This is a genomic window from Pigmentiphaga soli (assembly GCF_039541095.1).
Taxonomy (GTDB): Bacteria; Pseudomonadota; Gammaproteobacteria; order Burkholderiales; family Burkholderiaceae_B; genus Pigmentiphaga; species Pigmentiphaga soli.
The window spans coordinates 56516-111822 of record NZ_BAABFO010000008.1 but is presented as its reverse complement, the minus strand read 5'-3'; the positions used below and the strand labels follow the sequence as shown (position 1 = coordinate 111822).

Below are 55307 nucleotides of genomic sequence, written 5' to 3'. Positions count from 1 at the left end.
CGTCGAGCGCGAGCCCGGCCTCCCGCAGGCGCTGCAGCCGCCGGCTGCCCAGCCCGCGCACGCGGCCGGCCAGGTCGCCATAGGAGTGGAATGGGCCGCCGCGGTCGCGCTCGCCCACGATGTCGGCGGCCGTCTTGGGCCCGATGCCGCGCACGGATTCGAGTTGCGCCGCGCTGGCGGTGTTGGCGTCGACCGCGGGCGCGGCGCCGCCGGCGGCGGCCAGGCCCAGGCCGGCCACCAATGCGAGGCCGCCGGCGTAGCGCCGGGCACCGGGCCGCGGCGCGGCACGCGAGGCGATGACCGGCGCCGTACGCGAGGCGGTGCCAGGCTTCGTGCGCGAGGCGATGCGGGGCGCGGCCGGCGCGGCGACGATGGGCGTGGCGACGGTCGAAAACAGGAAAGGATTCATGGCGGACTCCGGAAAAAGGGCGAAGGTGGCGAAGCGCCGTATCGGGCGCTGTGCCACTGTGCCGCGCCCCGCCGCCGCGCGCCGCGTCCGCGCCGGGAAATGTCAGGCCGGGGTACTACGTACGTACGCGGTCCTCGCCCTCCCCCAGACTGCCCGCCATCGCTGACGCCTCGTCATCGGAGATATGCCGCGGCGGCGGGGAAACGCCCCGTAAATTGTATGTACCATTCGTACAAAACATCGGAGCCGAGGAGGAGACGCATCGATGACGCCCTGGGAAGAACTGGCTGTCGGCACCGAAACCGGCCGCATCACGCTGACGGTGACGGCCGCCGCGATCGACGAATACAACGCCGCCACCGGCGACACCCACCCCTGGTTCGCGGCCGGGGCGGCCGCCGACTCGCCCTACGGAACCCGCGTCGCGCCGCCCGACATGCTGCCCAAGCTCGCGATGGACGCCTTGTTCCAGGACTTCCTTGGCCGCGTGGTGGGCCGCAATATGCGGGCCAAGCAGGAGTTTTCCTTCCATGCCCCGCTGCCGGTGGGCAGCGTCGTCACTGCCGTCGGCCACCTGGTCGAGCGCTACGAGCGGCGCGGCAAGCGTTTCATCACGCTGGAGGGCACGTTCCGCGACCAGGACGGCCGGGTCGTGCTGGTCGACCGGCGCACCCAATACATCCCCCAACCGGCCCCCGGCCCCGCCTCCCATGACGCACGTTGACTCTCGCCCGGCGAAGGAATTCGCGCTGCTGCGCATCGGCATCACCGCCGAGCAGATGATGCGCTACTCCGGCACCGGCGGCATCCACGGCGACGACGCCGCCGCGCGGCGCGTCGGCCTGGCCGGCGCCGTCGTGCAAGGCGGCCAGCTCGCGGCTTTCCTCGGCCAGATGCTGGTCAGGACCTTCGGGCGCGGCTACCTGGAGGGAGGGCGGATCGCCCTGACCTTCGTCAAGCCGGTATCCGCCGGCGACGAGCTGAGCACCCATGGCGAAATGCTCGAACTGATCATGGAAGACGGCCGGGCGCGCCAGCACTGCAAGGTATGGCTGGAAAACCGAAACGGGGAAGTGGTCACGACCGGCACCGCCAGTGCCTGGCTCGCCTGAACCGCGAACGGAAAGCAAGGCCGGCCGAAAAAAGGAGGAGAACTCATGCACATCGTCGCAAAGCTGTCCCTGCTGTGTCCGGCGCTCGCGGCCACCGCCTGCATCGCAACGGCGCGGGCGGCCGACGCCTATCCGTCCCGGCCCCTGCGCCTGGTCGTGGGTTATGCCGCCGGCGGCGGCGCCGACACCGCGGCGCGGGTCGTGGCGCAGGCGCTCGGCAACGATCTCGGCCAGGCCGCGGTGGTGGAGAACAAGCCCGGCGGCAGCGGCGTCATCGCCGTGGGATCGGTGGCCAAGGCGCCGGCCGACGGCTACACCTTGCTCGTGATCAGCGCCGGCGAGCTCGTCCAGCCCCTGCTGCGCGACGATCTTTCCTACGACTTCCAGAAAGACCTGGTGCCGGTGGCCTTCCTCGGCATTTCGCCGTTCGTGCTGGTGGTCCATCCGGCAGTGCCGGCCAGGACGGTGGCCGAACTGGTCGCCTACGGCAAGTCGGCGCCGGGCAAGCTCAACTTCGGTTCCTCGGGCGTCGGCACCTCGCCCCATCTGGCGGGCGAGCTGTTTTCCATGATGTCGGGCACGCCCATGGCCCATATTCCGTACAAGGGCGGCGCGCAGGCGGCCAACGCCACCATGTCGGGCGAGATACAGGTCAGCTTCCCGGCCGCCACCTCGGCCCTGCCGCTGGTGCAGGCCGGCAAGGTGCGCGCGCTGGCCGTCACCACGCTGCAGCGCACCGCCTTCATGCCCGAGCTGCCGACGCTGGACGAACTGGGCCTGAAAGGCTTTCACCGTTCGAGCTGGTACGCGGTGATGGCGCCGGCGGGCACGCCGCCCGCAACCATCGCCACGCTGAACGAGGCGGTCAACCGCGTGCTCAAGGATGCCGGCGTGCGCCGCGCGCTCGAAGGCCAGGGCATCGAGCCGGGCGGCGGGTCTGCCGCGGCGCTGGGGGACATGATCCGGACCGAGATGAAGCAGAACGAGCAGATCATCGAGAAGGCCGGCCTGAAAAAGGCTTCCTAGCGCCATCCCGCGGCGCATCCGGCCAACCCTGTGCGGCCGGCTAGGCGCCCGCCCCGCTCCCCTGCCCGTGCAGTTCGCGCACGTACTCGGCCACGCCTGTCTGCACATCGCGCATCGGCGCGGCATAGCCGGCGGCGGCCAGCTGGCTGGCGTCGGCCTGGGTGAAGCTCTGGTAGCGGCCTTTCAGGTCGTCGGGAAACGGCACGTAGCGGATCAGCCCTTGCGCCACCAGCTGGTCCAGCGGCAGCGCCGCTTCGCCGCGCAACTGGCGCAGCGTGTTGACCACCGCCTGCGCCACGTCGTTGAACGGCTGGGCGCGGCCCGTGCCGCAGTTGTAGATGCCCGACGGCCCGCCCTTGTCGAGGAAGTGCAGGTTGACCGCCACGGCGTCGTGCACCGAGATGAAATCGCGCTGCTGGCCGCCGTCGGCATAGCCGTCCCAGCCGCCGAACAGGCGCACGTGGCCCTCGGCCAGGAACTGGTTCATGTTGTGGAAGGCCACCGACGCCATGCGCCCCTTGTGCTGCTCGCGCGGCCCGTACACGTTGAAGTAGCGCAGTCCCACCACCGGCGCCGTCAACGCGGCCAGCCGGCGCCGCAGCACCTGGTCGAACAGGAATTTGGAATAGCCGTACACGTTGAGCGGGCGCTCGTTGCGCGGATCCTCGGCATAGACGGGGCCGGCGCCGTACACCGCGGCCGACGACGCGTAGATGAACGGCAGGCGGCGCGCCTGCGCGTACTCGAACAGCTCCAGCGTGACGCGGTAATTGTTGTCGAGCATGAAACGGCCGTCGCGCTCGGTGGTGTCCGAGCACGCCCCCTGGTGCAGGATGGCATCGACGGCGGGCAGCGAGCCGGCCGCCACGCGGCGGCGGAAATCATCCTTGTCGAGATAGTCGGCGATCTCGCAATCGGCCAGGTTGACGAACTTGTCGCCTTGCAGCAGATCGTCCACCGCGATGATGTCGCGCTCGCCGCGGCGGTTGAGCGCCTTGACCAGATTGCTGCCGATGAAGCCGGCGGCGCCGGTGACGATGATCATGATGCGCTCCTTGCGCTATGCGGGCCGGCCCAGTCCTGGGAAGCCGCGTCGAGCTCGGCCGGCGTGACGATGGAGGTGCCCAGCTTGCCGACCACCACGCCGCCGGCCAGGTTGGCCCAGCGCATGGCGCTGTGCAGGTCGAGCCCGGCAGCGCGCATCACGGCCAGCGTGGCGATTACCGTGTCTCCTGCGCCCGACACGTCGAACACTTCGCGGGCCTGCGACCCCACGTGGTCGCGCCCCTCGGCGGTATAGAGCGTCATGCCGTGCTCGGAACGGGTGACCAGCAGGGCTTCCAGCTCCAGGGTTTCGCGCAGGCGCTGGGCGCGCGCGGCCAGGTCGTCCTCGTCGCGCCAGCGGCCCACCGCGTCGCGCATCTCGGACTGGTTGGGCGTGACCACGGTGGCGCCGCGATAGCGTGCGTAGTCGTCGCCCTTGGGATCGACCAGCGTCACGCGGCCGTGTTCGCGGGCCAGCGTCACCAGCCGTTCGACGCTGCCGAGCACGCCCTTGGCGTAGTCCGACAGCACCACCACGTCGTGCGCCGCCACCAGCCGGGCGAACGCGCGCTCGACCTCGTCCAGCACGGCGGGCGCCGGCGCCTGTTCGAAATCGACCCGCAGCAGCTGCTGCTGCCTGCCCAGCACGCGCATCTTCATCGTGGTGGGAACCGACGCATCGGCCACCAGTTCCGCGCGCACGCCGGCCTGGGCGCACAGGCGGGCGATGGTGGCCCCCGACTCGTCGTTGCCGACGATGCCGACCAGCGTGACCTGGGCGCCGAGCGCCGCGGCATTGCGGGCGACGTTGGCCGCGCCCCCAAGGCGGTCTTCGCTGCGCGACACGTGCACCACCGGCACCGGCGCCTCGGGCGATATGCGGTGGACTTCGCCGAACCAGTAGCGGTCCAGCATGACGTCGCCGACGACCAGCACGCGGGCGGCGCCGCGCTGCGCGTCGGACGGGAGGACTTGGCCGGCAACGGTCGCGGGATCAGGCATCCAATTCTTCCAGACGTTTGGGCGAGTAGGTTTCCCAGGCGTTGCAGCCGGGGCATTGCCAATGGAAGCGCCGGGCCTTGAAGCCGCAGGCGCTGCAGGCATAGCGGTCGAGCCGCTGGGTGTGCTTGTGGATCAGGCTGCGCATCAGCGTTGCGTCGTCCAGCGGCAGCCAGGCGTCGGGCTCGCCGCCGGCCACCTGCACCGGGGCGCCGTGGCTGGCGATGCGGGCTTCCAGCAGGCGGTCCAGGCCGAGCAGCGAGGGATTGCGCTGCAGGGCGGCGCGGGCGAAAGCCCACGCCTGCGGCAGGCCGCGCAGCGTGCGCTGGGCCTGGAAAATCGCGTTGAACAGGTCGAGCGACGGAAAGCGCTGGTAATGGGCTTCCAGTTGGTCGAGCGCCTGGTTCTCGGTGCCGTCGGCGCGATGATTGGCCAGCAGCTGGTCCGCCACCAGCCCGGCGTAGCTGGGGTGCGCGGCCAGGATGGATTCCAGGTGCAGGCGCTGGGCGCGCAGGTCGCCCTCGCGCAGCGCCAGGTCGGCCCGCATCATCGCGATCCGCACGTGGGGCACGGCATCGCTGCCCTGCTGCGACTGGATCGAAGCGTGGGTGGCCGCGTCGAGCGCCGCGTGGGCTGCGTCCAGGTCGGGCACCGGCGCGTTGAGCGCGGCCAGCGCCTCTTCGCAGTGGAAATGCACCGCCTGCGGCACCGGCTCGTCGATCAGTCCCTGCAAGGCCTGTACCGCCTGGATGGCGCGCGGCCAGTCGCGCTCGGTTTCATGGATGCGGATCAGCGCGCGCAGCGCGTCGGGCGCATAGCGCGTGGGCTTGAGCTGTTCGAACGCCGCCTCGGCGCGGTCCAGCATGCCGGCCCGCAGGTAGTCCTGCGCCAGCTCGTTCAGCGCATGCTCGCGCTGGGCCGACGGCAGGTCGGCACGCTGCAGCAGGTTCTGGTGCACGCGGATGGCGCGCTCGATCTCGCCGCGCCGCCGGAACAGGCTGCCGAGCGCGAAGTGCAGCTCGGTGGTTTCGGGATCGAGCTTGGCGACTTCGATGAAGGCGTCGATGGCGCGGTCATGCTGCTCGTTGAGGAGGAAATTCAGGCCGCGGAAATAGGAGTCGGGCAGGCTGCGGTTCTCCGACAGCATCTGCCGGATGTCGACGCGGGCCGCGATCCAGCCCAGGCCGAACAGGATCGGGATGGCGATCAGCCACCAGGGTTCGAAATCCACGATGGCGCGGCCTTACATCGGGGTGATGGGAACCAGCACGTCGGGCGACGGCGCGGTATCGGCCGCCTGCGCGCGGTCGGCCGCCGCGGCGCGGGCGCGCTCCAGCTCGCGCCGCAGCGTGGCCGTCTCGCGGCGCCGGCGCAGCACGCCCGGCACCGTCAGCAGCAGCCCGAATACCGTGCCGACCACGAAGCTGCCCAGCATCACCACGATCAGCGGCACTTCGCTGATGAACTGGTCGGCGAAGAAAAAAACGTTCACCTTCTCGGTGTTCTTGAGCGCGAACAGCAGGACGACGACGAACACCAGCAGCCGCAGTACCCATACGAGGTATCGCATTGGAGGTCTCCCCGGGAAATGAACGATGACGCGATTGTATGCTGGCGCGCGGCGACCGGTCCGGCCACGGGCCCGCCAGGCTTTTCAAACTTTCAGAATGGCATCGCTATAGCGAGCGACCTGGACATCGTGCGTCACCAGGCGCATCGATTCGGTCAGGGCCTGGGCGACCAGGATGCGGTCGAATGGGTCCTGGTGGTATGCGGGCAGCTCTTCGACGGCGATGGCGTGCTCGGCGCCGATGGCCAGTAAACGGTAACCCGAATCACGGAAATAACGCATCGCCTGGCGCCCTGAAACCGGCATGTCGCCCCGCCCCAGCGAGTGCTTGATGGAAATTTCCCATAGGGTCGCGGCGCTGATCCATATCGCGGCCGACGGCGCCATAATCAGGTCGCGCGCAATAGCAGGCAGCCTGGGGCTATCGGTGATGGCCCACAGGGCGATATGGGTGTCGAGCAGCAGGTTCAAGACCGCCGCCCCCCCGTAAATAGCCGCCCGACTTCGTCATTATGGGCGTCGATAGAGTCGGGCACCTCGAATTCGCCCTTGGCAATACCGAGGCGGCGCTCCACCGGCGCCGCATCGATGGGTACCAGCTTGGCGACCGGACGTCCGTTGCGGGCGATGACGATTTCCCGCTCGCGTCCCGTTTCGATGTCCTCCACAAGGCGGGAAAGCGACGACTTGGCTTGCAGCATGTTGACTGGCTGCATGGCGGACTCCTTCCTATCGAGGCGGGTATGGTCTAGTCTAGTCTGGCTAATGATGGAAATCAACGGCACGTTTGCGTGGCAGCCGCGCCGGCCCTACATCGGATCCTCCAGGTCGACGCGCAGCAATTGCGCCAGCCGCGCCACGTGCGGGGTAAGGGGCCGTTCGCGGCTCAGGCCGACGAAGACCGTGCTGGATGGAAACAAGTGCCGGACGTCGAGGGCGCGCAAGCCCTCGTCGCGCTCCGGTTCGAACGCGGAATCGGCCAGGATGGCGATGCCCAGGCCGCAGGACGCGTAGGTCTTGATGGTATCGGTGTCGCTGGTGCTGAGCGCGATGGTGGGCGTGAGCGAGGCCGCCTCGAAAATCTTCATGATCTGCGCGTAGGCCCCGTATTCGGGCCCGTAGGTGATGATCGGATAGGCGGCCAGGTCTTGCAGCGAAGGGTTCTCCTGGCCGAGCAGCGGATGGCCCGGCTTGGCCAGGACCACGCGGTGGATCTCGCCGATGGGATGGAAGGACAGTGAAGCGGGCGGCTGCGCCGGTGCCGTGGAAACGGAAAGATCGGCTTCGCCCGAGTTCAGCCAGCCCACGACCTGCGCGCCGTAGCCCTGGAGCAGGGTCAGGCTTACCCCCGGGTATTGCTGGATGAAGGCTTCGATCACCGGCGGCAGCAGGTATCGCGCATGGGTATGGGAAGTGGCGACGGTGACGCTGCCCCGCTCGCCCGCTGCAAAGCCTTCGGCCACCCGGTGCAGGCCTTCGAGCTGGTCCAGGGTGCGCTGGATCAGGGGTATCAAGGCGCGGCCGGCGGCCGTCAAACCCACGAACCGGTTGCGGCGACGCTCGAACAGTTCCACCCCGAGTTCGGCCTCGACGTTCTGCACGTGCCGGCTGATCCCGGGCTGGGAGGTATGCGCGTGTTCCGCCGCCGCCGTCACGCGGAAGCCGGCGGCGACGACGGCACGCACCGACTGTAGCTCATGAAGCTTCATTTTCATGCGGGAACTGAATCGATCCATCCGATTTTATTCTTGGACTGCATCGTAAACAAGAAATACAGTGCCAGCACGAAAACCGAATCGGAGACGCCATGGAAAAGACGCTTCAGCAATTTCTCGGGATCGCATGGCAGGAGCGCTCGGCCAAGCCTCGCGATCGCGGCCTGACGATGGTGATGGACAATGGCTGGCCCGTATCCTTCGTGGAAGGCATGCTGGACCAGTACGGCGCCTACCTCGACGTCGTCAAACTGTGGGATCCTCATCTGCGTGCCCCGGAGCGGGAAATCCGGCGCAAGATCGAGGCCTACCGTCGCCACGACGTGCGCGTCCAGCCCGGCGGCATCTTCATGGAAGTGGCCCGGCTGCAGGGCATCGAACGCGAAGTGATGCCGCGCCTGGCCGACCTGGGCTTCAACGTGATCGAGATCTCGGGCACCGCCACCGGCGCCGAGCGCGATCTGGACCAGGAAGCCGACCTGATCGGGCAGGCCCGGAAACTCGGCTTCGCGGTATTCGGCGAAGTAGGCAAGAAATTCCACGATGCTGACGCCACCCGCCGCAGCGAGGATGAAATCGATGAAGCTGCCACCATCCGCGAATTCCGCGCGCTGCTCGATGCCGGCGCCGAACGCGTGTACTGGGAAGGCCATCTTCTGCGCCGCGTCATGGGCGAAGAACCCGCGGAACTGCTGGCCAAGCGGCACCGTGGCACCGAACAGGTAATGCGGGTGGCACGGGAAATCGGACCGGAGCGCATCATGTTCGAGGTCTCGTCGCTGCGCCCCTTGCTCAATCGCCGCGTGCTGCAGTTCTGGCTGGTGACGCTGTTCGGCACCGAAGTGAACATCGGCAACGCGCGGCTCGAGGAACTCGGCTATCTGGAGGCGCTGCGCTCGGGCAGCCACCCGGTCCACGGCTTCGGCCGGGCCGGCGATTACCCGTGGATCCGGGCATACGAAGAAGGCCGCCCGGCGGACTACGCCTGGTGGGCCGAGGCACTGCAGCGCTGAACGATGAGCGGCCAGTCCGCGGCGGACGGCAGCAGGCAATAAAAGAGAGGAGACAACCATGAAGCACAAGCTGTGGATCGGCCTGCTCGCCCTCTGGGCCGGCGGCGCCCTGGCGGCGGACGCCTACCCGTCGCGGCCTCTGACCCTGATCGTGCCGTTCACGCCAGGCGGCGGCACCGACATCATGGCGCGCCTGATCGCCGAGAAGCTGACCCGCAGCCTGGGCCAGCCGGTGGCGGTCGAGAACAAGCCGGGCGCCGGCGGCACGCTCGGCACCGACATTGCGGCCCGCGCCGCGCCGGACGGCTATACGCTGATGCTCGGCTCGATCAGCACGATCAGCCTGAACCCGAGCCTGTACACCAACCTGGCGACCAATCCGCTGACCGATCTGGCGCCCGTCAGCCTGATCGGATCGACGCCGAGCATCCTGGCGGTACCGAAAACGCTGCCCGTGTCTTCCGTGCAGGAACTCATCGCGCTGGCCAAACAGAAGCCGGGCAGCGTGAACTTCGGGTCGGCCGGCGCTGGCACGTCGCACCATCTTGCCGGCGAGCTGTTCAAGATGCAGGCCAACATCCAGGCCACCCACGTGCCGTACAAGGGCTCGGCCCCCGCCTTGCTGGGGCTGACCCGCGGCGACGTGCACATCCTGATCGCCAACATCCCCTCGCTGCTGGGGGCGATCCAGGCGCAGCAGATCAAGCCGCTCGCGGTCACCAGCCTGGAACGATCGTCCCTGTTCCCCGAGTTGCCCACCGTATCGGAATCGGGCCTGCCGGGCTTCGAAGTCATCGTCTGGTACGGCGTGTTCGCGCCGCGCGGCACGCCGGAACCGATCGTCACCCGCCTCAATGCCGAAATCCGCAAGGCGATCGAAATGCCCGACGTAAAGAAGCGCCTGGCCACCGAAGGCGCCGAGCCTCTCAGCGCCAGCCCGCAGGCGTTCGCACAGCGGATAAAGAGCGACTACGAGAAGTGGAAGAAGGTCATCCAGGCCGCCGATGTGAAGCTGGAATAGCGCCCAGGTACCGCGCGCGGACAAGAAAAAACCCCGCCAGCGTTGCCACCGGCGGGGTTCACGGCATGACGGACCGGCTATGCGTCGGCCGGCCCTTCGTCCTGCATGTCGACGCGCTCGCGCAATTCCTTGCCGGCCTTGAAGTGCGGCACCCGCTTTTCGGGCACCAGCACGCGTTCGCCGGACTTGGGATTGCGGCCGATGCGCGGCGGGCGCTGCGACAGCGAGAAGCTGCCGAAGCCGCGGATCTCGATGCGATGCCCTTCGGAAAGGGACTGCGCCATCGCATCGAGGATGGTCTTGACGGCATAGTCGGCATCCTTGGCCACCAGCTGGGGATAGCGGGCGGCCAGGCGGCCGATCAGTTCGGACTTCGTCATGGATTTCATGCAATCTTCCATGGCGCTATGCGCCGCTGCCCCGCCCATCGCCACCCCACCCAGGATGCCGCGGATCCGGCTCCGCCGGTCCGCAGGCATCGCCCCCTGGGGGCGCGCGAAGCGCGTAGGGGGGTCAGTTACTTTCGCGCTGGTCCAGCTTGGCCTTGAGCAGGGCACCCAGGTTCGTGGTACCCGACGAGGCGCTGGCGTCCGACATGCGCTGGATGGCTTCGGCCGTCTCGGCGTTGTCCTTGGCCTTGATCGACAGCTGGATCGAACGCGTCTTGCGGTCGATGTTGAGGATCATGGCGTCGATGTTGTCGCCGGCCTTGATCACGGTGGAAGCGTCTTCCACGCGGCCCTGCGAGATTTCGGAAGCGCGCAGATAGCCTTCGACGTCGACCGACAGCGTGACCACGGCGCCCTTGGGCTCGACCGACTTGACGGTGCCCTGCACCACCGCGCCCTTGTCGTGCGTGGCGACGAAGTTGGTGAACGGGTCGCCTTCCAGCTGCTTGATGCCCAGCGAGATGCGTTCCTTCTCGGTGTCGATGCCGAGCACGACCGCGTCGACCTCGTCGCCCTTCTTGAAGTTGCGCACGGCTTCCTCGCCGGACTCGCTCCACGACAGGTCGGACAGGTGGACCAGGCCGTCGATGCCGCCGGGCAGGCCGACGAACACGCCGAAGTCGGTGATCGACTTGATGGCGCCACGCACGCGGTCGCCGCGCTTGTGGTTGATCGCGAACTCTTCCCACGGGTTCGGGCGGCACTGCTTCATGCCCAGCGAGATGCGGCGGCGGTCTTCGTCGATCTCGAGCACCATGACTTCGACTTCGTCGCCCAGCGTGACGACCTTCTTCGGATCGACGTTCTTGTTGGTCCAGTCCATTTCGGACACGTGGACCAAGCCTTCGATGCCGGCCTCGACCTCGACGAAGGCGCCGTAGTCGGTCAGGTTGGTGACCTTGCCGAACAGGCGGGTGCCCTGCGGATAGCGGCGCGCCAGGCCCACCCACGGATCTTCGCCGAGCTGCTTGACGCCCAGCGACACGCGGTTCTTTTCCTGGTCGAACTTCAGCACCTTGGCCTGGATTTCCTGGCCGACGCTGAGCACTTCCGACGGGTGGCGCACGCGGCGCCAGGCCAGGTCGGTGATGTGCAGCAGGCCGTCGATGCCGCCCAGGTCGACGAACGCGCCGTAGTCGGTGATGTTCTTGACCACGCCGTTGACGATCGCGCCTTCGTGCAGGGTTTCCAGCAGCTTCTGGCGCTCTTCGCCCATGTTGGCCTCGAGCACGGCGCGGCGCGACAGCACCACGTTGTTGCGCTTGCGGTCGAGCTTGATGACCTTGAATTCGAGGGTCTTGCCTTCGTACGGGGTGGTGTCCTTGACGGGACGCAGGTCGACCAGCGAACCCGGCAGGAAGGCGCGGATCGCGTTGGTCATGACCGTCAGGCCGCCCTTGACCTTGCCGGTGATGGTGCCGGTGACCAGGTCGCCCGACTCCAGCGCCTGCTCGAGCTGCAGCCAGGCAGCCAGGCGCTTGGCGCGGTCGCGCGACAGCACGGTGTCGCCGTAGCCGTTTTCGAGGGCGTCGATCGCGACCGAGACGAAATCGCCTTCGGACACTTCGAGCTCGCCCTTGTCATTCAGGAATTCTTCGATCGGGATCAGCGCTTCGGACTTCAGGCCTGCGTTGACCACGACGAAATTGTGGTCGATACGCACCACCTCGGCGGTGATGACTTCGCCGGATTTCATTTCCTGGCGTTTGATGCTCTCTTCGAACAGCGCTGCAAAACTTTCTTCGCCGGAGGCGGGGGTTTGAGGAACCGAAGACATTGTCTGTGTTACCGGGTTACGCACTTCGTGGGGGCGGACGAGACATTCGTCCTCTGACCACCCAGTCGGTGGAGTCGAACAACCTCATTGCTGAGGGCCAAATTCAAATACATGCTTGCTGCGGGACTATGCGGACCGGGCGCGCCACCATGCCAGGACTTGCGCCACCGTCTGGTCGATCGTCAGGTCGGAGGAATCGAGCTTGAGCGCATCGGGCGCCGCAACGAGCGGTGCGCTGGCGCGCTGGGCATCGCGCGCATCGCGCGCTTCCAGATCGCGCAAAAGGGTATCAAGGTTAGCCGAAAAACCCTTTTCGATCAACTGCTTATAGCGTCTTTCGGCGCGCGCGCGGGCGCTGGCCACCAGGAACACCTTCAGGTCGGCATCGGGGAACACCACCGTGCCCATGTCGCGGCCATCGGCCACCAGGCCGGCCGGCTCGCGGAACGCGCGCTGGCGGGCCAGCAACGCGTCGCGCACCGGCTGCAGGGCCGCCACCCGCGAGGCCAGGTCGCCCACGGCCTCGTCGCGGATGGCGTCGGTGACGTCTTCGCCCTCCAAGTAGATGCGGGCGCCGAAGCGTACGTCAAGCCCCCTGGCGGCGGCCGCCGCGGCGGCCACGTCGGCGGCGCCGATGCCGCGCCGCAGGCAGGCCAGCGCGGTCAGCCGGTAGAGGGCGCCGCTGTCGAGCACGTGCCAGCCGAGTTCCGCGGCCAGCCGGGTAGCGATCGTTCCCTTGCCGGAGGCCGTGGGGCCGTCGATGGCGATGACGGGCACGTGAGCGGTCATATTCATCGGCTAAGCCTGCACCAGGCCGGCGTAGACGTCGAAATACGACGGGAAGGTCTTGCTGACGCAGCCCGGATCCAGGATGCGCACCCCCACGCCGCCGAACGTGGCCAGGGAGAAGCACATCGCCATGCGGTGGTCGTCCCAGGTGCCGATGGCGGCCGGCCGCCAGCGCACCGGCGGCGTCACCACCAGGCTGTCGGCGGTGGCGGCCACGTCGGCCCCCAGTTTCTGCAATTCGGTCTGCATCGCGTGGATGCGGTCGGTTTCCTTCACCCGCCAGCTGCCGATGTTGCGCAGCCGGCACGGGCCGTCGGCGTACAGCGCCAGCACGGCGGCCGTCATCGCCGCGTCGGGGATCAGGTTGAAGTCGGCGTCGAACGCGCGCAGGCGCCCGCCGTCGGCCACGCGCGGGCCGCTGGCCTCGATCCAGTCGGGGCCGTAGCCGATCCGCGCGCCCATCTCCTGCAGGGTTTGCGCGAAGGCCACATCGCCCTGGATGCTGTCGCGGCCCACGCCGGTCACCCGCACCGGGCCGCCGCCGATGGCGCCCAGCGCCAGGAAGTAGGAGGCCGACGAGGCGTCGCCCTCGACCAGGATGCGGCCGGGCGAGCGGTAGGCGGCGCCGGCCGGCACCGCGAAGCGCCGCCAGCCCTCGCGCGCCACGGCCACGCCGAAGCGGGCCATCAGGTTCAGCGTCATGTCGACGTAGGGCTTGGAAATCAGGTCGCCGTCGACGTCGATGACGAAATCGGCGCCGGTGGCCGCGGTGGCCAGCGGCGCGGCCAGCAGCAGCGCGGTCAGGAACTGGCTCGATACCGAGCCCTTGACGCGCACCGGCGCGCCGGCGGCGAGCCGGCCGGTGCCGATGCGCAGCGGCGGATAGCCGGGCTGGCCTTCGTAGTCGATGCGGGCGCCGAGCATGCGCAGCGCGTCGACCAGGTCGCCGATCGGCCGTTCGTGCATGCGCGGCACGCCGCTCAGGCGGTAGTCGCCGCCCATCATGGCCAGCGCCGCCGTCAGCGGGCGGAAGGCGGTGCCGGCGTTGCCGAGGAACAGGTCGGCCCGGCGCACGGGGAAACGGCCGGACCCGGTTACCTCGGCCTGGCCGTCGTCCGCGCCGTCGACCACCTGCACGCCCAGCGCGCGCAGCGCCGCCAGCATGACCCGCGTGTCGTCGGAATCCAGCAGGCCCTCCAGCTGCGTGGCGCCGCCGGCCAGCGCGGCCAGCAGCAGCACGCGGTTGGAAATGCTCTTGGAGCCGGGCAGCGCGACGCTGCCGCGCGCGCTGCGCGCGGCGGGCAGGTCGATATGGGGCGGATGGCCGGGCTTGGCGGCAGTCTGCATGGTCGGGCGGGTCATTCCTGATTATCGGTCGAATCGGCCGCCCCGCGCAGGCCGGCCTCCCAACGGTGGCGCGCCTGCGACGCCGCGCGGATCAGCGCGCCGAGGATGTCGGCGTCGCCCTCGCGGATGGCGGTTTCGAAGGCTTCGAGCGTGCGCCGCACCTGCGCCGCTTCGTCCAGCACCGCCCGGCGGTTGGCGAGGAAGATGTCGCGCCACATGTCGGGCGAGCCGCCGGCGATGCGGGTGAAATCGCGAAAGCCGCTGCCGGCCAGGTCCAGGCGCAGCGCGGCGTCGGCGGCGCCGGCCACCTGCGCCATGTAGGCGAAGGCCAGCAGGTGCGGCAAGTGGCTGACCGAGCCGAGCGCGGTATCGTGGGTGTCGGCCGGCATCTGCCGCACCAGCGCGCCGCACGCCTGCCAGGCGTCGCGCACGCGGGCGACCTGGGCCGCCTGGTTTTCGGGCAGCGGCGTCAGGATCACCGTGCGCCTATCGTACAACGTCGCGTGCGCCGCGTCGGGGCCGCTGCGCTCGCTGCCGGCGATCGGGTGGCCCGGCACGAACTGGCCGATGCGCGCGCCCAGCGCCGCGCGCGCGGCCGCCACCACGTCCTGCTTGGTGCTGCCGGCGTCGGTAACGATGGCGTCGGCGCGCAGGTGCGGCGCCAGCGCCTCCAGCATCTGGCCGGTGGCGCCCACCGGCACCGAAAGCAGCAGCAGATCGGCGCGCGCGGCCGCCTCGGCCGCACTCACCGCCTCGTCGATCAGGCCCAGTTCGCGGGCGCGCGCCAGCGTTTCCGGGCGCCGGCCGACGCCCAGCACCCGGCCCACCGCGCCGGCGCGCCGCAGCGCCGCGGCGAACGAGCCGCCGATGAGCCCGACGCCGGCCACGGCCAGCACCGGGATATTGACGGCGGCGCCTGCCCTCGCCGCGCTCCCCGTCCCTGCTTCGGTCGAAGCGCCGGCCCCCCCGCCGGCGCTCACCGGAGCGCCCTCCGTCGAACCGGCCCCATCATGCCGAAAGCACCGCTTTCAGGGCGGCCAGGAAGATGGCGTTCTCTTCGGGCAGGCCGATGGAGATGCGCAGGAATTCAGGCAGCCCGTCGCCCACGACGGGCCGCACGATCACCCCGCGCTTGAGCAGTTCCAGGTTGATGCGGGCGGCGTCGCCCACGCGGGTCAGCACGAAGTTGCCGAAGCTGGGCACGAATTCGAGCCCGAGCGCGGCCAGCCCTTCGGTCAGCTGGCGGTAGCCGGCGCGGTTGACCTCGTAGCTGCGCTCCAGGAATTCGCGGTCGCGCAGCGCGGCGATCGCCGCGGCCTGCGCCATCGAATTGGTGTTGAACGGCTGGCGCACGCGGTTGAGCAGGTCGGTCGCGCGCGGCTGCGCCATTGCGAAGCCGAGCCGCAGCCCGGCCAGGCCGTAGGCTTTGGAAAAGGTGCGCGACACGATCAGGTTCGGGAAGCGGCGCACCCAGGCCGCCGAATCCACGCGCAGCTCGGGCGCCAGGAATTCGTTGTAGGCCTCGTCCAGCACCACCACCACGCGCTCGCCGTGGGCGGCATGAACGCCCTCCAGGAAGCGCTCGACCTCGGCCGCCGGCCGGAAGGTGCCGGTGGGATTGTTGGGATTGGCGATGAACAGCACCTGGGTGTCGGCCTGGATCGCGGCCAGCATGGCGTCCAGGTCGTGGCCGTAGTCGCGCGCCGGCACCATGATGTGGCGGGCGCCGGCGGCCTGGGTGGCGAGCCGGTAGACCGCGAACGCATACTGCGAATAGACGGCCGACTTGCCGGGCTCCAGGAAGGCGCGCGCCGCCAGTTCGAGGATGTCGTTGGAGCCGTTGCCCAGCGTGATCCACTCCGCCGGCACGCCGTAGTGCCCGGCCAGCACCGCCTTCAGCTCGAAGCCGTTCGGGTCGGGATAGCGGCCCAGGTCGGCCGCCGCCTGCGCCATCGCCGCGCGCGCCGAATCCGGCACGCCGAGCGGGTTCTCGTTGGAGGCCAGCTTGACGATCTTCGCGGGGTCGAGCCCGAACTCGCGCGCCAGTTCGGAAATCGGCTTGCCCGCCTGGTAGGCGGCCAGCGCGCGGATATGGGCAGGGGCCGGCAGCGCGTCGGCGGCCTGGTCGGAAACGGCGGTCATAGGATCTCACTCATTCTCGTGGAGGATCGCCCGGCTGGCGATCCGCGCGGCGCCTCAGGGACACCTCGGGTAGGAGCCCAGCACTTTGAAGAACGCCGCCTGCTGCTGCAGGGCGGCCAGCGCCGCCGCGACGTTCGGGTCTTCGCGATGCCCTTCGACGTCGACGTAGAAATAATATTCCCACTCGCCGGTGCGCGCCGGACGCGACTCCAGCCGGGTCATCGACACATTGTTCTCGGCCAGCGGCGCCAGCATCCGGTACACCGCGCCGGCGCGGTTCGGCACCGCCAGGATCAGGCTGGTCTTGTCGCGGCCCGAGCGCCCGGGGTCGGTCTGGCCGATGGCCAGGAAGCGCGTGCGGTTGTGCGGATCGTCCTGGATGCCGGCTGCGACGATGCCCAGCTTCCAGTGACGGGCCGCCTGCTCGCCGGCGATGGCGGCCAGCGACGGATCCTGCGCCGCCAGGCGCGCGGCCTCGGCATTGCTGGCGGCCGGCTCGCAGGCCAGCCCGGGATGATTGGCGGTGAGCCAGCCGCGGCACTGCGCCAGCGCCTGCGGATGGGCGAGCACGCGCGTGACGCCTTCCAACGTGCCGCTGCGCGTCATCAGGCAGTGGCGGATGTCGATCGAACGTTCGCCCAGCACCTTGACCGACGCCGTCAGCAGCAGGTCGAGCGTGCGGTTGACCGCGCCTTCGTTGGAATTCTCGACCGCCACCATGCCGAAATCGGCGCGGCCGGTTTCGACCGCGCGCACCACGTCGTCGAAGCTGGCGCAGGGCTGCGGCTCGATCGCATGGCCGAAATGCTCCAGCGCGGCCTGTTCGGAATACGTGCCCTCGGGGCCGAGGTAGGCCACGCGCGCCGGCTGCTCCAGCGCGCGGCAGGCCGACATGATCTCGGCCCAGATGGCCGCCACCGACGACGCCGGCAGCGGGCCGCCGTTGAGCTGCTGCAGCCGGCGGATCACCTGCGCCTCGCGCTCGGGGCGGAACACCGGCCCCTGCACGTGCTGCTTGGCCTCGCCCACCTGCAGCGCCGTGCGGGCGCGCTCGGTCAGCAGTTCCAGGATGCGGGCGTCGAGCTCGTCGATGCGTTCGCGCAGCGGCACGAGCTTCTTCATCAGGGCGTCATCCATGGCGGCGCTCGAACTCCTTCATGAAATCGACCAGGGCCTGCACGCCGGCCAGCGGCATCGCGTTGTAGATGGAGGCGCGCATGCCGCCCACGCTCTTGTGGCCCTTGAGCTGCAGCAGCCCGGCCGCATCGGCCTGGGCCAGGAATTCGGCATTGAGCGATTCGTCGTGCAGCAGGAAGGGCACGTTCATGCGCGAGCGCACCGACGGGTGCACCGGGTTGCGATAGAACGCGGTGCTGTCGAGGTAGCCGTACAGCAGTTCGGCCTTGGCGCGGTTGACGGCCTCGATGCCGGCCACCCCGCCCTGCTGCTTGAGCCACTTGAACACCAGCCCGGCGATGTAGATGCCGTAGGTGGGCGGCGTGTTGAAGCGCGAATCGTTGGCCGCCACCAGCGCGTAGTCGAAGGCCGACGGGCAGACCGGCAGCGCGTGGCCCAGCAGGTCTTTGCGCACGATGACCAGCGTCACGCCGGCCGGGCCGACGTTCTTCTGCGCGCCGGCATAGATCACGCCGGCGCGGGTCACGTCCATCGGCCGCGACAGGATGTGCGAGGAGGCATCCACCGTCAGCACGGTGTCGGGCGCGCCGAGCGAGGCCGGATCCGGCCATTCCATGAATTCGACGCCGCCGATGGTCTCGTTGCTGCACAGGTGCACGAAACTGGCCTCGGGCCGCACGTTCCATGTGGCGGGGTCGGGCATGTAGGTCCACGGCGCCTGCTCGCAGCCGTCGATCACGGCGCAGGACTGGCTGCCGGCGGCCATGCGCACGTCGCCGTAGCGCTCGGCCTCCTTGAACGACTTGGCCGACCACGAGCCGCTGACGACGAAGTCGGCGGCGCGCGCGCCGCGGCGGCCGATCAGGTTCAGCGGCAGGATGGCGTTCTCGCCCAGGCCGCCGCCCTGCATGAACAGCGCGGCGTAGTCGTCGGGAATCGACAGCAGCTCGCGCAGGTCGGCCTCGGCCTCGTCGCAGATCCGGGTGAACTGCTTGCCGCGATGGCTCATTTCCATCACCGACATGCCGCTGCCGTGCCAGTCGAGCATTTCCTCGGCGGCCTGCTGCAGCACCGGCTCGGGCAAGGCGGCCGGCCCGGCGGAGAAGTTGTACGGTCGTTTCTTCATGGCGGATTGGCGATGGAAATTGGCGGGACCGGCGCCCGGCGCCGTCATTCGGCGCCGGGCGCCGGGGCGGCGCCCGCGCCCTCGTCGGCGGCCGGCGCGGCGCCCGCGTCGGCTTCCTCGGTATCGGATTCGACCACGCGCTGCACGCCCGACAGCCGCGTGCCTTCATCGACGTTGATCAGCGTCACGCCCTGCGTGGCGCGGCCCATCTCGCGGATCTCGGCCACGCGGGTGCGCACCAGCACGCCGCCGGTGGTGATCAGCATGATCTCGTCGGCCGGGTCGACCAGCACGGCGCCCACCACCTTGCCGTTGCGCTCGGTGGTCTGGATCGCGATCATGCCCTTGGTGCCGCGGCCGTGGCGCGTGTATTCGCCGATCGGGGTGCGCTTGCCGTAGCCGTTCTCGGTGGCGGTCAGCACGCCCTGGGTTTCGCTGCCGGCCACCAGCAGCGCGATCACGGTGTGGCTTTCCTCCAGCGTCATGCCGCGCACGCCGCGCGCGGTGCGGCCCATCGGGCGCACGTCGTTCTCGTCGAAGCGCACGGCCTTGCCGGCATCGGAAAACAGCATCACGTCGTGCTTGCCGTCGGTGAGCGAAGCGCCGATCAGGTAGTCGCCGTCGTCCAGGTCGACCGCGATGATGCCGGCCTTGCGCGGATTGGAGAAGTCGGACAGCGGGGTCTTCTTGACCGTGCCCTTGGCGGTGGCCATGAACACGTAGTGGTCTTCGGAGAAGGCCTTGACCGGCAGCACCACCGTGATCTTCTCGCCTTCGGACAGCGGGAACATGTTGACGATCGGCCGGCCGCGCGAATTGCGCGTGCCCTGCGGCACTTCCCATACCTTCAGCCAGTAGACCCGGCCGCGGTTGCTGAAGCACAGGATGTGGTCGTGCGTGTTGGCGATGAAGAGCTGGTCGATCCAGTCGTCTTCCTTGGTGGCCGTGGCCTGCTTGCCGCGGCCGCCGCGTTTCTGCGCGCGGTATTCCGACAGCGGCTGGCTCTTGATGTAGCCGCCATGCGACAGCGTGACCACCATGTCGGTGGGCGTGATGAGGTCTTCGGTGTCGAGCTCGGTGGCGTTGCGCTCGATGTGGGAGCGGCGGGTGTCTTTCGCGTCGGTGCCGAACTCGGCCTTGATGGCGGCCAGCTCGTCGCCGATGATGGCCGTCACGCGCGCCGGCTTGCCCAGGATGTCGAGCAGGTCGGCGATGGCGGCCATCACGTCCTTGTACTCGCCCACGATCTTGTCCTGCTCCAGGCCGGTCAGGCGCTGCAGGCGCATGTTCAGGATTTCCTGCGCCTGGGTATCGCTGAGCCGGTACAAGCCGTCGTCCTGCATGCCGTAGCCGGCCGGCAGGTTCTCGGGCCGGTAGGCCTCGCTGCCGCCCTCGGCGCGCGACAGCATTTCGCGCACCAGCGACGAATCCCAGGCGCGCGCCATCAGCTCCTGGCGCGCGATGGGCGGCGTGGGCGCAGCCTTGATGATGGCGATGAAGTCGTCGATGTTGGCCAGCGCCACCGCCAGGCCTTCCAGCACGTGGCCGCGCTCGCGCGCCTTGCGCAGCTGGAACACCGTGCGGCGGGTGACCACCTCGCGCCGGTGCGCAAGGAAGTACTCCACCATCTGCTTCAGGTTCAGCAGCCGCGGCTGGCCGTCGACCAGCGCCACCAGGTTCATGCCGAAGGTGTCCTGCAGCTGCGTGTTCTTGTACAGGTTGTTCAGCACCACCTCGGGCACTTCGCCGCGCTTCAATTCGATCACCACGCGCATGCCGTCCTTGTCGGACTCGTCGCGGATGTCGGAAATGCCCTCGACCTTCTTTTCGTTGACCAGCTCGGCGATCCGTTCCAGCAGCGAACGCTTGTTGACCTGGTACGGGATCTCGTCGACCACGATGGCCTGGCGGCCGCCGGCGCGGTCGACGTCTTCGAAATGGGTCTTGGCGCGCATCACCACGCGGCCGCGGCCGGTGCGGTAGCCTTCGCGCACGCCCGACATGCCGTAGATCGTGCCGCCGGTGGGGAAATCGGGCGCCGGGATGATCTCGATCAGTTCATCGACCGTGCATTCGGGGTTGCGCAGGCAGAACAGGCAGCCGTCGATCACCTCGGCCAGGTTGTGCGGCGGAATGTTGGTGGCCATGCCGACGGCGATGCCCGAGCTGCCGTTGACCAGCAGGTTGGGCAGGCGCGAGGGCAGCAGTAGCGGTTCTTTTTCGCTGCCGTCGTAGTTGGGGCCGAAATCGACGGTTTCCTGGTCGATGTCGGCCAGCAGTTCGTGGGCGATCTTCGACAGGCGGATTTCGGTGTAGCGCATGGCCGCGGCGCCGTCGCCGTCGACCGAGCCGAAGTTGCCCTGGCCGTCGATCAGCATGTAGCGCAGCGAAAACGGCTGCGCCATGCGGACGATGGTGTCGTAGACGGCCTGGTCGCCGTGCGGATGGTATTTACCGATCACGTCGCCGACGATGCGCGCCGACTTCTTGTAGGCCCGGTTCCAATCGTTGTTGAGTTCGTGCATGGCGTACAGCACGCGGCGGTGGACCGGCTTGAGGCCGTCCCGCACGTCGGGCAGCGCGCGGCCCACGATCACGCTCATGGCGTAGTCGAGGTAGCTGCGGCGCATCTCCTCTTCAAGGGAGACCGGAAGCGTTTCCTTGGCGAAGGAATCCATGGGCAGACTGCTGGAAGGCGAAGCTCGTGAGTTTAGCACCCCGGCCCCCGGCCGCTCCGTGCTGTAATACCCGCACCGCCTCCGTAGCCGCCGCCATGCCCATCCCGCCCGACACCGCGACCGACGCCACGCTGCTGCTGCCCGACTGGATCATCCCGGTCGAACCCGCCGCCACGGTGCTGGCCGGCCACGGGCTGGCGCTGCGCGGCGGCCGCATCACCGCCATCGCGCCGCACGCCGAACTGGCGCGCCGCTACCCCGGCGCGCCTGCCCGCACGCTGCGCGGGCAGGTACTGATCCCGGGCCTGGTCAATCTGCACGCGCACGCGGCCATGAGCCTGCTGCGCGGCGCCGGCGACGACCTGCCGCTGATGACCTGGCTGCGCGAACGCATCTGGCCGCTCGAAGGCAAACTGATGTCGCCCGAGTTCGTCTACGACGGCAGCGTGCTGGCCTTCGCCGAAATGCTGGCCGGCGGCGTCACCTGCTGCGCCGACATGTATTTCCATCCCGACGAGGTGGCGCGCGCCGCGCTGGCGGTCGGCCTGCGGGCCACCGTCGGCATGACGGTGATCGACTTCCCCACGCCCTACGCGTCCGATGCCGACGACTACCTGGCCAAGGGCCTGGCCGCGCGCGAGCAATTCCGCGACGAACCGCTGCTGCGCTTCATGTTCGCCCCGCATGCGCCTTACACCGTGGGCGACGCCGCTCTCTCCCGCATCGGCGAACTGGCCGAAGAACTCGACGTGCCGATCGCCATCCACCTGCAGGAAACCCGCGACGAGGTGGCCGAGGCGCTGGCCCGCACCGGCATGCGGCCGACCGCGCGGCTGGCCGCCCTGGGCCTGCTGTCGCCGCGCCTGATCGGCGTCCATGCCGTCCACCTGGACGCCGCCGACATCGCCCTGCTGGCCGGGCACGGCGCGCACGTTGCGCATTGCCCCGCCTCCAACCTGAAACTGGCCAGCGGCCTGGCGCCGGTCGGCGCGCTGCTGGCCGCCGGCGTCAACGTCGGCATCGGCACCGACGGCGCGGCCAGCAACAACCGGCTCGACCTGCTGGGCGATACGCGCCTGGCGGCGCTGCTGGCGAAAGGGCAGAGCGGCGATGCGGCCGCGCTGCCGGCGCACGAAGCGCTGCGCGCGGCCACGCTGGCGGGCGCCCGCGCGCTCGGCCGCGACGACGAAATCGGCTCGATCGAGGTCGGCAAGCGGGCCGACCTGGTATCGATCCGGCTCGACGCGGCACACCAATTGCCCGTGTTCGACGCCGCTTCGCACGTGGTTTATGCGGCCGGCCGCGAAGACGTCGAGGAAGTATGGATAGACGGCAATTCAGTTGCGAAAAAACTACAACTGATCAAAAGCTCGTCAAATAGAGAATTGAACGCGATATTGTGCCGAATTCAGCAGTGGCACCACCGCGCGGCCGCTATTATTTCTGGCACAAACCCTTACTTTTGCAGGGATGAGCAACAGTGAGGAAAGCCGGATGGAACGGGCCGGATGCTATACTGACCCCGTATTTGTCCATGTTGCGGCGGGGGTTCGCTGCGAGTTTCGTTTAAGCTAAGAGGAGAAACATGAACAAACGCTCCAAAGTTGGAATCTCTCTGGCGCTCGCCTTCGCTGCCGTGACGGCCTCGGGCGTGACCACTGCTGCACAAACCGGCAAGACCAACGACAACTGGGTGTCCGCCGGTGGTCCTCTCGTCAAAAACAGCACGGGCCTGTGCTGGCGCAATGGATTCTGGACGCCGGCCACCGCCGATCCGTCCTGCGATGGCGCGCTGAAGGTTGCGGCTGCTCCTGCCCCGACCCCGGCGCCGCCCCCGCCTCCTCCCGCGCCCGCTCCCGCTCCTGCCGTTCCGGTCAGCGAAAAGGTCACCTACTCGGCCGACGCGCTGTTCGACTTCGACAAGGCCGTGGTCAAGCCCGAAGCCCGTACCCGCCTCGACGAACTGGTCAACCAGATCAAGGGTATCAGCCTCGAAGTGGTGATCGCCGTCGGCCACACCGACTCGATCGGCACCGAAGCCTATAACCAGCGCCTGTCGGTGCGTCGCGCCGAAGCCGTGAAGGCCTATCTGGTCAGCAAGGGCATCGAAGCCAACCGTATTTACACGGAAGGCAAGGGCGAAACGCAACCCGTGGCCGACAACCGCACCGCCGCCGGCCGTGCCAAGAACCGCCGCGTCGAAATCGAAGTCGTCGGCAGCCGTTCCCGCTGAGCGGGATCGCGGCCACGGCCAGGGCTCCGCAGCCACGCTGAAGAGCCCTCGGCCGCAAGGCCGCCGGCGGCGCGCCTCGATCCGGCGCCGCCTGAACGAAACCCCGCAGGTTAGGCCACTGCGGGGTTTTTTTATTTTCCATGCTGCTTTTTCGGAGTCCCGCCATGAGCGCCCCGATCCCCTCCTCCGATACCGTCAACGCCGATGCCGCCGAACTCGCCAAATTCAGCGCACTGGCCTCGCGCTGGTGGGATCCGGAAAGCGAATTCAAACCGCTGCATGCGATCAATCCGCTCCGGCTGGAATGGATCAGCCAGACTGCGCAAGGCCTGGGCAATAAGCGGATACTAGACGTCGGCTGCGGCGGCGGGATTCTGGCCGAAAGCATGGCGGCGCGCGGCGCGATCGTTACCGGCATCGACCTGGCCGACAAATCGCTGAAAGTCGCGCGGCTGCACAGCCTGGAAACCGGGATTCAGGTGGATTATCGACGCGTGGCGGTCGAGCAGCTGGCGGCGGACCAGCCCGGCAGTTTCGACGTGGTCACTTGCATGGAAGTGCTGGAGCACGTGCCGGATCCCGAATCCATCATCCGCGCCTGCGCCGTATTGGCGCGGCCGGGCGGCCGGGTATTTTTCTCCACCATCAATCGCAACGCCAAATCCTTCCTGTTCGCGATCATCGGCGCCGAATACCTGCTGCAATTGGTACCGAAAGGTACGCATTCGTACGAACATTTCATCCGGCCCAGCGAATTGATCGGCGCGGCGCGCCGCGCCGGCCTGCAGCCGGAGGCGCTCAAGGGCCTGGAATACAACCCGCTGTCCAGGCGCTACAGCCTGACGGCCGATTGCAGCGTCAATTACATGGTCGCGCTGGAGCGGGTATGACGATGCCGATGAAACCGCTCGTCCTGTTCGACTTCGACGGCACCCTGGCCGATACCGCGCCCGACCTGGCAGCCGCCGCCAACCGGCAGCGGCTGCGGCGCGGGCTGGAGCCCCTGCCCTACGAGCGCCTGCGCCCGATGGCCTCGCACGGCGCGCGCGGGCTGCTGCGCGTCGCGCTCGGCATCACGCCCGAATCGCCGGGCTACGAGGCCGCCAGGCAGCAGTTCCTGGAAGACTATGCGCGCGACATCGCCGTGCATACGCGGCTGTTCCCCGGCGTGGTCGAACTGCTGGAGGCGCTGCGCGCCGATGGCTTGCGCTGGGGCATCGTCACCAACAAAATCACCCGGCTGGCGCTGCCGCTGGTGGATCACCTGGCGCTGGCCGAACACGCCGCGGTCGTGGTGTGCGGCGATACCACGCCGTTTTCCAAGCCGCACCCCGAGCCGCTGCTGCATGCGGCCCGCAGCGCCGGCGCGGCGCCGGCCAGCTGCGTATACGTGGGCGACGACCTGCGCGACGTGCAGGCCGGGCGCACGGCCGGCATGAAGACGATCGCGGTCGCCTACGGCTATAGCGGCGACGGCGAACCGGTCGCCAATTGGGGCGCCGACGCGGTGGTGCAGGCGGTCGCGGAGTTAAGGCCCGCTATTGAAACATTCCGTTTTCCGGGAATGTCCTGATCACGACCGGATGGCGCGGCGATTCGGCCGGTATACGGCAAGGCCGTTTTCTTAAAACCGCATGAAAATAAAAACCGCGGTTTTACGGACCGCGGTAATTACCCCGGGGTATTCGTTTCGTTTTCCGGGAATATCGCAGGGTTGCCCGGGCCGGGGAGTCCGGACGGCGTCTTCCGGGCTATCGTGCCGGGGCCGGCGGCGGCGCGTTGCCGGCCACCGTGACACGCGTCCAGCCGCCGCCGAGCGCCTTGTACAGGGCGACCCGGCTGGTCAGCCGCGCCAGCTGGATCGTGACCAGGGTCTGCTGCGCCGTATATAGCTGGCGCTGGGCGTCGAACACCGGGAAATAGTCGTCGACGCCGTTGTGGAATCGCATGTCCGACAGCCGGCGGTTTTCGACGATCTCGTCGATCAAGGCCTGTTGCGCGGCGGCCTGGCGGTCGTAGGTGCCACGCGCGGCCAGCCCGTCGGCCACCTCGCGGAAAGCCTGCTGCACGGTGCGCTCGTAGAGCGCGACATTGATGTCGCGCAGCGCCTGCGCCGCATCGAGATTGGCCTGGTTGGCGCCGCCGGTGAAGATCGGCACGCTGAGCTGGGGCGCCAGGGCCCAGGCGCCCATGCCGCCGCTGAACAGCCCGGCCAGCGTGCTGCTTGCCACGCCCACCGCCGCCGTCAGCGTAATGGTGGGAAAGAACGCCGCGCGGGCCGCGCCGATATTGGCATTGGCGGCGCGCAGGCGATGCTCGGCGGCGACGATGTCGGGCCGCTGTTCCAGCAGCGTCGACGGCAGCCCGGCGGGCAGCTCTGCCACCGAGGCATCGTCGAATTCGGGCGGCGGCATCAGGTCCTGGGGCAGCGGCCGCCCCAGCAGCACGCCTAGCGCGTTCTGGTCCTGGGCCACCTGGCGGCTGTATTGCTCGACGCCGACGCGCGCGGTTTCCAGCTGGGTCCGGGCACGGTGCATGTCGATGTCGGCCATGCCGCCGGCGCGCTGGCTGCGCGCGATCATGTCGACCGCCGACTGCTGCGTGTTCAGGGTCTCCTGGGAAAGCCTGAGCAGGGCCTGGTCGGCCTGCAGGGTCAGGTAGGCGCTGGCCACTTCGGCCACCAGGCTGATCTGCGCGCTGCGGCGCACCTCGGCTATGGCGAGGTACTGCTGGAGCGCCGCGTCGCGCAGGCTGCGCACGCGCCCGAACACGTCCAGCTCGAAAGCGCTGAAGCCGACGCCGGCCGTGAACTGGTTCTGCACGGCCTCCACGCCGGGCGCGCGCACGTCGGCCGGCACGTGCTGGCTGAGCAGCCCCACGTTGGCGCCGATGGCCGGAAACTGGGCCGCGCGCTGGATGCGGTATTGCGCCCGCGCCTGCTCGATGGACAGCGTGGCGATGCGCAGATCGCGGTTGTTGTCGAGCGCGATCTGGATCAGCCGGCGCAGCCGTTCGTCGCCGAAGAAGTCCTGCCATCCCAGGCTGGCCGCCGGCGTCGCGGTCGTCCGCGCGGTGCTGCCGGTATAGGCCGCGCCGGTGGGATATTTGTTCGGCACCGGCTGGGCCGGCCGCTGGTAGGCCGGCTGCATCGAGGTGCAGGCGGCCAGCGACAGCGACAGGGCCGCGCCGCCGCAGCGGGCGAGTTTGCGTTGCGTTCTGCTCATGTTCTTATTCCTTCGTCTTGGACCAGCTAGCCGGAGAAAGCGCGCTGGATCAGGCTGGCGATGGCCAGGCGCGGCCGGCCGCTGTCGGCAATGTTGTGCGCGGGCTGGCTGAACAACAGGCGGATCAGCCCATGGCGGGCCGCCATGTCGGGTTGCAGCGCGACGCCGAGCAGGCGGCCGTGCCTGCGCGCGACGGTGCATCGCATCCAGCCGACCGAACTCAGCCATACCAGGCCGGTGCTGCCGGGCGCGACGCTGTCCGCCTCGTCGCACAGCAGCGCCACGCCGTTGCACGACAGGTCGCGCGTCACGCAGCCCAGCTCGCGCGCCTTGCCGCCGGGGCCGTCCGGCAGCCGCAGCGATGCGCGCTCGCGATGCGGGAAACGCTCTTCCTTGCGTGGCCGCGGCAGCTCGAAGCACACCAGCAGCGAGGCCAGGTGCAGCACCATCGAAATCACCGTCCAGAAGACGTTGAACAGCAGCCCGGCGGCCGCCGCGTCGGCCGCCACCGCGCGCCCCAGGCCCAGCCCGGCCAGCGCGAACAGGCCGCCGTACAGCAGCGCGAACTTGCCGTGCACCACCAGCTTCGAGCGATCCAGGCCCTTGTTGGTGACCTTGAACGGCCGGCCGAAGGGCTTGAACAGCGCGCTGGCCAGCGTGGCGGTGACCGCCAGCGCGGCGACGATCTGGGTCACCTCGGTAAAGATCGGCAAGGCGCGCGAACCGGTGATCCAGATGCTGTAAGCCCAGTACAAGAGCAGCGCCGGCACGCCGTAGGCCAGGAACTGCAGCGGGTCGCCGTACAGCGTGGGCACGTCGAAATACCAGTACAGCAGCGGTCCGACCAGCAGCATCAACGTGAAGGGCCGGCTGATCCAGTGCAGCAGGCCGTGCACGTAGTGCAGGCGCTGCAGGAAGGTATAGCCGCGCCCGCGCAGCGGCCCGTCGGCGGTCAGCGCCACCTGGATGGTGCCCAGGCCCCAGCGGCTGCGCTGGCTGATGTACTCGGGCAGCCCTTCGGCCGACAGCCCCACGCTCAGCCGCTCGTTGAGCCAGCGCGTGACGTAGCCGTGCGGCATCAGGCGATAGGTGAGGTGGATGTCTTCGGTGACGGTGCCGGTGGGGAAGCCGCCGATCCGCGCCAGCGCATCGCGCCGCACCACGAACGAGGTGCCGATGCAGAACGCCGTGTCCCAGGCGTCCTTGGCCGGCTGCATCACGTCGAAGAAGGCGCGCTGCTCGTCCACCCAGCTCTCGCCCGAGCGCAGGTTGTACTGGATGGGGTCGGCGTTGTAGTAGAACTGCGGCGTCTGCACCACGCCCACTTCCGGATCGTCGAACAGGCCGATGGTGCGCAGCAGGATTTTCTTGTTGGGCGCGAAATCGGCGTCCAGCACCATGATGAACGGCGCGCCGCCGCCGAAGCGCTCGGCGCTGTGGCGCAGCCCGTTGTTCAGGTTGCCGGCCTTGGCGTGCGCATTGTCGGGACGCGTCACGTAATAGGCGCCGACCTTCTCGCAGAAGGCCTTGAGCCAGTCGCGCCGCGTATCGTCCAGCACCCAGACGCGGAAATTCGGGTAGTCGATCGCCAACGCCGAGACGATGGTCTTCTCCAGTACCTCGAGGCCTTCGTTGTAGGTAGCGATGAAGATGTCGACCGCCGGCACCTCGCGCGCCCGGCGCAGGCGCGCCTCGCCCGCGTCGGCGGCGGCGCTGTGGTCGCTGGTGCGCGTCAGCGTCACGATCGAGATCAGGGTGTAGGCGATGGTCAGGCTTTCGAAGCCGAAGAAGGCGTGCGCCCAGACGCTGGGGAAATCGAGCCGCCATTCCGGCAGCGTCACCTGCCAGCGCCAGGTGTAGTACACCAGCAGCAGCACGGCGGCCGCCGCGCCGAACAGCCAGCGGTCGGCGGCCCGCCGCCGGTCGCCGCGCAGGCACATGATGGCGATGAACAGCGCGCCGGCGTTGATCTCGACCAGCGTCGGCCCTTCCAGGAAGAATTCGAACATCATCGTTCCTTCGAGATGCCGGCCGCCGCGGTGCGGCGCCCGGCCGGTTGAAACGGGTTCCAGCCGGCCGCGGCGAGCGCGGCCCAGGCGGTCGCGCCCAGATGGGGCAGATGGAAATAGAAGAAGTCCTCGCCGGTCGAATCGGGCCCGATCGACAGGCCCGTGCTGACGCGCTTGGTCGGAGTGGCGAACAGCATCCCGGAGGGCGAGCGCTGCGCCAGCAGTAGCGGCCACAGGCTTTCGGCTTCGGCGTCGAGCCCGCTGGCGCGCAGCACCAGCGCCGCCTGGCCGGTGCCTTCGGTCCAGATGCCGTCCGGGTCGCCCTTGAAGCCGTAGCCGCCGTCGACGGCGTGGCGCGCGCGCGTCCAGTCCAGCGCGCGGCGCCAGCCGCCCGCGGCGTCGGGAATCGCGATCAGCGGCCAGATGGTCGCGTCGAGCGCCGACGGGCCGGCGTTGGGCGTGCGGCCGTCGTCGTTGGTGCCGATGATGAAGCGGCCTTCGCCCGGCTGCCACATGGCTTGGACGAAGGCCCGCGCGCGCTGCGCCGCGGCCGGCCAGCGCGCATCGCCGGTACGCAGCGCCAGCCAGTGGAAGGCCGCGTAGGCGTCGACGTTGTGCTCGGTGGATTTCCAGCCCTGGCGCCGCGGCGCCGGCTTTTCTTCGCCGAAGAAGCCGCCGGTGAAGCCGGCCGGCGCCTGCGGGTCGAACACCGTCTGTTCCACCCAGCCCATCAGCGTGGCGGCTGCGTCCAGGTAGCGCGGCTCATGGGTGGCCTCGTGCGCCGCCAGCAGCATCAGCGCGGCCCAGGCCACGTTGCCGGTCGCGGTGCCGACCTGGTAGGCGTCCTCGAACCAGCGCTTGCTGGGCGCGTCCCACCAGCCCGGCAGCGGCACCGGGCCGTCCGGCACCGCCCCGGCCCGATAGGCATTGCGCAGCCGGCCGTCGCGGTAGTGCCGGTCGCGCGCCAGCGCCGCCAGCATGGCGTCGGCGATGCGGCGCGCGGCGTCGACCCGGCCGCAGGCGATCAGCGCGATGCCGGCCAGCGCGTTGTCGTAGACGAAGGCCGACTGCTGCAAGGCCGGCGGCAGCGGTTCGCCCCCGGGCGCGGCTTCGTAGCTGGCCAGCATGGCGGGGCCTGTGCCCTGCACTGCCGACACGCGGTCGCCGAGGGCGCGGCAGGTGGCCTGCAGCAACTGCTCGCGCGGCGCCGGCGCGGCCGGCTGCGCGAAGGCCGCGCCGCAGGCCAGCAGGCCGGCGGCCAGCGCCAGCAAGGCCTGGTGCGGTCGATGCCGATGGGCGGCACCGTCCAGGCGAGACGCCGCGCGCCCTGCCGGCGGCTGGTCGGGGGCGTTCAAATCATGTCCCCGAAGTTCCACCAGGCGTTGTCCAGGCTCACCTTGGCCCAATGTCCCAGCGCACAGTTGTCGAGCTGGCCCGAAGTCCGCTCGATCTTGGGCATCGGCCGGTCGAGCTTGGCGATCAGGTAGATTTCGTTCTTCTCGATCGGCGGAAAGGGCACGAAATAACGCGCCTGGTCGCCGTCGGGCGCGCGCGGCAGGATCTCGGTCACCGTGCCGGTCATCGGCAGCGGCACGCCGTCCACCCGCACCGTCACCTTGGCGCCCGGCAGCAGCTTGCGGCTCAGGCTGCGCGGAAATACCGCCACCACGCGCGGCTGGCTGCAATTCGTGGCCCGCATCAGTGTCGCGCCGGCGGCCACGCGCGTGCCGGGCGGCGCCAGCACGTCCTGCACCACGCCCGCGGCATAGGCCTTGATCTCGTAGTTGGACACGCGGTCCAGCCGGCTCTGTTCCGATGCCACCAGCTTTTCCACCGAATCGCCGTACTGGCTGAGCTGTTCGAGCTCGGCCTTGTCCTGCGCGATGTCGGACAGCAGTTCGTCGCGCCGCTGCGCCAGCGCGCCGACCGGGCCGTCCGTGCTCGACAGGTAGACGTTGCCGCGCGCCGCCTGGCTGTTGCTGCGCGCGCTTTCCAGCTCCGCGCGCAATGCCTCGCGCGAGCCCGACAGCGCCGCCAGCTGCGCGCGCGCGGCCGAGGTATAGGCCTCGCTGACCGCGCCCGCCCATTGCATGGCCTGGTTGCGGTTGACCACGTCTTCCTGCTGCCAGACCTGCATGCGCACCGCGTCCAGCCGCGCCTGGATGTTGCGGATCTTGGCGTCGTGCTCGCGCTGGGCGGCCACCTGGTAGCGCTTGAGCTCGCCATTGACCTGCGCCAGCCGCGCCTCGTCGTTGTCGAGCTTGGCGCGGGCGGCCTCGTAGCGCTGGCGGGTGTCGAGCTGCTTGCCGGTCAGCTCCATCAGCAGCGCGCGGTCCATGTTCGGGTTCTGCAGCGTCATCAGCGGCTGGCCGGCCGCGAAGGAGGCCCCGACCGGCACCGACTGCCCGGTGACGGTGCCCTCCACCGGCGTGGTGATCAGCGTCACCGGGCTGTTGACCACCGCGCGTTCGGACGAACGCACGAACATCGGCGGGAACATCATGGCCAGCACCACCCAGATGCCGAACAGCACCAGGCCATAGCTGGCCAGGCGCGGCACCGCCTGCCAGAGCGGCCGCGCATTGAGCGCGCCCCCTCTCTTTTTCGACACCGGCAGTTCGCCCTGGCCCGGCTGATGCTGCTGCCCGGGCAAGGCAACGTGGCGATCCAACTCATCCTTCATGGCATCCTCACGCAAGAACGGGCGGCCGGCGCGCAGACAACAAGGTCCCGCTGCCCGGGCTCGTGGAGCGCGGGCAGGCTGCGACGCGGCATCACCCATAAGGGTCGGCGACGAAACCCGGACGCGGACGCGTCCGGTCGCGCATATCGGGCCGGACGAGCCGGCCGCACAATCGGCCCCCGCGCGGACGAACCTGACGTTCGCCGGCGGGGCTGGAAACCCGCAAGGCAGACACGGCAAGTGGAGGTTGCGCCGTGCCGCACAGGCGAGCGACTCCAGGCTAGGTAAGTTGCGGGCCGCGCACTGTGAGCGGCCGTGTCCTTGTGTAAGGTCTGTGAGCGGCGCCGCGATGCAGCGTCGGCGGTTGCAGCAAAACTAAGAGTCGTTAACAAACGGCGTGGCGAAAAGAACGCGTCCCTTATTCCGCATTGCGGAAAAGCCGCCCCGAGTGTCGCGCCGGCGACGCCGGGCCTTGAAACGGCGAGTCCGTCCCCCACATAGGCTACAATCCTGATCACGGGGCCGAACCGGATTCGACGGGGGTCGCGAAGCAGCGCAGGGCATGCCGAGCACCAGTAAGCTCGTAAAACCACTGGACACGCAATAAACGCCAACGACGAGCGTTTCGCTCTCGCCGCTTAAGCGGTGAGCCGCTGCACTGATCTGTCCTTGGGTCAGGCGGAGGAAGGGCAACTTTCCTAAGGATCCTGTCTAGGGCCTATATCCCCCGAAGCAGGTTCATCCTGAACCGCAGCAGCGTCATTCACAAGGAATCGGCCTGCGCCGGGGTCACACGGCGCAAGCTCAAATTACGTGAATCGCCGCGTGCCGGCCTGTCGGTTGGCTAAGCCCGCGGTTAAATCGAAATAGACCGACTACGCATGTAGAACTGCCTGTAGAGGGCTTCCGGACGCGGGTTCAATTCCCGCCGGCTCCACCACCTACCTCTCCATCGAAGTCCGCAAAAAGCCGGGAAACCCAATGAATTCAAGGGTTCCCGGCTTTTTTATGTCCGTCAATGTCCAATCCTATCCGTTGACTGCCCCACTCTCGTGCGAGTACAATCTGACCAGTCTAGTCAGACTAAGGAGCCGTCATGCACGCTTGGCAAATGCAAGAAGCCAAATCCCGCCTGTCCGAGGTCGTCAAAGCCGCGGGAAACCAAGGCCCGCAGGAGATCACCGTGCACGGCCGTTCTGTCGCGGTCGTGCTCTCCCGGTCCGACTTCGACAAGCTATCGGGCACAGGAGAATCTCTTGTTGCCTTCATGCGCCGATCTCCGCTGGCCGGTGACGAAGATCTCGACTTTTCTCGTGACAACAGCCTGACGCGCGAGGGAGAGCTTTGAGCTATCTCGTCGATACCAATGTCCTGTCGGAGCTACGTCGAAAACAGCCAGATGGCAACGTGGTCCAATGGTTGGAGAAGCGACCACCGACCACACTATTCCTATCTGCCCTGACAATGGGAGAGCTTCGCAAAGGCATTGAGCAGATGCCGGAGGGCGGACGCAAGCGCATCTATCTGGACTGGTTAGAGGTGGAACTCTCCCGGTTCTTCAGCGGACGCATACTAGCCATCGATCAACCTGTTGCAGACTGCTGGGGGCGCCTGGTGGCTCAAGCTGGGCGCACGTTGCCGGCCATCGATAGCCTGCTCGGAGCGACAGCGCTCACGCACGGTCTGACCCTGGTCACGCGCAATGAACGAGATTTCCAGTACCCTGGCCTGGATGTCATCAACCCCTGGGAAGTCTGAAGCAATAGACGAGTCTTCGGAAATTGGGCCCAGACGACCTTCAGACATCGCCCGACGACCTTCCCAATAGGTTTCACCTTCGAAAAATACAACTCCCCCGGCCACCATATGCCTAACGGCACAAAAGCTGTGCCGCAAAGCGTAAGTTGGCCGAAAGGTCGGCTTATGCTGATGCGCTGGACGCGCAAAAATCGACTTGAGCTCCGGGTCGGCTTTTCTTTTAGGCCAATGGCTTGGCGCCCCCATCAGGACTCCGATCTCTAGCTCGATGTCCTGCGACATGTCGAACAGGTAGGTGTTTGGTCTGCTTGATACGGAACGACGCAAAGGAACCCCCATGAGCGCATCCCGGCAATTGCTGGCCCGGCTGGGCATCCGGCACCCCATCATCCAGGCGCCGATGGCGGGCGTATCCACGCCCCGCCTGGCGGCCGCGGTCTCCAATGCGGGCGGGCTCGGCTCCTTGGGCATTGGTGCCAGCACGGTCGCTCAGGCGCGGCAGGCCATCGAGGAAACCCGCGCCCTGACGGACCGGCCGTTCAACGTGAACGTGTTCTGCCACGCCCCTGCCCGGCGCGATCCGGTGCGAGAAGCTGCATGGCTGGCCCACCTCGCCCCACTGTTCGCCGAGGCAGGCGCCACGCCGCCGGCGGCCCTGGACGAGATATACAAGACGTTCCTGGGCGATGCGGCGGCATTCGCGTTGCTGCTTGAACAGCGGCCGGCGGTCGTGAGCTTCCACTTCGGGCTGCCGGCCAGAGAGCAGATCCAGGCCTTGCGGGCGGCCGGCATCTATACGCTGGCGACCGCAACCAGCCCGCAGGAGGCTCGACGCATCGAACAAGCCGGTGTCGACGCCATCGTGGCGCAGGGGATCGAGGCGGGCGGCCACCGCGGCATCTTCGATCCTGAGGCGACCGACGAGCGCCTGAGTACGTCGGTGCTGGTACGCCAGCTCGTACGGGACACGACTCTGCCGGTCATCGCCGCAGGCGGCATCATGGACGGGCAAGGCATCAAGGCGGCGCTCGATCTGGGCGCGGCGGCCGCGCAGCTTGGCACGGCGTTCGTCCTGTGCCCCGAATCGGCCGCCAACGAGGCCTATCGCGCCAACCTCAAAAGCGAACGCGCGGCGAATACCCGGCTGACCAGCGTGCTGTCCGGCCGGCCCGCGCGCGGCATGGTCAACCGCCTCATCGCCTTCGGTGAAATGGCAGGCAGCCCGCAGCCTGCCGACTATCCCGTTGCCTATGACGCAGCCAAGCAACTGAACGCGGCGGCCGCCAAGCGAGGCAACCACGAGTTCGCCGCGCAATGGGCCGGCCAGGGGGCGCCGCAGGCTAGAGAGCTGCCTGCGGCACAGCTCGTTTCGACCCTGGCGGGCGAACTGTCGATTCAGGAATGACCCCCGGCACGCTGGCTGCCGTGCCTGTCTTGCCAACTTGCCATCGAGCCGCCGCGCCCCTGGCCCCGAGGAGACACTGTTTTGGGAATTGACCGAAGGCGAGGCCTGCGAATGCTGGCGTGGTTCTGCGCGGCGGCGCCGGCCGGCGCCGCGCTGGCCCAGACCGAGGCGGCCGCAGTGCCGAAACAAGCCGAGGCGGCCGCGCTGGCGCCCATCGTCGTCTACAGCACCCGCGAGGGCACGTCGCCGCTTGACACGCCGGCCTCGGTGGACGTGGTCGACGGCGCGACGCTGCGCGGCAACGCGATGCAGATCAATCTTTCCGAAAACCTGGGCGCGGTGCCGGGATTGCAGATCCAGAATCGCCTGAACTACGCGCAGGACCTGCAGCTGTCGGTGCGCGGCTTCGGCGCGCGCTCGACGTTCGGCGTGCGGGGGGTGCGCCTGTACGTGGACGGCATTCCCGCCACCATGCCCGACGGACAGGGACAGACATCCAACATCGACATCGGCTCGGCCGATCGCGTGGAGGTATTGCGCGGCCCGTTTTCGGCCCTGTACGGGAACTCGTCGGGCGGCGTGGTCCAGGTCTATACGGAGGATGGCAAGCGTCCGCCCACGGTGCAGGCGGGCCTTGCCGGCGGCAGCTACGGCACGTATCGCTACGGCGCCAAGGCCAGCGGCGCGACAGGCACGGGCCTGGGGGAACTGGATTACGTGCTGGACGCCACGCGGTTCACCACGCGCGGATACCGCGACCACAGCGGGGCAAGAAAAAACCTGGCCAACGCGAAGCTCGGGCTGGACCTGGATGACGCCAGCCGCCTCACCCTTGTCGTCAACCGCGTCGACCTGCAGGCCCAGGATCCGCTCGGCCTGACGCGCGGCCAGTTCGAAACGGCCCCGCGCGATGCCAGCCTGGCCGGTCAATACGATACGCGCAAGACCGTGCGCCAGACCCAGGGCGGCCTGGTCTACGAACGCCGGATCGACGCGGACAACGACTTGCGCGCGATGGTGTACTACGGGCAGCGCGACACCACCCAATACCAGTCCATTCCGCCCGCGGTGCAAGGCAATCCGCTGCACGCCGGCGGCTACATCGGCCTGCGGCGCGACTACGCGGGCACCGATCTGCGCTGGACTTCCCGCTCGACCCTGGCGCAGCGGCCGCTGACCCTGATCGGCGGGCTGGCGTACGACACGCTGCGCGAGCGGCGCACCGGCAACGAGAACTTTGCCGGGCCGGCCGCGGCGCCGACCGCCCTCGGCGTGAAGGGGCGCCTGCGGCGCGACGAGACCAACGAGGTCTACGACGTCGACCCGTATGTCCAGGCCTCGTGGCAGTTCGCCCGGCAGTGGACCGCGGAAGCGGGGCTGCGCTACAGCACGGTGGACTTCACGTCGAACGACCACTACATCGCCGGCCCCAACGGCGACGACAGCGGCGCCGCGCGCTACCGGAAAGCGCAGCCCGTCGCGGCGCTGCGCTATTCGCCCGACGCCGCGACCACGCTCTACGCTTCGTACGGGCGGGGCTTCGAGACACCGACGACCAACGAATTGTCCTATCGCGCCGACGGCCAGGCGGGGCTGAACCTGGCGCTGCGCCCCGGCCTGAGCGACAACTACGAGGCGGGCATCAAGCGGAGGGTGGGCGAAGGACTCCTGTCCGCGGCGGTCTTCCATACCGATACCCGCGACGAGATCGTCTCGGCCGGCAGCGTCGGCGGGCGGGCAACGTTCCGCAACGCCGGCCAGACCCGCCGGGACGGCATCGAACTGGGCTGGAGCGGCCGCATCGTATCGGACTGGCGCGCAAGCCTGGCCTATTCGTGGATCGATGCGCGCTACCGGAACGACGTGGCGGGAAGCGATATCCGGGCGGGCAACCGGATTCCCGGCATCGCGGGGCAAATGGCCTTCGGCTCGCTGGCCTGGGCGCCGCAAGAGGGCTGGCGGGCCGGGGCGGAAGGCAGGTACATGAGCAGGATATACGTGGACGACGCCAACAGCGACGCCGCGCCGGCCTACTTCGTCACGGCCTTGTTCACCGGGTATTCGTGGCGCAGCGGGGGCTGGAAGTGGGACGCCTTCGCCCGCATCGACAACCTGTTCGACCGCGCCTATGCCGGGTCCGTCATCGTCAACGAAGGCAATGGCCGCTATTTCGAGCCGGCGCCCGGACGGAACTGGAGCGCGGGCGTGACGCTGGCCTGTTCGTTCTGAAACAAGGCGCGGGCAACGAGCGGCGCCATGCCGGCCGGCCCCGCCCTTGGCCGGCCCGCTAGCCGCGCACCGCCGAGTACAAGGCCTTGATCAAATCGGACTGGGTAATGATGCCCGCCAACCTGCGCTCGCCGTCGAGGATGGGGATGTGCCGGTGGCCGCCGTCCGAGAATACCGGCACCAGGTCGATGAGCAGGCGGTCGCTGCTGCTGACACGGACCTGGCGCGTCATGATCTGCCCCACCGTATGGGGCGTGTCGGCCTTGCCGCGGAACTGCCTGACCAGCGAACGCAGGCGATAGGCCATGCCTTCGTGCACGTCCAGGTCGACCTGCTTCATGAAATCGGCCACGGTCACGATGCCGACCAGATGGCGCTGCAGGTCGATCACCGGCAGCGCCTTGACGCGATGCTTGCGCATCAGGCCCCAGGCGTGGCGCAGCGACATCTCGACCCCGGCCGTGATGGGATTGCGGCTCATGACGTCGGCGCAGCGCAGTTCGCCCATGGTGCGCCGGTAGGCGGCCGCCTCGGCGTGCTGCAGGAGTTCCTGCAGATCGTCGCGGCTGATGTCCAGCACCTGGTTGTAGTGCGCCAGCGCGGCATCGAGGTCGCCGGACGTCAGGCGCGCTGCGCCCGGCTCGGGCGCGGCCGGCCGGTGGCGGTGCGGCCAGGGATGACGCGTGAGGTTGTTGTAGGCCAGGCCGGCGGCGACCAGCAGCACGGAATCCAGCAGCACCGGGTTGAAGGCGTAGGAGAAATGATCGGCGCCGGTCAGCACCATCAGCAGGGCCGAGGCGCCCCCCGGCGGATGCAGGCAGCGCGCCGCCAGCATGATGGCGACGGCCAGCCCCGCCGCCAGGCCGGCGGCCACGGATACGTCGGGCACCCATGCCGCGCAGGCGATGCCCGCCAAGGCCGACAGGGTGTTGCCGCCGATCACCGACCACGGCTGCGCCAGCGGACTGGAAGGCACGGCGAACACCAGCACGGCGCTGGCGCCCATCGGGGCCACCAGCGCCGCGGCCAGCATGGCATGGCCGTGGGCGGGACCGCCGCGCAGCAGCCAGGCCGAGCCCAGCGCCGCCGCCAGGATCCCGATCGCGGCCCCGAGCGCGGCGCGCCCTTTTTCTCTTGCACTGATGTGTTGCGCCGTGGGCCGGAAGGCGCGCAGGAAAGCCATGCCGCCGAAACGCGAAATTCTGGAAATCATTCGTCTGTTGGAAATCATCATCGCGGCAAGGCGACGAATCGGAAGCTGAAAACAAAATGCCGCAATTCTCGGCTTAACCGCGGGCATCGTCCAGCGAACCCGAACGCATAAAGCGTTGGTTCCAGGCCACCCGGCTCGACCGGCTCGCCCAGGCCCTGCTATATTCGGCGCAGGAGATGGCGTTCCTCCCCTGAACCGAACCGCAGCATCCGCTGCTGATGACGCCTACAGACACCTGACCATGTCGGGAGGCTGTAGGCGTTCGCGTTCCGCTCCTGCCCCCTTCCCCGCATGGGCCAGTCCGATTCCCTCGAGCAAGAACCCATGCACAGAATCCGCCACATCGAACAACTCGAACTGCTGCCCTATCTCGGCAAGTGGCTCGTCGTCGCCAGCATCGTCGCCGCGCTGGCGGGCAGCGCCTCGGCGATCTTCCTCGTTTCCCTGGACGCCGCCACCGCCTGGCGCGAGGTCCACCGCTGGGTGCTCTGGCTGCTGCCGGCCGCCGGCTTCGGCGTGGGCCTGGCCTACCACCTGCTGGGCAAGCCGGTGGATGCCGGCAACAACCTCATCATCGACGAGATCCACGATCCCAGGAAGATCGTGCCCTTGCGCATGGTGCCGCTGGTGCTGGGCGGCACGGTGGTGTCGCATCTGTTCGGCGCCTCGGTCGGCCGCGAAGGCACCGCGGTGCAAATGGGCGGCGCCCTGGCCGACCAGCTCACCCGCCTCTTGCGCCTGGAACATGACGATCGCCGCATCCTGCTGATGACGGGCATCAGCGCGGGCTTTTCCTCGGTGTTCGGCACGCCGCTGGCCGGCGCGGTATTCGGGCTGGAGGTCCTGGCCATCGGGCGGATGCGGTACGACGCGCTGTTTCCCTGCGTGGTGGCGGCCATCGTGGCGGACCAGGTGTGCCTGGCCTGGGGCGTGCATCATGTTCACTACGCCATCGGCCAGATCGTGCCGGTCGGGGCCTGGAGCGTGCTGGCCGTGGTGCTCGCGGGCATCGTGTTCGGGCTGGCCGGGATGGCGTTCGCCACCGCGGCCCACGAGCTGGGGGCTTTCGTGAAGCGGCACATCGCCTACGCGCCGCTGCGCCCGCTGGCGGGCGGGGCCGCGATCGCCGTGGCGGTGTGGGCGCTCGGCGCTTGGCACTACATCGGGCTGGGCATCCCGGACATCGTGCGGTCCTTCCAGGAGCCGATGAAGCCCTGGGATTTCCTGGGCAAGTTCGCCTTTACCGTGGCCTCGCTGGGCACGGGGTTCAAGGGCGGCGAGGTCACGCCGCTGTTCTACATCGGCGCCACCCTGGGCAATGCGCTGGCGCCGCTCCTGCACCTGCCGTTCGCCATGCTGGCCGGCATCGGCTTCGTGGCCGTGTTCGCGGGCGCGGCCAATACCCCCATCGCCACCACGCTGATGGCGATGGAATTGTTCGGCGCCGGCATCGGGCCGCTGGCGGCCATCGGCTGCATCACCGCCTACCTGTTCTCGGGCCACACCGGCATCTACCACGCCCAGCGCGTGGGCCACAGCAAGCACCGCAGGCATCGCATGGTCGTGCCCGAAGGATTGCGCATCGCCGATCTGGCGCATTTTCTCAGGCAACGGCGGGAACAAGAGCGCGGATAGACGACATGGCCGGTATCTACGCCGTCATCGCCATCAGCCTCGGGGCCAGCCTGGGCGCGCTGGCGCGCTATGGGCTGAGCCTGGCGATGAATGCGCTGGTGCCGCCCATTCCCATGGGAACGCTGGCGTCCAACCTCATCGCCGCCTACATCGTGGGGGCGGCCATCGCCTATTTCGCCGCGGCGCCCGGCCTGTCTCCGGCATGGCGCCTGTTCGTCATCACCGGGCTGGCCGGCGGCCTGTCGACGTTTTCCACATTCTCGGCCGAACTGCTGACGCTGCTGCGCGACGGCCGCCTGGGCTGGGCGGCCGGGATGCTGGCCGTGCACGTGGCCGGCTCGCTGGCCATGACGGCGCTGGGCATGGCGACGGTCGCGCTGGCGCGGCAACCTTGAAGGAGGTTTCCATGCAAGGCTACCAACTGACCTTTTTCACCCGGCAGGACCGCCGGCACGGGCGCGAGCCGCTTGGCGAATGGCTGCTGAAATTCGCCAAGTCGCACGGCGCGGCCGGCGGCACGCTGGTCGGCGGCGCCGAGGGATTCGACCATGCGGGGCTGTTCCATTCGGCCCATTTCTTCGAACTGGCGGACCAGCCGATGGCCGTTACCGTATCGGTGGACGAGGCGGCCTGCCAGGGGCTGCTGGCGGCGCTGGCCCAGGAGGACATCGATCTCAGCTACGTCAAGGTTCCGATCGAGTATGGGCGTATCGGCAAGGGCGTGAAATAGACGATCGGCCCCGCTACGCCGCCGGCCGAAGCGCATCAGCCGGCTGCCCGCCCCGCCTCGACCGCCGCGCCATTTCCAGAAACGCGGCCAAGGCGCTCGACACATAGCCATCCCGGCGCCGGATGAACAAGGTCTGCACGCGGGCCTGTTGCGCCGGCAGGCGGTGGACGGCAACCCGGCCCGACTTCGCCGCCGCCGCGACCACGGCCCGCGGCAAGAGCGTCACCCCCACGCCCGCCGACGCGCAACTGACGATGGCATCGAGCGAGCCGAATTCCAGCGGCCTGGCCGCGACGATCCCCATCCCGGCCAGCAGGGATTCGAGGCGCTGCCTGTAGGAGCAGCCGGACTGGAAGACCACGGTGCGCAGGTCGGCCAATGCGGCCAGGTCTTTGAGCCGGCGCACGGCGGGGCTGGTGACCAGCACCAGTTCTTCGGTGAAGACCGCTTCCTGGTGCAGCTCGGGATGGTCGACCGGCCCCGCGACGAAGGCGCCGTCCAGCCGGTATTCGACGACGTCCTGCAGCAGCCGGGCCGTGGTGCCGGCATGCATGACCAGCTTCACCTCGGGGTAGGCCTTGGCGTAGGCCGTCAGGATGGACGACAGGCGCAGCGCCGTGGTGGTTTCCAGGCCGCCTACGGCCAGCGAACCGTTGGGCGCGCCGTCGTCGCGCGCGGCCGACTGCGCCTCGGCCATCAGCCTGGCGATCCGCCCCACGAAGGGCAGGATGCGCTGCCCGGCCGGCGCCACGGCCACGCCGCGCGCATGGCGCCGGAACAGCGGCACGCCGAGCTCGTCTTCCAGTGCCCGGATCCGGGCCGTGACGTTGGACTGCACGGTATGCAGTTCGGCCGCGGCCTTGTTCATGCTGCCGTGCCTGGCGACGGCCTCGAAAGTCTTCAGATCGGCAAGGTCCATGCTATCCCGCAAAAATCGATTAACCGGGCGCCACGCTACAACGCCGTTCCGGATCGAGTACCTATCTATTCTACAGATAGCTACAATCTCGTAAATTCGCTTCTTGAGATAAATGATAACGCGTAACCTCTGCCTGTCTGCAATAGCGAAGGATCAATGATGGACAGGGTTGCGGCATCCATCGCCCGGCGCGGACCCGATGCCCGCGCAGCAGGACCGATATGGGGCATCATCGCCGGCTTCTGCGCCAGCCTGGTGGGCATCGGCCTGGCGCGCTTCGCCTACACCCCGCTGCTGCCGGCCATCATCGGCGCCCCACTGGTTCGATCCGTCCAAGGCGGTCTATCTGGGCGCCGCCAACCTGGCCGGCTACCTGGCCGGGGCGCTGGGCAGCCGCGCGGCGGCGGCGCGCCTGTCGACCGCCGTCACGCTGCGCGCGATGATGGCGCTGGCCACCGCCGCGTTCTTCGCCTGCGCCTATCCGGTTTCCTTTTCGTGGTTCTTCGCGTGGCGCTTCCTGTCCGGGCTGGCGGGCGGAGCGTTGATGGTGCTTGCCGCGCCCGCGGTCCTGGCCCGGGTCCCGTCCTCGCGCCGCGGCCTCGCGGGCGGCGTCATTTTCATGGGCGTGGGCGCCGGCATCGCGCTATCGGGCACCCTGGTCCCGCTCTGGCTGCAGAAAGGCCTGAGCGAGGCCTGGCTGGGGCTGGGCATGCTTTCGCTGCTGCTGACGGCGCTGGCGTGGAAGGGCTGGCCGCGCACGGCGCCCAAGCTGCCGGCGCCCGCCTCCGGCCATCGACCCGTGGCCAGTACCGGCACGCTGCGCGCCCTTTACGCCGAATACGCGCTGAACGCCGCGGGCTGGGTGCCGCACATGATCTTCCTGGTCGATTTCGTGGCGCGCGGCCAGGGCCAGGGGCTGGAGGCCGGCGCCCGCTACTGGGTGCTGTTCGGCATCGGCGCCACCGCCGGCCCGGTGCTGGCCGGCCTGCTGGCCGATCGCGTGGGCTTCGGCTGGGCGCTGCGGCTGGCGTTCGTGCTGGAGATCTTCGCCGTGGCGATCCCGGCGCTCGACCTGGGCCCGGCGTGGCTGATGGCTTCCAGCATCGTGGTGGGCGCCTTCGTGACGGGCACCGTGCCGCTGGTGCTGGGCCGCGTACACGAACTGCTGGCCCAGCATCCCGCGCAGCAGGGCCCGGCCTGGCGCACCGCCACGGCCGCCTTCGCCCTGTCCCAGGCGATGGCCGCCTACGGGCTGTCCTTCGTCTTCACGCAGAGCGGCGGCAACTACGAGCGGCTGTTCCTGATCGGCACCGCGGCAATGGCGCTGGCACTGGCGATAGACCTGGCCGCGGCCGCCGCCCGCGGCTCGCGGCTCGCGGCTCACGCTCCAGCCTCACCTCGTCCAGAGACAACTGCCGCAGGTGCGGCAGTGAACCGTGTCCCGTGCCGAAGTCGTCGAGTCCGATCTTGATGCCCTGCCCGCGCAGCCGCTTCAGGTCCTCGATGGCCAGTGAGTGGTCGTGACGGGGATGGTCCGGGCGGGGCAATATCGGCCGCCGCCGCGCTGGCGGGTACAACTGCGCAAGGAAGGCCAGCTGGATTGGACCTTTCTTTCCCCGCCGGCCCTGTTCGAGCCGGGCCAGCGCACCGGTAAATTGCGCCTGGGCGGCGAACAATTGCTGAGCGATGCGGCCGGCGACAGCCGCATCGCGATGGAAGACTACGCCATCGCCATGGCCGACGAGCTGGAAAAGCCGCGCCGTTCGCGCCGCCGGTTCACCGTGGGCTATTGGCGAACGCCGCGGCGCTCCGCGTCAATCCGCGTCGCCGGCATGCGCCTGCATGTCCCACAAGGCCTGGAACAGCCCCCCGGCCCTGCGCAATGCCGCCGGCGGCCCGTCTTCGACGATGCGCCCGCCATTGAGCACGATGACGCGGTCGAAGCGCGCCAGCGTGGAAAGCCGGTGCGCCACGGCGATGACGGTACGGCCGGCGATCAGCGCCAGGAGCGCCTGCTGCACCTCGCGCTCGGAACGGGTGTCGAGCGCCGACGTGGCTTCGTCGAGGATCAGGATCGGCGCGTTCTTCAGGAAGGCGCGCGCCAGGCCGAGCCGCTGGCGCTGTCCGCCGGAGAGCGTCGCCCCCCGCTCGCCCACCACGGTGTCGTAGCCCTCGGGCAACTGGGCGATGAACGATTCGCAGCGGGCGGCGCGCGCCGCGGCCTCGATCTGTTTTTGCGTCGCGTCGGGATTGCCGTAGCCGATGTTTTCCCTGATGCTGCGCCGGAACAGGCTCACCTCCTGCGGCACCACGGCGATGCCGGCGCGCAGCGCATCCTGGGTCATTTCGGTGATCGGCTTGCCGTCCACCAGGATCTGGCCTCCCTGCACGTCGTCCAGGCGCTGCAGCAGGCTCAGCAGCGTCGACTTGCCGCCGCCCGACGGGCCGACCACGCCCAGCTTCTGCCCGGCCGGGATGTCGAGGTCGAAATCGCGGAACAGCGGCGGCGCTCCCGGATGGGCATAGCAGACACCGGAAAAGCGCACCGCGCCCCTGGCGACGCGGATGTCGCGCGGGCAGGCCGGATCACGCACGCCATGCGGGCGGGCGATGATGCCCAGCATCTCGGCGATGACGCCGAACTCCTGGGTCGTGCCGACCAGCGCGAGCGCCAGGTCGCGCGACCCGTGCAGTATCCGGAACGTGAGCGCGCTGATGACGACGACGTCGCCCGCCGTCAGGTTGCCCCGCTGCCAGGAATGGATGGCCCAGGTCAGCATCGAACCGGCCAGTACCCACAGGCAGACATCGTGCAGGACGCGCGCCTTTTCCAGGTACATCCAGCTGCGGCGCTGGGCGTTCGCCTCGATCCCCAATTGCCGCGTCATGCGGGCGCGTTCGCGGTGCCGCGCGGTGAATGCCTTGATCGCCCACACGTTGGATACGGCATCGACCAGTTCGCCGCCGACCCGGGCGGCCTGCTCGCCATAGGCCCGGTGCAGCGGCCGGCCGCGAATGCCGAATGCGACGATCATCCCGGCCACCAGGGCCACGAAGGCGATCAGCGCGACGGCCATGTGCCAGTCGATGATGAGCAGCACCACCACGGCGCCGATGAAATCCACGCAGGGCGGGACGATGTTCCAGGTGAAGGTGGAAAAGATGGCGCCAGCCGAGCCCGCCGTGGCGGTGATGCGGTTGCCCAGGGAGCCCGATAGATGCTCGTTGAAGTAGCGCATCGGATGGCCGGTGAGATGCTCGAAGAGATCGGCCCGGATGTCGACGCCGGTGTTGACCACGGCGCGGCATCCGAGCCAGCCGCCCAGCCGCCACAGCACGCTTTCCAGCGCGATCAGGCCGATGAACAGGCCGAGCGGAAACCATACGTTGGCCGCCGCGCGATTCTCCGTCGCCATGGCATCGACGATCAGCTTCATGCCGTACTGGACGGCCACGGCGCACGATCCCGCCGCCACGATGACGCAGGCCAGGGCGCCGAATTGCCAGCCGCGGGCCTTGATGTACGAGAACAGGAAGCGCATCGGCCGCGCCGGAATGGCCGGTGCCGCGGGAGGTGCGCCGGCGGCCGGTCCGGAGGCGGTACTCAGGCTCATGGGCGCCCGCCCCTGCCGCCGCATCCGCGCTGCGGGACGCGGCCCGGATGCCATGTGCGGATCGCGGCCTGCCGCTCGATCTCCGCGGCCAACGGCTGGCACAGTGGGCGGCGCCCGCCGGCGTCCGGAGGGCCGAACAGGCCGGTGGGGCAATGGCGATCGTCGGCCCAGCCGGGATAGTCGAGCACCGGATACAGGCAGATGCCATGGACCGGCACCCCGGCCCCGATGGCCGCCGCCACCTCGCCGCACACGTATCGCAGCCAGTTCGCGCGCGCGTCGCCTTCGGCGCCCGTTTCGGCCACCAGCATGGGCCGTCCGTAGCGCGCGTAGGCCTGAGCCAGGATGTCGCGGAACGGCCGGTACGAGGGATGGCCACGCTCGATCGTCGGCCCGCGCAGCACCCATTGGTTGTCGGAGTAGTAGTTCAGGCCCAGGATGTCGAGATACTCCGGCCGGCCGCCCAGTTCGGGCATCAGGCGGCCACTGAGCATGTCCCAGGCCTCGTATTGGGCCGCGTGCGCATGGGCCGCTTCGTCCTCGTCGCCGGCCGACGCCGCCACCACGTGGATGGCCGGGTCCGCGTGGACGATGCGGGCGCCCGGGTCCACGTCGCGCACGGCCTGCACGACGGCAATGGCGGCCCGCGCCAGCTGGATCTTCAGCGTCATTCCGCGCCGCTCGGTGCACGGGTTGAAATGCGCCATGTCGCCGCCCGCCCATGCCCAGAAGGATATTTCGTTCACCGGGCAGTAGATCGGCGGCTCGGGACATTCATCGCGCACCAGCCTGGCCACGGCAGCCGCGAATGCGGCCATGCGGTCGACGAATGCCGGCCGCCAGATGTCGAGGCCGTCGGGATAGCCGTAGTGGCACAAGTCCCAGATCGGCTGCACCCCGGACGCGCGCGCCGCCCGCAGCATGGGCAGGAAGCTGCTCCAGTCGTAGACTCCGGGCGAGCGTTCGACCAGGTGCCAGCGCACCCCGTCGCGCACGGTACGCAGGCCGTGTTGCGCCACGGCGCGATAGTCGGTCTCGGCGAAGCGGTCGTGCCGCGTCGATGCGATCAGGTCCAGCCGGCGGCCGTCGCAGCGGCGGTGCGTGGAGCATTCGAAGCCGGCCTGGAAAAAACTGAGGAACGGACTCTGCATCGATTGCCTGCTATGCCGTGCGGGCCAGTTCGCCGTCCGCGACGTCGGCCGGCGCATGGCCATGCAGCCGGGCCAGCCGCTCGTAGGTCGACAGCGCCTGCGCCACCACCTGGTCCATGTTGTAGTAGCGATAGGTCGCCAGGCGACCGACGAACGTCACGTCCGGCGTCGCGTCGGCCAGGCGCCGGTACTGGCGGAAAATGGCATCGTTCTCCGGACGCGGCACCGGATAGTAGGGGTCGCCCACGGCGCTCGGATACTCGTATGTGATGGCGGTGCGGGCGTGCTTCTGCCCGGTCAGGTGCTTGTACTCCGTCACGCGGGTATAAGCGACGTCGGGCGAAGGATAGTTGACCACGCCCACGGGCTGGAACTGCTGCTGCGGCAGGGTTTCGTGGCGGAAGGCCAGCGACCGGTAGGGCAGCCTGCCGCAGCGATAGCCGAAGAACTCGTCGACCGGCCCGGAATAGATCAGATGGCCGTATCCGATGTCGTCGCGGATGTCGGCGAAGGCCGTGCCGGTGGCCACGGTGATGTTCGGGTGCGCGAGCAGCGCTTCGAACATCCGCGTATAGCCGTGCAGCGGCATGCACTGGAAATCGTCGGTGAAGTACCGGTCGTCGGTCGACAGGCGCGTGGGCACGCGGGCGGCCACCGATTTGTCGAGCTGGGAGGGGTCCAGTCCCCATTGCTTGCGGGTGTACCCATGGAAGAACTTGCGGTAGAGCTCCGTGCCCACCGTGCTGAGCAACATGTCCTGCGAGGTTTTCACGTCGGCCACGGGAACGGCCAGCGAAGCCAGCAGCGCGCGCGCCTCGTCCGGGCCGAGGGCGCGGCCGAAAACGGCCGACATGGTGGTCAGATTGATGGGCATCGGCAACAGCATGCCGTCCACCCGGGCCAGCACCCGGTGCTCGTAAGGTCGCCAGCGGGTAAAGCCGGACAGGTACTCGACCACCTTGGGCGAATTGGTGTGGAAGATGTGCGGTCCGTACTGATGCACGAGCAGGCCGTCCTCGTTGTAGAAGTCGTAGGCGTTGCCGCCTATGTGCGGGCGCCTGTCGATCACCAGCACCCGCTTGCCGGACTGCGACGCCAGGCGTTCGGCCATGACGCTGCCGGCAAAGCCCGCGCCCACGACCAGATAGTCGTAGTACGCCCCGCCGCCGGCGCGCGGGCCGGGACGCTGCCCGGGCCGCTTGCCGGCGCGCCGCATTTGCGCCCGCATGCCGCTCCAGGTCGAGTCCCAGGACATGCCTTCCAGGATCTCGTCGGCCCGGGCCATCACGCGGTCCCGGTCGCCGGCGTCTGCCAGCGCCGCGCCGATCGCCCGCTCGAACGCGTCCACGCCGTCGGCCACCCGCACCATGCCGCTGTCGCCGTAGCCGCGCACCACGTCGACGATCGGAGTAGACACCACGGGCCGGCCGGCCGCCAGGTATTCCGGGGTCTTCGTCGGACTGATGAAGCGCGTCGATTCGTTGAGCGCGAACGGCATCAGCGCGACGTCCCAGCCGGCCAGGTAGGCAGGCAGGTCGCCATACGCCTTCTGCCCGAGATAATGGATGTTGGGACGCCGCGCAAGCGTGGCCGGATCGATCTTCACGATCGGACCCAGCATGACGAACTGCCAGCCGGGACGCCGCGCGGCCAGTTCGCCGAGCAGCCCGGCGTCGAAGCGCTCGTCGATGACGCCGCAGAAGCCCAGGCGCGGCCCCGGGATCACGGCCTGGTCCGCCGGCTCGGGCGGGCAGGCGCGCGCGGCGCCGAAGTGGGCGAGATCGACGCTGCTGGGGAAGGGGTGGGTATTCGGATGTAACCGCCGCTTGGCCTCGTACAGGCTGAAACCGCCCGTGAACACTACGTCGGCCACGGCCAGCAGCCGCCGCTCCTGTTCGACCAGCTCGGGCGGCGCGCCGCGGAATGCGGACAGTTCGTCCATGCAATCGTATACCACCAGGGCTGGCCGCAGATGCGCCGAGAAAACCATGCTCATCGGGGTGTAGTACCACAGCAGCAGGTTCTTCTCGTCGATGAAGCGCAGCCGCTGGTCCAGCAGGATTTTCAACGCCTGGGTACGCGACGGCTCGTCCAGGCCGCGCGGAAGCCGTGGTACCAGCACGGTAATGTGCCCCTGCACCGGGCGTTCGTCCAACTGCGGCGGTCCGTCGCCGTCCACCGGCTCTTCCAGAAAAAGCACGTCGTGCTCGCGGGCGCAGCGGGTCATCAGGTGCTGCGGCCGCTGGTAGACGAAATCCCAGCGCAGATGGGAGAAACACAATAGCGTCCGCCGCGGCGCCAGGTTCTGGACGGCAAAAGGGATGCGGGCTGCCGACGGCAGCCGGTCTGGATCACTCATGGGATACCTCGTTGCAGACAATCAACGGAGGCTATGCGCGCGCCGAATGGCGCGTAGGCTTTCGCCGTCCGGCACGCGGCCCTTCCAGCAATTGGCGTGCCACGGCGGGCGCCGCAGGACACGGCATGACGATTGCGGGCCCGGGCTGCGGCCACCCCGCTTTCAAAGGAGAACACCATGCCGGATTCGAAGGAACATCTCATGGACTGGCTGCGCGACGCGCACGCCATGGAACAGCAGGCCGAACAGATGCTGACCTCCATGTCGGGCAGGATCGAGAACTATCCCGACCTGAAGGCGCGCGTCGACCAGCACATCGGAGAAACCCGCAACCAGGCCCTAAAGCTCGAACGCTGCATCCAGCGCCTGGGCGGCGACACCTCGGCCATCAAGGACATGACCGGGCGCGCGATGGCCATGATGCAGGGCCTGGCCGGCATGTTCGCGTCGGACGAGGTGGTGAAGGGAGCGATGGCCAGCTATGCCTTCGAGCACCTGGAGATCGCGGCCTACACCGAACTGTGCGCAGCCGCGCGGACCCTGGGCGACACGCAGACCCTGCAGACATGCGAAGAGATCCTCGAAGAGGAAAAGGCCATGGCCGCATGGCTCGGCGAGCATCTGTCCGCGGTGACGCAACGCTTCCTGGTGCTGTCCGACACGGCCGGCAGCCAGGCCAAACGCTAGCGCGCGAGGCCGCGGCGCGGGCCGGGCGCGCCCGTCATCCTTGTGGCGAAGCCGACCGGCGCTTGAGCAGGTTGAAGGCGGTATCCACCAGCGCCGTGTGCGAGAACGCCTGCGGGAAGTTGCCCACCTGCCGCCGCGCGTGCGTGTCGTATTCCTCGGCCAGCAGGCCGACGTCGTTGCGCAGCGCGAGCAGGCGGGCGAACAATTCCTCGGCCTCGGCCTGGCGGCCTTGCAGGCTCAGGTTCTCGACCAGCCAGAAGCTGCACGCGAGAAAGGTGCCTTCGCCCTGGTCCAGACCGTCGTGCATGGTTTCGGTCTTGTAGCGCAGCACCAGGCCGTCGCTGACCAGTTCGCGTTCGATCGCGGCCACGGTGGCGACCACGCGCGGGTCGTCGGCCGGCAGGAAGCCCACCGGCGCCATCAGCAGCAGGCTGGCGTCGAGGTCGTCGCTGCCATAGTGCTGCACGAAGGCGTTGCGGCGCGCGTTGAAGCCGCGCTCGCAGACGTCGCGATGGATCTCGTCGCGCAGCAGGCGCCAGCGGTCCAGCGGCCCTTCCAGCCCGAACAGCTCGGCCGACTGGATGGTGCGGTCGACCGCGACCCAGCACATCACTTTCGAGAAGGTGAACAGCCGCCGGCCGCCGCGCGTTTCCCAGATGCCTTCGTCGGGCACGCGCCAGATCTTCTCCAGGTGGCCGACCAGCGCCACCTGCAGCGCCCAGGCCGCCGGATCGTCGGGCAGGCCGCCGATGCGCGCCTCGTGCAGGGTGTTCATGACTTCGCCGTACACGTCCAGCTGCAGCTGGTCGGCCGCGGCGTTGCCGATCCGCACCGGCCGCGCGCCCTCGTAGCCCGACAGCCAGCCGCATTCCCATTCCTGCAGCCGGCGCTCGCCGGCCACGCCGTACATCACTTGCAATTGTTCGGGCGCGCCGGCCACCGCCCGCACCAGCCAGTCGCGCCAGCGGGCGGCCTCGCCGAAATAGCCGCCGCGCATCAACGCGCGCAGCGTCAGCGTGGCATCGCGCAGCCAGCAGTAGCGGTAGTCCCAGTTGCGGTCGCCGCCCAGTGTCTCGGGCAGCGAGGTGGTCACCGCCGCGACGATGCCGCCGGTCGGCACGAAGGCCAGCGCCTTGAGCGTGATCAACGAGCGCTGGATGGCGTCGCGATATTCGCCGTGGGCGCGGCTGCGGGCCGACCAGTCGCGCCATGCCGTCTGGGTGCCGGCCAGCAGGCGGGCCGCGTCGCGCGCCACCGGCACCGGGCGGTACGAGCGCCCGTAGCTGAGCGTGAACACGGCTTGCTCGCCGGCCCGCACGGCGAACTCGCTGTCGGTGTGCAGCGATTCGTTGCGCAGCGGCACGGTGGTTCTCAGCACCACCATGTCGGGGCCCACCACGGCGCGAATGCCTTCGCCCTCTTCCAGCCGAGTAACCCATGGCACCAGCGCGCCGTAGCCGAAACGCACGACGAAATCCATGCGCATGGCCACCTCGCCCGACAGGCCGCGCACGATGCGGACCAGTTCGGGCCGCTGGTCTTCGGCCGGCATGAAGTCGATCAGCGCAACCTCGCCGTCGGCCGTGGCGAAGCGGGTTTCCAGGATCAGCGTATCGTCCACGTAGCGGCGCGACACCGTGGCGCCGTCGGCCGCGGGCCCGATCTTCCAGTAGCCGTTGTCGGCCGTGCCGAGCAGGGAGGCGAAGCAGGCGTCGGAATCGAAGCGCGGCCAGCACAGCCAGTCGATCGACCCATTGCTTCCGATCAGCGCCGCCGAACGCCCGTTGCCCACCACGGCGTAGTCTTCGATCCTGCTCTGCATCCCTGTCCTCGCTGCCAGCCAAGCCATGAAAACCGCCCAAGGCCGGCAACGGACAAGACGATGCGCTGCGCCGCGGCCGGACGGCCACCGCGCAGTGTATAGGAATGCGGTCCCGCGCCCGCCATGCCGCGGGGCGGATTCAGCCCGGGTTCAGGAAGGCGCGACTTCCAGCACCAGCTTCCCGCGCAGATGCCCCTGCTCGAGCCGGCGCTCGGCCTCGACCGCATCGCGGAAATGGAAGGCGGCCGCCACGCGCACCTTCACCATGCCGCAGTCGATCAGCCCGCCGATCTCCGTCAGTTGTCCGCCGTCGGGCCGCGCCGTATAGCGCGTGGCGCGGATGCCGCGTTCGGCAGCGAGTTCCTGCGACGGCGCCTGGATGGTGGAAACCAGCGCCCCGCCCTCCTTCAGCACCTGCCACGAACGCGCCTGGGTGTCGCCGCCCACCAGGTCGAACACCATGTCGACGTCGCGCACGATCTGCTCGAAGGCTTCGTGCCGGTAGTCGATCACGCGGTCGGCGCCCAGCGAGCGGACGAATTCGACGCCGTCGCCCGAGGCCGTGGCGATCACCTCGGCGCCTTCGGCCCGCGCCAGCTGCACGGCGAAATGCCCCACGCCGCCGGACGCGGCATGGATCAGCACCCGCTGTCCGGCCAGCACGCCGCCATGGTCGAACAGGCCCTGCCAGGCCGTCAGCGCCGCCAGCGGGACCGCCGCCGCGGTGCGGAAATCGAGCGAGGCCGGCTTGGGCGCCAGCGCGTCGCGGCCGACCACCACGTACTCGGCGAACGCGCCCTGGCCCTGGCCGACGAAGCCGTAGACGGCATCTCCCACTTCCAGCCCGTCGCCGGCGGGCGTGTCCACCCGGCCGGCAAAGTCGCGGCCCAGCGTATAGGGCAGCTTGTCTTCGCGCACCAGCGGGTATTTGCCGGCGCGCGTCTTGTAGTCCACCGGATTCAGGCCTGCCGCGAAAACCTTGACGCGTACTTCGCCGGCCGCGGGCGACGGGATCGCCACGTTTTCCGGCTGCAAGGCTTCCAGGCCGCCGAAATGGTGAATGCGCACGGCTCGCATGGTATCCATCGGACCCTCCGTTCGGTTGTTGCGGTGAACCGCCGCAGGCAGCAAGCGCCGTGCCGGTCGGCGGCGGCTGGCGGTCCGCTTATTGCTGGCGTGCAGCGGCCCGGCGCCGGGCGGTCCGGCGCCCTACCGAGGAGAACGCGATGGCTGGCAAGACGACCGGCAAGTCGCCCCGCAGCGGCGGCCACGCGCGCCGCCAGCGGCACGCCCATACCGCCCGGCGGCGGGCGGCCAAGCCCAGGCGCTGGTCCGCCGAGGTCATGCGCCACAGCGACGCGCTGGACCTGGAACACGATATTTTCAAGAACGGGTCGCCGCAGGAGGTGGCGGAGTCGCTGAAGCGCTCCGCCACCGCCAGCCGGCGCCGCAAGGGCACGCCGTTCCAGTCGGCGATGTCGATGCTGAACTTCTACATCAACCGCGCCGGCCGCCAGTTGCCGGCCAAGCGGCGGGCCGAACTGCAGAAGGCGAAACAAAAACTGCGCGAGGTGTTCGGCAGGGCCTAGCTAGCCCAGCGGGGCGGGGCCTTCGGGTTGCGGCTTGGCGGCCATCCGGCGGCGCGCGCGCTGGGCCGAGCCGTTGCGCACGGCCCAGCGCAGCAGCGGCGCGCCGCAGTGCACGCCGGCGCGGACCAGGCCGCGCTTCAGCGGGCCCATCGGCAGGCCCAGCATGTCGGCCGCCCACGGCGGCAGCAGCTCGACCCCGGCGCGCATCAGCAGCGCGCCGTAGGGCCGGGCCAGGCGGCTGGGCGCGGGCGCGTGGTGCAGCAGGATGTCGACCACCTCGCGCGTGCGCGCCTCGAACGCCAGTTGCGGCCGCATGGCCTGCAGGTAGTCTTCCACCGCCCGCCGCGAACGCGGCACCCCGCGGGCGCCCAGCCGCTCGGCCACCAGCGCGATCTCGTCGTAGTAGCGATCCTGCTCGGCCGCGGGCAAGGCGGGGTCGACATAGCGCAGATAGGATTTCAGGAAACTGCTGACCTCGGCCACGTGCACCCAGGTCAACAGCCGGGGATCGTTGGCCGAATAAGGCCGGCCGTCGGGCAGCGTGCCGGTTACGCCGTCGTGGATGCGCCGCACGCGCGCGATCAGCCGCTCGGCGTCGGCACGGCTGCCGAAGGTGGTGCCGGAGATGAACTGCCCGGTGCGGCGCAGCCGGCCGAGCATGTCGCGGCGGAAATTGGAATGGTCCCACACGCCGGCCAGCGCCATCGGATGCAGCATCTGCAACAGCAGCGCGGCGATGCCGCCGGCCAGCATCGAAGTGAAATCGCGATGCACTTTCCAGCAGGCCGAATCGGGGCCGAACAGGCCCGGATCGCCGGGCGGGTTTTCGAAATCCACGCCGCCGAGGGCGAGGCCGGTCAGGCTGAGGACCTGTGTTTCGATGCGTCGACGCAATGCTTCCATGCCGCAAGCATGGCATTTTCCGTTACGCAACGCTACGCCCGGACAGCCCGCCGCAATATAGCGTGACGATATGGGCGACATACGTATCGGCATCTCCGGCTGGCGCTACGCGCCGTGGCGCAAGGTCTTCTACCCTGCGGGCCTGGCCCAGCGCCTGGAGCTGCAGTATGCGTCGTCCGTTTTCCCCACCATCGAGATCAACGGCTCCTTCTATTCGCTGCAGCGGCCGGCCAGCTATGCCGACTGGTACGCCTCGACGCCGCCGGGCTTCGTCTTCAGCCTCAAGGGCCCGCGCTACATCACCCATATCCTGCGCCTACGCGACATCGGCCCGCCGCTGGCCAATTTCTTCGCTTCCGGCCTGTTCGAACTGCGCGAAAAGCTGGGGCCCATCCTGTGGCAGTTTCCGCCCAGCCTGCGGTTCGACCCCGAGCGCTTCGGCGCCTTCCTGGCGGCCCTGCCGCGCGACGGCGATCAGGCGCTGGAACTGGCGCGCCGGCACGAACCGCGCATGGAAGGCCGCAACAGCCTGCGCGCGCTCGGCGCCCGGCCGCTGCGCCACGCGGTCGAAATCCGCAACGACAGCTTCCTGGTGCCCGAATTCCCGGCTCTGCTGCGGCGCCACGGCGTGGCGCTGGTGGTGGCCGACACGGCCGGCAAATGGCCGTACGAAGAAGACGTGACGGCCGACTTCATGTATTTGCGGCTGCACGGCGATGAAGAGCTCTACGCCAGCGGCTACAGCGACCAAGCGCTGGAACGCTGGCGCGCCCGCATCGCCGCGTGGGCGGCGGGCACCGAGCCGGACGACGCCAGGCGCATCGGCGGCAGGGCGCGGCGGCGCCCCGCCGCCGGGCGGGATATCTACTGCTATTTCGACAACGACGTCAAGGTCAGGGCGCCGTTCGACGCCCGCACGCTGGCGCTCAAGCTGGGGTTGCCGGTGACGCCCCTGCCCCTGGCGATTCCGGGGCTGGAAAATCGTCCACGTCGAGCACCGTCATCGCCGCAAGCGATTGCGTCGCCTTCTTCACCCCCACCGGATTGATCTGCGATGCTGCGGCGCTGTAGGCGGCCAGCAGCCCTTCCCGCGAAGGCTGGGCGCCGAAGCGCTCGACCAGCGCGCGGCCGGTGACAAGAAAATGCAGCGGCCCCATGCCGTCGACGTCGAGCACGAAGGCTACCCCGTCGTCCACCACCATGGGTTCGTTTCCGTCGGCTAACTCCAGCATGGCGTTCTCCCCATCGGTCGGCTCACGTTAGCATGGCCGCAGCGGCGATGTGCTGCAGCGCGTTACCGTGCCGCATCGGTGCGACACCGCCGCGCCGGGCCACCATGTGTATCCGGTTGCGTCGGCCCGCGACGGGCGCCCCCCGGGGCTCACGTTCGCTTACCATCGGCCGGCCGCGGCGGCGGCGGCCGGGTACCATTGTCCGCGCACCGACTCCATGGGCGAGGCCATGCAGGCAGAAAGTTTTTTCGAATGGCTGGGCAATATTTGCGGCGCCGTGATCCGCACCCTGGTGGCCACCCTGCGCGCCGTGCTGGGCGGGCTGGGCGAGGCCATCGCCGGCTTCTCGGCCGGGCTGGCCCATGCCATCGGCATGACGCCGTCGGCGTTCAACTACATCCTGCTGGCCATCGGCCTGTTGCTGCTGTACGGGGCCATCCGCGCGCTGATGCGGGGCGCGGTGCTGGGCGGCATCATCCTGCTGGTGATTACCGTGCTGCTGCTGGGCGGGCTGATCGGCTGAAGCCGCCGGCGCCGCGCCGGGAACCCGGCCTCAAT

The 55307-nt window shown here is 68.9% G+C and carries 51 protein-coding genes, 1 other RNA gene, 2 pseudogenes and 1 riboswitch (2 of these 55 running past the window's edge); of the genes and pseudogenes, 23 read left to right on the top strand and 31 right to left on the bottom strand.

Annotation, left to right across the window (positions count from 1 at the left end):
* Positions 1 to 409, bottom strand: partial view of a ComEA family DNA-binding protein gene (locus ABD927_RS10325; protein ID WP_345248989.1) — the 5' portion only. Its footprint begins 131 nt before the window's first position; 409 of the gene's 540 nt are visible here — the first part of the coding sequence; it begins with the start codon at positions 407 to 409; its stop codon lies off the left edge, out of view.
* 265 nt (positions 410 to 674) lie between these two features.
* Here ABD927_RS10325 and ABD927_RS10320 point away from each other — a divergent pair, with 265 nt between their 5' ends.
* From ABD927_RS10320 to ABD927_RS10310, 3 genes are read left to right on the top strand one after another with little or no spacing between them, the layout of a single operon-like run.
* The gene (locus ABD927_RS10320; protein ID WP_345248987.1) at positions 675 to 1133 is read left to right on the top strand and encodes a MaoC family dehydratase; all 459 of its coding nucleotides are present in this window, start codon (positions 675 to 677) and stop codon (positions 1131 to 1133) included.
* Positions 1120 to 1521 (top strand): MaoC family dehydratase, encoded by a 402-nt coding sequence (locus ABD927_RS10315; protein WP_345248986.1) that lies wholly within the window; start codon positions 1120 to 1122, stop codon positions 1519 to 1521. Before ABD927_RS10320 ends, ABD927_RS10315 begins: the two co-directional genes overlap by 14 nt.
* A gap of 45 nt (positions 1522 to 1566) precedes the next feature.
* A complete protein-coding gene (locus ABD927_RS10310; RefSeq protein ID WP_345248984.1) occupies positions 1567 to 2547 on the top strand; it encodes a Bug family tripartite tricarboxylate transporter substrate binding protein in 981 nt (326 codons plus the stop codon).
* A gap of 40 nt (positions 2548 to 2587) precedes the next feature.
* Here the strand turns inward: ABD927_RS10310 and rfaD are convergent, their stop codons facing one another.
* The 7 genes from rfaD to ABD927_RS10275 all read right to left on the bottom strand — a co-directional run bounded on the left by rfaD (position 2588) and on the right by ABD927_RS10275 (position 7875).
* Positions 2588 to 3592 carry an ADP-glyceromanno-heptose 6-epimerase gene (gene rfaD / locus ABD927_RS10305; RefSeq protein ID WP_345248982.1) on the bottom strand — a complete coding sequence of 335 codons (1005 nt, stop codon included), beginning with the start codon at positions 3590 to 3592 and terminating at the stop codon, positions 2588 to 2590.
* On the bottom strand, positions 3589 to 4593 hold the full coding sequence (rfaE1, locus tag ABD927_RS10300) for a D-glycero-beta-D-manno-heptose-7-phosphate kinase (RefSeq protein ID WP_345248980.1): 1005 nt from the start codon (positions 4591 to 4593) through the stop codon (positions 3589 to 3591). Before rfaE1 ends, rfaD begins: the two co-directional genes overlap by 4 nt.
* Entirely contained in the window at positions 4586 to 5821 is a 1236-nt protein-coding gene (lapB, locus tag ABD927_RS10295; protein WP_345248978.1) for a lipopolysaccharide assembly protein LapB, read from the bottom strand. Before lapB ends, rfaE1 begins: the two co-directional genes overlap by 8 nt.
* 12 nt (positions 5822 to 5833) lie before the next feature.
* Positions 5834 to 6160 carry a LapA family protein gene (locus ABD927_RS10290; protein WP_345248976.1) on the bottom strand — a complete coding sequence of 109 codons (327 nt, stop codon included), beginning with the start codon at positions 6158 to 6160 and terminating at the stop codon, positions 5834 to 5836.
* 84 nt (positions 6161 to 6244) lie between these two features.
* The gene (locus tag ABD927_RS10285) at positions 6245 to 6631 is read right to left on the bottom strand and encodes a type II toxin-antitoxin system VapC family toxin (RefSeq protein ID WP_345248974.1); all 387 of its coding nucleotides are present in this window, start codon (positions 6629 to 6631) and stop codon (positions 6245 to 6247) included.
* Positions 6628 to 6876, bottom strand: coding sequence for a type II toxin-antitoxin system Phd/YefM family antitoxin (locus ABD927_RS10280; protein WP_345248972.1), 249 nt, complete (start codon positions 6874 to 6876; stop codon positions 6628 to 6630). Before ABD927_RS10280 ends, ABD927_RS10285 begins: the two co-directional genes overlap by 4 nt.
* A 93-nt stretch (positions 6877 to 6969) precedes the next feature.
* A complete protein-coding gene (locus tag ABD927_RS10275; RefSeq protein WP_345248970.1) occupies positions 6970 to 7875 on the bottom strand; it encodes a LysR substrate-binding domain-containing protein in 906 nt (301 codons plus the stop codon).
* A 92-nt stretch (positions 7876 to 7967) separates the two neighbouring features.
* On the opposite strand from ABD927_RS10275, the gene ABD927_RS10270 reads away from it, so the two are divergent.
* Both ABD927_RS10270 and ABD927_RS10265 read left to right on the top strand, forming a co-directional pair.
* Positions 7968 to 8888, top strand: a complete 921-nt coding sequence (locus ABD927_RS10270) for a phosphosulfolactate synthase (protein ID WP_345248968.1) — start codon at positions 7968 to 7970, stop codon at positions 8886 to 8888.
* A 58-nt stretch (positions 8889 to 8946) separates the two neighbouring features.
* Positions 8947 to 9909, top strand: coding sequence for a Bug family tripartite tricarboxylate transporter substrate binding protein (locus ABD927_RS10265; protein ID WP_345248966.1), 963 nt, complete (start codon positions 8947 to 8949; stop codon positions 9907 to 9909).
* 77 nt (positions 9910 to 9986) lie between these two features.
* On the opposite strand, the gene ABD927_RS10260 is transcribed toward ABD927_RS10265, so the two are convergent.
* The 9 genes from ABD927_RS10260 to gyrA form a co-directional block, all read right to left on the bottom strand.
* Positions 9987 to 10289: an integration host factor subunit beta gene (locus ABD927_RS10260; RefSeq protein WP_345249199.1), complete on the bottom strand. Its 303-nt coding sequence runs from the start codon at positions 10287 to 10289 to the stop codon at positions 9987 to 9989.
* 133 nt (positions 10290 to 10422) lie between these two features.
* Positions 10423 to 12135, bottom strand: coding sequence for a 30S ribosomal protein S1 (gene rpsA, locus ABD927_RS10255; protein ID WP_345248964.1), 1713 nt, complete (start codon positions 12133 to 12135; stop codon positions 10423 to 10425).
* A gap of 126 nt (positions 12136 to 12261) precedes the next feature.
* Positions 12262 to 12924, bottom strand: a complete 663-nt coding sequence (gene cmk, locus ABD927_RS10250) for a (d)CMP kinase (RefSeq protein WP_425570235.1) — start codon at positions 12922 to 12924, stop codon at positions 12262 to 12264.
* 9 nt (positions 12925 to 12933) lie between these two features.
* On the bottom strand, positions 12934 to 14286 hold the full coding sequence (gene aroA / locus ABD927_RS10245; RefSeq protein WP_345248960.1) for a 3-phosphoshikimate 1-carboxyvinyltransferase: 1353 nt from the start codon (positions 14284 to 14286) through the stop codon (positions 12934 to 12936).
* Complete coding sequence (locus tag ABD927_RS10240) at positions 14283 to 15173, bottom strand: prephenate dehydrogenase (protein ID WP_345249196.1); 891 nt, start codon at positions 15171 to 15173, stop codon at positions 14283 to 14285. Before ABD927_RS10240 ends, aroA begins: the two co-directional genes overlap by 4 nt.
* Positions 15174 to 15279: 106 nt before the next feature.
* Positions 15280 to 16413, bottom strand: coding sequence for a histidinol-phosphate transaminase (gene hisC / locus ABD927_RS10235; protein WP_345248958.1), 1134 nt, complete (start codon positions 16411 to 16413; stop codon positions 15280 to 15282).
* A gap of 54 nt (positions 16414 to 16467) precedes the next feature.
* The gene (gene pheA, locus ABD927_RS10230) at positions 16468 to 17550 is read right to left on the bottom strand and encodes a prephenate dehydratase (RefSeq protein ID WP_345248956.1); all 1083 of its coding nucleotides are present in this window, start codon (positions 17548 to 17550) and stop codon (positions 16468 to 16470) included.
* A complete protein-coding gene (gene serC / locus ABD927_RS10225; RefSeq protein WP_345248954.1) occupies positions 17543 to 18676 on the bottom strand; it encodes a 3-phosphoserine/phosphohydroxythreonine transaminase in 1134 nt (377 codons plus the stop codon). Before serC ends, pheA begins: the two co-directional genes overlap by 8 nt.
* 44 nt (positions 18677 to 18720) lie before the next feature.
* Positions 18721 to 21354, bottom strand: coding sequence for a DNA gyrase subunit A (gene gyrA, locus ABD927_RS10220; protein WP_345248952.1), 2634 nt, complete (start codon positions 21352 to 21354; stop codon positions 18721 to 18723).
* A gap of 95 nt (positions 21355 to 21449) precedes the next feature.
* Here gyrA and ABD927_RS10215 point away from each other — a divergent pair, with 95 nt between their 5' ends.
* From ABD927_RS10215 to gph, 4 genes are all read left to right on the top strand, one after another.
* Complete coding sequence (locus ABD927_RS10215; protein ID WP_345248950.1) at positions 21450 to 22838, top strand: TRZ/ATZ family hydrolase; 1389 nt, start codon at positions 21450 to 21452, stop codon at positions 22836 to 22838.
* Positions 22839 to 22939: 101 nt separating this feature from the next.
* Entirely contained in the window at positions 22940 to 23587 is a 648-nt protein-coding gene (ompA, locus tag ABD927_RS10210; protein WP_345248948.1) for an outer membrane protein OmpA, read from the top strand.
* Between the two features lie 164 nt (positions 23588 to 23751).
* Complete coding sequence (ubiG, locus tag ABD927_RS10205; protein WP_345248946.1) at positions 23752 to 24477, top strand: bifunctional 2-polyprenyl-6-hydroxyphenol methylase/3-demethylubiquinol 3-O-methyltransferase UbiG; 726 nt, start codon at positions 23752 to 23754, stop codon at positions 24475 to 24477.
* An 8-nt stretch (positions 24478 to 24485) separates the two neighbouring features.
* On the top strand, positions 24486 to 25160 hold the full coding sequence (gene gph / locus ABD927_RS10200) for a phosphoglycolate phosphatase (RefSeq protein ID WP_345248944.1): 675 nt from the start codon (positions 24486 to 24488) through the stop codon (positions 25158 to 25160).
* Between the two features lie 178 nt (positions 25161 to 25338).
* Here gph and ABD927_RS10195 read toward each other — a convergent pair whose 3' ends face one another.
* From ABD927_RS10195 to ABD927_RS10180, 4 genes are all read right to left on the bottom strand, one after another.
* Complete coding sequence (locus ABD927_RS10195) at positions 25339 to 26811, bottom strand: efflux transporter outer membrane subunit (protein WP_345248942.1); 1473 nt, start codon at positions 26809 to 26811, stop codon at positions 25339 to 25341.
* Positions 26812 to 26837: 26 nt separating this feature from the next.
* Positions 26838 to 28820, bottom strand: a complete 1983-nt coding sequence (locus ABD927_RS10190) for a glycosyltransferase (protein WP_345248940.1) — start codon at positions 28818 to 28820, stop codon at positions 26838 to 26840.
* Positions 28820 to 30091, bottom strand: coding sequence for a YyaL domain-containing protein (locus ABD927_RS10185; protein WP_425570234.1), 1272 nt, complete (start codon positions 30089 to 30091; stop codon positions 28820 to 28822). Before ABD927_RS10185 ends, ABD927_RS10190 begins: the two co-directional genes overlap by 1 nt.
* A gap of 80 nt (positions 30092 to 30171) precedes the next feature.
* Positions 30172 to 31503 (bottom strand): HlyD family secretion protein, encoded by a 1332-nt coding sequence (locus ABD927_RS10180; RefSeq protein WP_345248938.1) that lies wholly within the window; start codon positions 31501 to 31503, stop codon positions 30172 to 30174.
* A gap of 518 nt (positions 31504 to 32021) precedes the next feature.
* Between ABD927_RS10180 and ssrA the strand changes: the two genes are divergently transcribed.
* The 5 genes from ssrA (at position 32022) to ABD927_RS10155 (ending at position 36895) form a co-directional block, all read left to right on the top strand.
* Positions 32022 to 32443, top strand: a transfer-messenger RNA (tmRNA) gene (ssrA, locus tag ABD927_RS10175).
* A gap of 156 nt (positions 32444 to 32599) precedes the next feature.
* Positions 32600 to 32851, top strand: coding sequence for a type II toxin-antitoxin system Phd/YefM family antitoxin (locus ABD927_RS10170; RefSeq protein ID WP_345248936.1), 252 nt, complete (start codon positions 32600 to 32602; stop codon positions 32849 to 32851).
* Positions 32848 to 33261 carry a type II toxin-antitoxin system VapC family toxin gene (locus ABD927_RS10165; protein ID WP_345248934.1) on the top strand — a complete coding sequence of 138 codons (414 nt, stop codon included), beginning with the start codon at positions 32848 to 32850 and terminating at the stop codon, positions 33259 to 33261. The genes ABD927_RS10170 and ABD927_RS10165 overlap by 4 nt, the downstream gene beginning before the upstream one ends.
* A 337-nt stretch (positions 33262 to 33598) precedes the next feature.
* Positions 33599 to 34666, top strand: a complete 1068-nt coding sequence (locus ABD927_RS10160; RefSeq protein ID WP_345248932.1) for an NAD(P)H-dependent flavin oxidoreductase — start codon at positions 33599 to 33601, stop codon at positions 34664 to 34666.
* A 111-nt stretch (positions 34667 to 34777) separates the two neighbouring features.
* Positions 34778 to 36895 carry a TonB-dependent receptor domain-containing protein gene (locus ABD927_RS10155; protein ID WP_345248931.1) on the top strand — a complete coding sequence of 706 codons (2118 nt, stop codon included), beginning with the start codon at positions 34778 to 34780 and terminating at the stop codon, positions 36893 to 36895.
* A gap of 58 nt (positions 36896 to 36953) precedes the next feature.
* On the opposite strand, the gene ABD927_RS10150 is transcribed toward ABD927_RS10155, so the two are convergent.
* Positions 36954 to 38108: an HPP family protein gene (locus ABD927_RS10150; protein ID WP_345248929.1), complete on the bottom strand. Its 1155-nt coding sequence runs from the start codon at positions 38106 to 38108 to the stop codon at positions 36954 to 36956.
* Between the two features lie 163 nt (positions 38109 to 38271).
* A riboswitch (Fluoride riboswitch) is annotated at positions 38272 to 38343 on the top strand.
* An 89-nt stretch (positions 38344 to 38432) separates the two neighbouring features.
* Here ABD927_RS10150 and ABD927_RS10145 point away from each other — a divergent pair.
* The 3 genes from ABD927_RS10145 to ABD927_RS10135 are packed head-to-tail and all read left to right on the top strand — an operon-like array spanning position 38433 to position 40473.
* Entirely contained in the window at positions 38433 to 39743 is a 1311-nt protein-coding gene (locus tag ABD927_RS10145; RefSeq protein WP_345248927.1) for a voltage-gated chloride channel family protein, read from the top strand.
* 5 nt (positions 39744 to 39748) lie between these two features.
* On the top strand, positions 39749 to 40138 hold the full coding sequence (crcB, locus tag ABD927_RS10140) for a fluoride efflux transporter CrcB (RefSeq protein ID WP_345248925.1): 390 nt from the start codon (positions 39749 to 39751) through the stop codon (positions 40136 to 40138).
* Between the two features lie 11 nt (positions 40139 to 40149).
* Positions 40150 to 40473, top strand: coding sequence for a DUF190 domain-containing protein (locus ABD927_RS10135; RefSeq protein ID WP_345248923.1), 324 nt, complete (start codon positions 40150 to 40152; stop codon positions 40471 to 40473).
* Between the two features lie 13 nt (positions 40474 to 40486).
* On the opposite strand, the gene ABD927_RS10130 is transcribed toward ABD927_RS10135, so the two are convergent.
* Entirely contained in the window at positions 40487 to 41392 is a 906-nt protein-coding gene (locus tag ABD927_RS10130; protein ID WP_345248921.1) for a LysR family transcriptional regulator, read from the bottom strand.
* A gap of 159 nt (positions 41393 to 41551) precedes the next feature.
* On the opposite strand from ABD927_RS10130, the pseudogene ABD927_RS10125 reads away from it, so the two are divergent.
* Positions 41552 to 42746: pseudogene (locus tag ABD927_RS10125) on the top strand (YbfB/YjiJ family MFS transporter); the annotation flags it as partial.
* Here the strand turns inward: ABD927_RS10125 and ABD927_RS10120 are convergent.
* Positions 42658 to 42939 carry an EAL domain-containing protein gene (locus ABD927_RS10120; RefSeq protein ID WP_345249192.1) on the bottom strand — a complete coding sequence of 94 codons (282 nt, stop codon included), beginning with the start codon at positions 42937 to 42939 and terminating at the stop codon, positions 42658 to 42660. The pseudogene ABD927_RS10125 and the gene ABD927_RS10120 sit on opposite strands and share 89 nt — an antisense overlap.
* Before the next feature lie 30 nt (positions 42940 to 42969).
* Here ABD927_RS10120 and ABD927_RS10115 point away from each other — a divergent pair.
* Positions 42970 to 43182 (top strand): annotated as a pseudogene (locus tag ABD927_RS10115) (NAD(P)-dependent oxidoreductase); the annotation flags it as partial.
* Between the two features lie 24 nt (positions 43183 to 43206).
* Here the strand turns inward: ABD927_RS10115 and ABD927_RS10110 are convergent.
* From ABD927_RS10110 to glf, 3 genes are read right to left on the bottom strand one after another with little or no spacing between them, the layout of a single operon-like run.
* On the bottom strand, positions 43207 to 45006 hold the full coding sequence (locus ABD927_RS10110) for an ABC transporter ATP-binding protein (protein ID WP_345248919.1): 1800 nt from the start codon (positions 45004 to 45006) through the stop codon (positions 43207 to 43209).
* On the bottom strand, positions 45003 to 46157 hold the full coding sequence (locus ABD927_RS10105) for a beta-glucosidase (RefSeq protein ID WP_345248917.1): 1155 nt from the start codon (positions 46155 to 46157) through the stop codon (positions 45003 to 45005). Before ABD927_RS10105 ends, ABD927_RS10110 begins: the two co-directional genes overlap by 4 nt.
* Positions 46158 to 46167: 10 nt before the next feature.
* The gene (gene glf / locus ABD927_RS10100) at positions 46168 to 48516 is read right to left on the bottom strand and encodes a UDP-galactopyranose mutase (protein WP_345248915.1); all 2349 of its coding nucleotides are present in this window, start codon (positions 48514 to 48516) and stop codon (positions 46168 to 46170) included.
* 177 nt (positions 48517 to 48693) lie between these two features.
* On the opposite strand from glf, the gene ABD927_RS10095 reads away from it, so the two are divergent.
* Entirely contained in the window at positions 48694 to 49203 is a 510-nt protein-coding gene (locus ABD927_RS10095) for a ferritin-like domain-containing protein (protein ID WP_345248913.1), read from the top strand.
* Positions 49204 to 49237: 34 nt separating this feature from the next.
* Here ABD927_RS10095 and ABD927_RS10090 read toward each other — a convergent pair whose 3' ends face one another.
* Together ABD927_RS10090 and ABD927_RS10085 are read right to left on the bottom strand one after the other, a co-directional pair.
* On the bottom strand, positions 49238 to 51025 hold the full coding sequence (locus tag ABD927_RS10090) for a glycoside hydrolase family 15 protein (protein ID WP_345248911.1): 1788 nt from the start codon (positions 51023 to 51025) through the stop codon (positions 49238 to 49240).
* A gap of 150 nt (positions 51026 to 51175) precedes the next feature.
* Entirely contained in the window at positions 51176 to 52111 is a 936-nt protein-coding gene (locus ABD927_RS10085; protein WP_345248909.1) for an NADP-dependent oxidoreductase, read from the bottom strand.
* A 140-nt stretch (positions 52112 to 52251) separates the two neighbouring features.
* On the opposite strand from ABD927_RS10085, the gene ABD927_RS10080 reads away from it, so the two are divergent.
* Positions 52252 to 52614 (top strand): DUF3175 domain-containing protein, encoded by a 363-nt coding sequence (locus ABD927_RS10080; RefSeq protein WP_345248908.1) that lies wholly within the window; start codon positions 52252 to 52254, stop codon positions 52612 to 52614.
* On the opposite strand, the gene ABD927_RS10075 is transcribed toward ABD927_RS10080, so the two are convergent.
* Positions 52615 to 53517, bottom strand: a complete 903-nt coding sequence (locus tag ABD927_RS10075; protein ID WP_345248906.1) for an oxygenase MpaB family protein — start codon at positions 53515 to 53517, stop codon at positions 52615 to 52617.
* Positions 53518 to 53587: 70 nt separating this feature from the next.
* Between ABD927_RS10075 and ABD927_RS10070 the strand changes: the two genes are divergently transcribed.
* Positions 53588 to 54565 (top strand): DUF72 domain-containing protein, encoded by a 978-nt coding sequence (locus tag ABD927_RS10070; RefSeq protein ID WP_345248904.1) that lies wholly within the window; start codon positions 53588 to 53590, stop codon positions 54563 to 54565.
* A gap of 413 nt (positions 54566 to 54978) precedes the next feature.
* Complete coding sequence (locus ABD927_RS10065) at positions 54979 to 55272, top strand: hypothetical protein (RefSeq protein WP_345248902.1); 294 nt, start codon at positions 54979 to 54981, stop codon at positions 55270 to 55272.
* A gap of 30 nt (positions 55273 to 55302) precedes the next feature.
* Here ABD927_RS10065 and ABD927_RS10060 read toward each other — a convergent pair whose 3' ends face one another.
* Positions 55303 to 55307, bottom strand: partial view of a hypothetical protein gene (locus tag ABD927_RS10060; protein ID WP_345248900.1) — the 3' portion only. It continues 304 nt past the right edge of the window; 5 of the gene's 309 nt are visible here — the last part of the coding sequence; the start codon falls outside the window, past its right edge — the gene reads right to left on this strand; the stop codon is at positions 55303 to 55305.

Coding starts and splice junctions, on each gene's coding strand:
- ABD927_RS10320 (WP_345248987.1), top strand. CDS start 675: ATGACGCCCTGGGAAGAACTGGCTGTCGGCACCGAAACCGGCCGCATC.
- ABD927_RS10315 (WP_345248986.1), top strand. CDS start 1,120: ATGACGCACGTTGACTCTCGCCCGGCGAAGGAATTCGCGCTGCTGCGC.
- ABD927_RS10310 (WP_345248984.1), top strand. CDS start 1,567: ATGCACATCGTCGCAAAGCTGTCCCTGCTGTGTCCGGCGCTCGCGGCC.
- rfaD (WP_345248982.1), bottom strand. CDS start 3,592: ATGATCATCGTCACCGGCGCCGCCGGCTTCATCGGCAGCAATCTGGTC.
- rfaE1 (WP_345248980.1), bottom strand. CDS start 4,593: ATGCCTGATCCCGCGACCGTTGCCGGCCAAGTCCTCCCGTCCGACGCG.
- ABD927_RS10290 (WP_345248976.1), bottom strand. CDS start 6,160: ATGCGATACCTCGTATGGGTACTGCGGCTGCTGGTGTTCGTCGTCGTC.
- ABD927_RS10280 (WP_345248972.1), bottom strand. CDS start 6,876: ATGCAGCCAGTCAACATGCTGCAAGCCAAGTCGTCGCTTTCCCGCCTT.
- ABD927_RS10275 (WP_345248970.1), bottom strand. CDS start 7,875: ATGAAAATGAAGCTTCATGAGCTACAGTCGGTGCGTGCCGTCGTCGCC.
- ABD927_RS10270 (WP_345248968.1), top strand. CDS start 7,968: ATGGAAAAGACGCTTCAGCAATTTCTCGGGATCGCATGGCAGGAGCGC.
- ABD927_RS10265 (WP_345248966.1), top strand. CDS start 8,947: ATGAAGCACAAGCTGTGGATCGGCCTGCTCGCCCTCTGGGCCGGCGGC.
- ABD927_RS10260 (WP_345249199.1), bottom strand. CDS start 10,289: ATGACGAAGTCCGAACTGATCGGCCGCCTGGCCGCCCGCTATCCCCAG.
- rpsA (WP_345248964.1), bottom strand. CDS start 12,135: ATGTCTTCGGTTCCTCAAACCCCCGCCTCCGGCGAAGAAAGTTTTGCA.
- cmk (WP_425570235.1), bottom strand. CDS start 12,924: ATGACCGCTCACGTGCCCGTCATCGCCATCGACGGCCCCACGGCCTCC.
- aroA (WP_345248960.1), bottom strand. CDS start 14,286: ATGACCCGCCCGACCATGCAGACTGCCGCCAAGCCCGGCCATCCGCCC.
- hisC (WP_345248958.1), bottom strand. CDS start 16,413: ATGACCGCCGTTTCCGACCAGGCCGCCGACGCGCTGCCGGCCCCTGCC.
- pheA (WP_345248956.1), bottom strand. CDS start 17,550: ATGGATGACGCCCTGATGAAGAAGCTCGTGCCGCTGCGCGAACGCATC.
- serC (WP_345248954.1), bottom strand. CDS start 18,676: ATGAAGAAACGACCGTACAACTTCTCCGCCGGGCCGGCCGCCTTGCCC.
- gyrA (WP_345248952.1), bottom strand. CDS start 21,354: ATGGATTCCTTCGCCAAGGAAACGCTTCCGGTCTCCCTTGAAGAGGAG.
- ABD927_RS10215 (WP_345248950.1), top strand. CDS start 21,450: ATGCCCATCCCGCCCGACACCGCGACCGACGCCACGCTGCTGCTGCCC.
- ompA (WP_345248948.1), top strand. CDS start 22,940: ATGAACAAACGCTCCAAAGTTGGAATCTCTCTGGCGCTCGCCTTCGCT.
- ubiG (WP_345248946.1), top strand. CDS start 23,752: ATGAGCGCCCCGATCCCCTCCTCCGATACCGTCAACGCCGATGCCGCC.
- gph (WP_345248944.1), top strand. CDS start 24,486: ATGAAACCGCTCGTCCTGTTCGACTTCGACGGCACCCTGGCCGATACC.
- ABD927_RS10195 (WP_345248942.1), bottom strand. CDS start 26,811: ATGAGCAGAACGCAACGCAAACTCGCCCGCTGCGGCGGCGCGGCCCTG.
- ABD927_RS10190 (WP_345248940.1), bottom strand. CDS start 28,820: ATGTTCGAATTCTTCCTGGAAGGGCCGACGCTGGTCGAGATCAACGCC.
- ABD927_RS10180 (WP_345248938.1), bottom strand. CDS start 31,503: ATGAAGGATGAGTTGGATCGCCACGTTGCCTTGCCCGGGCAGCAGCAT.
- ABD927_RS10170 (WP_345248936.1), top strand. CDS start 32,600: ATGCACGCTTGGCAAATGCAAGAAGCCAAATCCCGCCTGTCCGAGGTC.
- ABD927_RS10160 (WP_345248932.1), top strand. CDS start 33,599: ATGAGCGCATCCCGGCAATTGCTGGCCCGGCTGGGCATCCGGCACCCC.
- ABD927_RS10155 (WP_345248931.1), top strand. CDS start 34,778: ATGCTGGCGTGGTTCTGCGCGGCGGCGCCGGCCGGCGCCGCGCTGGCC.
- ABD927_RS10150 (WP_345248929.1), bottom strand. CDS start 38,108: ATGATTTCCAGAATTTCGCGTTTCGGCGGCATGGCTTTCCTGCGCGCC.
- ABD927_RS10145 (WP_345248927.1), top strand. CDS start 38,433: ATGCACAGAATCCGCCACATCGAACAACTCGAACTGCTGCCCTATCTC.
- crcB (WP_345248925.1), top strand. CDS start 39,749: ATGGCCGGTATCTACGCCGTCATCGCCATCAGCCTCGGGGCCAGCCTG.
- ABD927_RS10135 (WP_345248923.1), top strand. CDS start 40,150: ATGCAAGGCTACCAACTGACCTTTTTCACCCGGCAGGACCGCCGGCAC.
- ABD927_RS10130 (WP_345248921.1), bottom strand. CDS start 41,392: ATGGACCTTGCCGATCTGAAGACTTTCGAGGCCGTCGCCAGGCACGGC.
- ABD927_RS10110 (WP_345248919.1), bottom strand. CDS start 45,006: ATGAGCCTGAGTACCGCCTCCGGACCGGCCGCCGGCGCACCTCCCGCG.
- ABD927_RS10105 (WP_345248917.1), bottom strand. CDS start 46,157: ATGCAGAGTCCGTTCCTCAGTTTTTTCCAGGCCGGCTTCGAATGCTCC.
- glf (WP_345248915.1), bottom strand. CDS start 48,516: ATGAGTGATCCAGACCGGCTGCCGTCGGCAGCCCGCATCCCTTTTGCC.
- ABD927_RS10095 (WP_345248913.1), top strand. CDS start 48,694: ATGCCGGATTCGAAGGAACATCTCATGGACTGGCTGCGCGACGCGCAC.
- ABD927_RS10090 (WP_345248911.1), bottom strand. CDS start 51,025: ATGCAGAGCAGGATCGAAGACTACGCCGTGGTGGGCAACGGGCGTTCG.
- ABD927_RS10085 (WP_345248909.1), bottom strand. CDS start 52,111: ATGGATACCATGCGAGCCGTGCGCATTCACCATTTCGGCGGCCTGGAA.
- ABD927_RS10080 (WP_345248908.1), top strand. CDS start 52,252: ATGGCTGGCAAGACGACCGGCAAGTCGCCCCGCAGCGGCGGCCACGCG.
- ABD927_RS10075 (WP_345248906.1), bottom strand. CDS start 53,517: ATGGAAGCATTGCGTCGACGCATCGAAACACAGGTCCTCAGCCTGACC.
- ABD927_RS10070 (WP_345248904.1), top strand. CDS start 53,588: ATGGGCGACATACGTATCGGCATCTCCGGCTGGCGCTACGCGCCGTGG.
- ABD927_RS10065 (WP_345248902.1), top strand. CDS start 54,979: ATGCAGGCAGAAAGTTTTTTCGAATGGCTGGGCAATATTTGCGGCGCC.